The following is a 49,751-nucleotide window of genomic DNA, read 5'->3' as shown; positions in this document are numbered from 1 at the left end:
TCGGCAGCCATAATGAGGGCAGCATCGAGGGTGTGGACGTAACGGCTAGTAATCGAGCCCGATGCGTGGCCGAGTAGTGCTGCAATCGTGATCTCGGTGAAGCCCAAATCGTTCGCTATGCTGGCGAAGCTATGTCGAAGCGTATGGGCGGTGAGATCCGATAACTCTGTATCGGCGAAGATCTTTTCCCAATGACGGGGGAAGCTGCCGAACGGCCCTTCGGGGTTCCTCTCGCCTGGAAACACATAGACGCTGTCCTCGCCCATCTGGCGCTCGTCGAAATACTCCACGATGGGCAGTCCCATCGGCCGAACTGACTGGCCTTCTTTGGTGTCCTCGAACCGGAAGGCGCTGCCTGCCGTGTCTATTTCCGCTGCCTTTGCCTCAATGATCTCTCCGCGTCGGCACCCTGACATAGCGATGAGCCGGATGATATCGACCGTTCTCGTGTAGCGCGGGTCCATTGCTGCTTTGTCGAGGATGCGCCCAAGAGTGCGATATTCCTCCTCGCTTAGCCGACGCTTGCGCACCGCGTCTTTTGGTTTGCGGACTCCGTGAGCAGGATTGCATTCAATGATGCCAAGTTCATCGCGCGCATAGGTGAAGATGCCGCCCAGCAGACCGACCGTCCGGCTAGCCGCTCCAAGGCCACCTCGGACAATGGACTTGCCGCGCAGCTTGTTCGTCCTCTCTGTGGAGCGCGTTTTGCCGGCCATGATGTCCTTCATCATCGCTGTCACGTCCGCCTTGGTGACGTGGGTTACGCGCTTCGAGCCGAGCAACGGGATGATGTGGCGCGTGATCCGGCCGAGATCGGTAATCTTTGTGCTGGCCTTTTTGGGCCGTCCGCCTTTGCCGAGAATCCGGCCGGCTTCCAATTCCGCCATATACAGCTCGCACAATTCCTTGACCGACATCGCCCGGCGGGTGCCGTTTCGATCTTCGAGCGGGTCGTTGCCCTTGGCGACATCAGCTAGCGCCTGGATCGCCAACGTCCGCGCCTGCTCCGCCGTGACGGTGCCATGACGACCGAGCTTCATACGGCGCCGGACATTGTTGGAATTGCGATAGTCGACAAAATAAGTTCGCGTGCCTGAAGGCAGCACGAATACGCCGAAGCCTTTCAGATCGCTGCACCAAATAGTATATTGCCGATCGCGCAGGTCGGCTCTGTCGACGACGGTTTTCGTCAGCTTTGGCATTTGCACCTCGCTAGAGCGGGTCCAGAAAACTCACCAAAATCTCACCACCAGATCGAAAACTGTGGGGTGACTTTGCGTAGTCTGGAATACCCTCATTGTCAATAAATCACTGCATAAACAGTTACTTAGAGCGCTCTAGAGTTGGATTGAGAAGCCTAGCGTAGCGTTGTGATTCTAGCTCCGAAGGCAGAGGCCACAGGTTCGAATCCTGTCGGGTGCACCAGCTTTTCAATGACTTAGGAGGATTGTTCGGAGTTCGTACGGAACGTGTACGGAAAATTGAGGTCCGATTTCCCCTGCTGCTTGCTATCCGTCCTTCACTACTCCGCCTTCGATCGGCGGGTCTTCGTCTTTCAATTGGGCGATTAGTAGCCCTTCGAGGTAGTGAGCTAGTTCCCAGCAATCTAGCTGACCGGCTTCCCATTGACGATCTGCAGCTTGCAAAGCCGCGTAGTATGGTTCGCGATTTTCTCGAATGCGTTCCGGCACTATCTTTCGGCCTGGGAGTAATCGGCTAGCCTTAAAATCATAAAGTCCTGATTTAGGAGATTGTGCGAGGACACGCTTCGCAGTTTTTGCGCGACCGGCTCGTATTTCGACCGAACAGCATGGCTGATTTTGCGTAAAGGTTCCGGGTGCGGTGTGGCAGTCCGTGACCTGCAGCAACTGGCAAGCCACGGCGACGACCACCAAATGCGAATGCTGTTGAAGGCGTTCACCGGGTTAGTGCGTCAGAGTTCTGAGAAAAAGCAATTAGATAGGTAGTTCTCGTAAGCGGCCAGGGATGCGATTGGGAATGCCGGTACGGCGTTCGTAGTTTTATCGCAGAGACCAATTAGAGACGGAACTCTGTATCGATCCAGGTTGTCCGGCGCGATGCTGCTTTCGCAGCTGTCAATCCGGCTTAGCGAGGCTTGGTGCCAGAGCGCCGTGAATCAACGCTGCAAAGCTCTGAATGGCTTCGGTTTCGTCGCAGCCGCCGCGTACCATCAACGTCGAGAGAGCCTCGCCAGCGCCGACCAGACCGACACAACGGTGCTTGAGTTCAGACCGTGAAAGCGTGCTCCGAGGCTGCAGCACCGAGAGGAACATTTCGACGTTGTTGTCCAACAACTCCTGAAAGATGACGGCTTTGTCATCACTCGCTGTCAGCGCCGCGCCCACCACATGGAATTCATCGGTCATGTCGCCGGCACAGCGAATATAGGCCGAAGCCAGCATATCCACCGTTTCGCCGATTGTCCTTTTGCGGCTGGCCATCGCGGCGCGGAAGGTTTCCACTCGCTCGGCATCGATCATTTTGTAGAGCGCGATGAGCACCCCGGAGCGGGTGATGAAATGATCATAGGCAATAGGCTTCGAGACCCCGGCGCTCGCAGCGAGGTGCCCCAGTGTCAACCGATCGGCGCCTTCGTCTCGGACAATCGCAAGTGCGGTGTCTAGCAACTGACGGCGCCGTTCGGGCCGAGAGAGCCTGCGGGTCGACCGCTTAGCTGCTTCTGTCATCTCCAAACCCTCTTGTATAACCTACCAACAGTAGCTTATTAAGGCAAAACCTACTGTCGGTAGGTTTGTAGTTCCTAGAGGGAGATTCATCAATGTCGCTGTATCCCGTACTTCTGCTTGGAGGTTCCGGCGTCGTAGGCCGCTGGGCGGCGCGTTTTTTGAGCGAAGTGAATCCCGACTTGCCACTGCTGATCGCGGGCCGCGACCTCATGAAAGCACGGGTGGTGGCGGCAGAACTCGACATGGCGGAAGGCGTCGCGGTTGACTTTACCGCCGATGACCTCGGCCTTGGAGCGCGGCCGGTTTCTGCAGTCGCGGTTTTGTTTGCGGATGATCGCCTGGCTGGTCTTCGTTTCGCCCAGTCCCGTAGGGTCCCCTATATCAGCATCGCACCGCTGCTTCAGGAAATCGGGCCGGAAGTTGCCAGTTACATCCACGTGCCGGACTGCGCACCGGTTGTTCTCGGTACCGAATGGCTTGTCGGTGCAACGAGTGTTCCGACCCTTGAATTCGCCAAGGCCTTTGGCCGGCTGGACAGCATTTCCATCGGAGCGCTGCTCGATGACGAGGATACCGGAGGCCCGGCGCAAATTGTCGATCTCGAGCGGGTGACGAAAACCGCGCCTGCCGCGCTTGCGCGGCAAGAGGGCCGTTTTGTCTGGCGCGTCGGCGATGATGCCACGGCGACGATCCGCGCGGTCGACGGGACGGTCATGGAAGCATCGGCGCTGTCTCCCAACGATGTCGTCGGCCTGGCGACGGCGACAGGAGCGCCCAATGTGGAGTTCAATCTCGCAACGGGAAGCAGTTCCAGCCGGCGCCGGGGCGAACCGTTCTCCACCGAGATCGTCATCGATCTCGTCGGGGAGGATCATGCAGGACAGCCGCTGCACACACGCCATGCAATCGTTCATCCCCAAGGCCAGTTTCCGCTGACGGGGCTGGGCGTTGCGATGGTCCTTGAACGGGCGGCCGGGCTGTCCGGCAGACCCGCCGTTCCCGCCGGCCTCTACTTTCCGTACCAGTTGCTGGAGCCGGCGGACTATTTCGCACGGCTCGAGGCAATTGGCGGGAAAGTGTTGCGGCTAGATATCTCATAGGGCTGAACGCCCCGATGAAAACGCGAACCAACTAATTACAAAGCGTGTCAGGCAGAGCACTCAGCGCTCGGAAGATGCCAGTAAACGAACGTTGTTCCAAAGGGTTATGGCTATGTAGACGCGTCGATCTTGAAAGCGATTAGCGGGCGAAAATGCGCGGCGGTATCTTGAGAGCATAACAAGTCTTTGACCGACGCGGAGCTCCGAAGTGTTGATTATCCCCGCCGCCGATCCTGTCACGGCGCCCCTGAATTGTTCTTTCCAAGAGGCCACGAAGCAAACCGTCGGGCTCAGCCGACGGTCGACCGGGCGTTATTCGGCACGCTGACCGGCATGATGCGAAAAAGCCACCATGGCTCCGACTACCGGAGGCGGAGTTGTACGACCCATTGGCCGCGGGCCATGGGCGTCGCCTTGCTGCTCGCGGCAATTCCGTCGCTGTCGGCATGCAGTCTTGCCGGAGATGATCCGGCAGAAGAGACGCCGGCGCGCGTGATCGTTGAACGCGCGGCTGAGGCAGGTTTCGGGGAAAGACTGTCTTTCTCGGGGACTTTCACGGCGGAGCAGGATGTCATGCTCTCGCCGCGCGTCGACGGTCTCGTCTCAAGACTGCATGTCGATGCCGGGGACAGGGTGCGAGGCGGGCACGTCTTGCTGGATCTCGACCCGCAAGTGGCGAGGCAGGCGCTGGATCGCACGCGGGCGCAGCACCAGCAAGTCACGGCGGTTCGGAGCGAGGCGGAGCGACAATTGAATATCGCCCGCCAGCTTGGGGAGGAAGAATTCATCGCCGCTACTCAGATTGAGGAGCGCGAATCCGAGCTTGCGATCGCGCGGGCTGCTGAAGCCTCCGCCCGGGCCAGCGCGCGCGAACAGGCGGTTCTGATCGAACGGCATCGCCTTCCCGCTCCCTTCTCGGGTGTGATTTCCGAACGGCTGACCGAAGCCGGCGCATGGGTCGCCCGTGGCACCCCGGTCTTCCGCTTGGTGGCGACAGATCGCGTTCGGCTGGACCTGCAGGTTCCGCAGGAACGCTACGACCAGATCGATGATGGCGTCGAGGTGCGGATCCATTCGCCAGCGCTGGGAGACGCTTCGCTGCCGGCGCGCATCATCGCCAAGGTGCCGGCCGTCGATAGCGATACGCGCGCCTTCCTGTTGCGCTTGCTCGTGCGTGATCCGGAAGGGCGCCTGCTTCCCGGCATGTCCGCTCGAGCGGAGATCGTTCTACCCCGGCGCGCCGATGTGCTGTCGATCAGCGGCGACGCCCTGCTGCGTCAGGCCGATGGCGGTCAGAGCGTGTTCGTTATCGAAAGCACCGACGGCAGCCGCATCGCCAGACGAAGAACCGTCAGGCCGCTTTACCGGCAGGATGGCAAAGTCGCCATTACTGGTGATCTGCGCGCCGGGCAGTTTGTCGTGATCAAGGGAAACGAGGGATTGCAGGAGGGGCAGGCGGTTGATCCCGGCCGTCCGTCCTCATGAGTATCGAGGCGATTCTTCGACATAATATCCTGCTCGCCGTGGGTGTCCTCGGGCTGTGCGTGCTGGGCCTCGTTGCGGTCTTCAGCGTACCCGTGCAGATGATACCTGACGTTGCGACGCGCACCGTCATGGTGGAGACGAGCTGGCCGGGTGCCACGCCGCAGGACGTCGAAAAGGAGATTTTGATCGAGCAGGAGCGCTATCTGCGCACCTTGCCTAACCTACAGCGGATCATCTCCACCGCGAGCACGGGGCAGGCAAGTATTCAGCTCGACTTTCCCTTCGGATCGGATGTCAACGAGGCGCTGCTCCGAACCAGTAACGCGCTTAGCCAGGTACGTAGCTATCCGGAGAATGTCGATCAGCCGGCGCTGACGACGACGTCTTCCTCGGAAGAGCCGTTCATGTACTTCGCCATCACACCGCATGACGGCACCGACATAGATCTCAACCTGGCGATGGTGCGCGATTTCCTCGACGACGAGGTTCGCCCGCGGCTGGAACGTATTCCGGGTGTGTCGCTGGTCGGTATCATGGGCGGCGCCGAACGCCAGGTGCGCATCGAAATCGATCCGGAGCGGCTGGCTCAGCGCGGACTGGACATGAGCGACGTGCGCGAAGCGCTCAGGGCGCGGAATGTCGACACGTCGGCAGGCGATATCGACAATGGCAAACGCCGGGTGCTGGTACGGACGGTCGGCCGGTTCGACGAAGCGGAGGGTATCGCCTCGCTGATCGTGTCCGAGCGGAACGGCACTATAACCCGCCTGTCGGACCTGGCCGATATCCGGCTGGACCATTACGAGCAGCGCGAAGTCAATTTTGTCAACGGCGAGGCTGCCCTGTTCCTGAATGTGCGGCGCGAGGCGGGCGCGAACGTCGTTCAGACCAAATATGCGGTTCTGCCCGAGATAGAGGCGATCGGGCGCGAGGTTCTGGCGCCTGCGGGGCTCGACATCAGGCTGTTCTCCGAGGATGCCCGATATGTGGAGCGGTCGGTAGCCAGCGTGTGGCGCGCTCTGGGCCTGGGCGCCTTGCTTGCCGCTGTCGTGCTATACCTGTTCCTGCGGTCGGCGCGGACGACGGCGATCGGTGTGATCGCGATTCCGCTTTGCACTATCGCCGCCTTTGCCGGCCTGCTTCTGGCCGGGCGAACGCTCAACGTCATCTCGCTGGCCGGCATAGCCTTTGCGCTGGGCATGACCGTCGACAATGCCGTCGTCGTGCTGGAAAGCATCGATCAGGAACGCAGGCGCGGCCTGAAACCTTTCGCGGCGGCCGTTGAGGGCGTGCACCGCGTCTGGCGCGCGGTTCTGGCCTGTACGGTGACGACGATCATCGTGTTCCTGCCTATCTTGTTCGTCGAGGACGAGGCCGGGCAGCTTTTCTCCGACATCGTCATCGCGTTCGCGGCGTCGATCATCGCTTCGCTGATCGTGGCGGTCACTGTCGTTCCGGCGCTTGCGGCGCGTCTGCCAGATGCCGCCAGCGAGGGGCAGACCGAAGGCGAGCGCTATTTCGACCGTGTCGCGCGGCGCCTCAACCGGCTCATTGAATCGCGGATGCGCCGTTTGTTCGTGATCGGCGGCACGGTGGTCGGCTCGCTGCTGACATTTTTGCTGCTCACGCCCCCGGCGGAATATCTTCCCGAAGGCGAGGAAGCGCGGATTTTCGCCAATATGGCTGCGCCCCCGGGATATAGTCTCAGCGAGATGGAAGGCGTGGCGACGGACCTGAGCGCCGATTTGCGTACGCATGTCAGCGGAGGCGAGGCTTACGATCCGCAAGGCGCCGCCGACTTTCCCGATATTCAAATGTTCTCGATGTTCGTCGGCCCCCAGTCGATAACGGTCGTTACCGATCCGAGTGACGCTTCTCAGCTGGAACCGCTGCGTGAGGCCTTGGAAGAGCGGATGACGGCCTTTCCCGGCATGCATGTATCGACCGCACGCGGATCGGTGATTTCGGCGGAGGACGGCGGGACGCGGAGCATCAATGTCGAAATATCGGGCAACGATCTGCAACAGATATACAGTGTAGCGAGCCGAGCCTTCGGGCGGGTCGAAGAGCTTTTCCCCGATGCGCAGATCAGTTCCGACCCCGGTTCGCTGACGCTCGACCAGCCGCTACTGGAGCTTCATCCGCGCTGGGATCGAATAGCGGAGGCGGGCTTCGATGCTGATAGTTTCGGCTATTCCGTCGCGGCCCTGAGCGATGGCGCCTATGCCGACCGGATGATTCTGGATGACCGCCAGGTCGACATTTATCTCTACGGCAGCGCGGGGCGGGCCCCGCGGCTGGAGGATCTCCCGCATCTGCCGGTCGCGACGCCTTCGGGCGCGGTCCTGCCGGTATCCGCCCTGGCCGACCTGCGCGAAACCGTCGACACGGACAGCATCCGCCGCGTCAATGGCCGACGTACAGTGACGCTCTATATCGTCCCGCCTCGCTCGGTGGCCCTCGAAACCGGTGTCGAGCAGGTCCGCAGCCAGATCCTCGACGAGATGCAGCGCGCCGGGGAGGTGCCCGACGGCGTGGCGATGGACATCACCGGCGCGAGCGATCAGCTCGATGCGACCCGGCAATCGTTGCTCGGCAATTCGCTGATCGCCCTAATCCTGTCCTATCTCACGCTGGTCGCTACCTTTCGCCATTGGGGGCATCCGCTGCTGGTCATGACCACGGTGCCATTAGGCGCGGCGGGCGGTATGCTCGGTCTCGTCCTCCTGAACGGAACGGGCGCGTTGTTCGGGCTGCTGGGTCTCGCGCGGATCGATCAGCCCTTTGACATGATAACACTGCTCGGGTTTTTGGTGCTGCTCAGCGCGGTGGTGAACAACCCCATTCTGATCGTCATGGAAACCTATCACGGCCTGACGGAAGGCTTGTCGCCCCCGGATGCCGTCGAGCATGCCGTGCGAACCCGGCTGCGACCCATTCTGATGTCGACCTGCACCACTGTGATCGGCCTTTTGCCGCTGGTGGTCATCCCGGGCGCCGGCACCGAACTCTATCGCGGTCTCGGGGCGGTCATGCTGGGCGGAATGATCGTCTCGATGATCGTGACGGTAACTTTCCTGCCTTGTTTGCTGGTCACGACCATCGAGGTCATGCCCGGCCTCTCTCGCCGAGCGCGAGCTATTTCCAGACGCGCGCAAGCCTTGGTGTCGCGCAATGTTCCATGGCCGCGCCGCGGCGCGAGCGGAGCATAGAGCGGCGGCATGTTCGAAGCATATACACTGACAAGACGCCTCCACCTTCCTGCCGCTGCTTTATGCGCCCTGCTTGGCGCCTGTAGCGTGGGGCCGAAATATCAGCCGCCGGCAATGGAAGCGGGGGCGTGGGCAAGAAGCGAGCCGTCGCCCCTGCCCCGGGCGGATGACCCGGCCTTCTGGCGTAATTTCGGCGACTCGCAACTGATAAGGTTGGTGGAGGCGGCGCTACGCAACAATCGCGATATTCGGGAGGCAGTTGCGAATTACGACGCTTCGCGTGCCTTGCTGCGGCAGACGCGAACCGAGCAATGGCCCACACTCTCGGCCAACGCGACGGTGGCTGACCGGGCCGGGGGGCGGGGCTCCGAAAGCTCAAGCGATCAGTCGGCGGCCGGAACAAGCGGCGAGGTGACGGGGTCAGCCAGTTGGGAGCTCGACCTGTTCGGCCGTATCGGCCGAATGGTGGAGGCTCAAGAAGCGGAAGCCGAAGCCAGCGCCGCAGACGTGGCAGCCGTGCAGGTTGCTGTCGTACAGGAGCTGGCGAACGCATATTTCGAAATGTGCAGCTTGAACGAACGTTTGCGGATCGCGCGCGTGAGCGCCGATAACCAGGCGCGGACGCTGCGCATGCTGCAGTTGCGCTATGAAGCGGGCGAAGGCATGCGCTTCGACGTCGATCGCGGGCGCGGGCAGCTTGAAACCACGCGTTCGCTCATTCCGGCGCTGGAGGCACGGATCGGTGTCGCGGAGCATCGTATTGCGGTGCTAACCGGCAGGCCACCCGCCTCGCTTGTCGGCACCCTGCAGCCGAGGGCGTTCCTGCCGGGCGCGATGACGGTGACGCCGCAAATCGACGCCCCGGGCACGTTGCTCCGCCGCCGTCCCGACGTGGCGGCGGCGGAGCGCAGGCTCGCCGCCGCGACAGCGCGGATCGGCGTTGCCACGGCCGATCTGTTTCCCCGCTTCAGCCTGAGCGGATTGCTGAGCCTTTCCTCGATTCCGCTGTTCGAAGCAGACAGCACCTCCCGCGAAATTTCGCTGGGCGCGTCGGGCGGCTTTCTCAACGTGGCGCGGGTCCGGGGCCGGATCGCGGAGGCCGAGGCGAACACGGGTGCTGCGCTGGCGGCCTATGAACGCACCGTTCTTCTTGCCCTCGAGGAAACCGAGAACGCGCTGATAAGAATATCCATAGGGAAAGGCGAGGTCGAGCATCTGAACGAGGCGGTCGCGGCGAGCCGGGCGGCTACGGCTGCGGCGCGCGCGCGGTTTGATGCAGGGCGGGTCGATGTGCTCGACCTGCTCAATGCCGAACGGGCCAGCCTGCAGGCCCAGGATACGCTGGCCCAGGCGCGGTTGAGGCTGGCACACGCCCATCTCGGCCTGTTCATCGCCATGGCCGGCGGGTGGCCCGACCAGATGCCGGATGCCTCACCCATGGCGACGGGGCGCGACAATGTGCTCCCCTGATACAGAAACCGACGGCCTCCGCTCTCGATGCGAGTGCCGGCTGGCTCTCCGTCACGACAACAGGAGATGAAAACGATGCATGTCTTTGTAACCGGCGCCACCGGCTGGGTGGGCTCCGTAATCGTCAGGGAACTGCTGGACGCCGGGCACCGCGTGACTGGGCTTGCCCGGTCTGAGGAAAAGGCTGACGCGCTTCGCAGGGCCGGAGCGGAGGCATTGCTCGGCACGCTGGACGATCATGAAACATTGGCTGGTGCTGCGAGCGATGTCGAGGCGGTCATTCACACCGCCTTCGACCATGACTTCTCGAAATTCGTTGAGAACGCGAGGCAGGATCGCCGCGCTATAGAGACGTTCGGGGCGGCCTTGGAAGGGTCGGACAAACCACTCATCGTCACATCCGGGCTTGGCGCTCTTAGCCTCGGGCGCCCTTCGACCGAAAAGGATGAGACGCCCGCCGATTCGTCCAATCCCCGGCAGTCCGAAATTGCTGTGCGGGCATTCGCCGATCGCGGCGTCCGGGCATCGACTATTAGGTTGGCGCCCAGCGTTCACGGCATCGGCGATCATGGTTTCGTGCCCATTTTGATCCGCATGGCGAGGGAGACGGGCGTATCGGCCTATATCGGCGACGGCGAGAACCGCTGGCCGGCCGTGCATCGGCTCGATGCGGGCCGTCTCTACCGGGTGGTGCTGGAGCATGGCGCTCCCAAGCCGATCTATCACGCGGTGGCCGAGGACGGCATCGCCTTCAGGGACATTGCCGAAGCGATTGGCCGTGGGCTCGGCGTCCCGGTCGAACCGCGCGAGCCCGACCATTTCGGCTGGTTCGCGAGCTTCGCCGGAGGCGATTTTTCCAGTTCAAGCCGGATCACGCGCGACATGCTCGGATGGCAGCCGACGGGGCCGAGCCTTCTTGAGGATCTGGCGCGCCCGGAATATTACAACGCGTGATCAGTCATGCATCTTTGCCTGAAGGCTGGCGACATAGGCACAGAACATGTCGGCCATGGCCTCGGCATAGGCCTCGATCTCGGCCGGGGAGCGCGGCGTTTCGGAGAAGTCCTTACCCACTGTGGTAAGCGTCGTCATGATCAACGAACCGGCCGCCTCGCGAACATGGTCGGGCGTATCCGAGAGGACTTCTGCCATGAAAGCTCTGAAAGTGCTGCCGCCCCTCGATTTGGCCTCTTTCGCCTCGGGCGCGTCACGGTAGAGCGGAGCGGCATCGTCCAGCGCACCTCGCACCTCGGCTTCCTCGCATTCGGACAGAAGGAAAGCGTGAACCAGCGTCCTCAAACGCTCGACAGGCGGTCTTGCGCTCTCTTCCAGAATGTCGCTCACCAGATCGCTTGTTTCCCGCCATTCGTCGCTCTGGAGGCGGAAGAGGATCGAGGCCTTGTTCGGGAAATACTGATAGAGCGATCCGACGCTGACTCCTGCTTTTTCGGCCACTCGAGCGGTCGTGAACTGCTGCGCGCCTTCTTCTTCCAGAACCAGCGTCGCGGCTTCCAGGATCGCCGCGACCAGATCGGTTGAGCGCGCCTGCTTGGGCTCTTTACGAAGGGCAATGTCGGGGATGCGGCTATCGGTCATGGCGCGACTTTATAGAGCGAAGTCGAAAAAAGCGACAGATTGGTCCTATTTGGGTCGTTCGGGACGATCAAGGTTCGCACTGTCTGAACGCCTCGCCTGCCTGAAAGTGATCGCGAGGCCACAGCGTTCCGGCTGTCCCAAGGGGTTCCGGGGCAGGCGTCAGCCCACCGTCGCACGATAAGCGGCCACGGTCGCGCGCGCCATATCGCCGCGTGCAACGGCGGCGGCTTCTCGCGCTTCCAACACGCGTCGATCGGCCTCGATCAGTTCGGACAGAGCGACTTCGCCTTCCCGCCAGGCCTGATCCGCCAAGGTGCGGGCGCGTTCCGCCGAATGCAGCTGGCTTCGATGGGTGAGCAGTCGTTCGTGCGCAGTATGATAAAGCATCACGGCATCCTCCACGTCCGCGGCGGCACGCAGAACCGCCTGCCGGTATTGTGCAAGCGCTTCGCGTTCCGCGCCACGCGCATCGGCCACTTCTGCATCGATCCGTTTGAAATCAAACAGCCTCCAGCGCAGGCCCAACCCGGCCTGCAGAATGGATGCAGGTTCGGTGAACAGTCGCGAAGGGGTGGAGGCCTGAAACCCGCCTAGCGCCGAGAGGCTTATCTTCGGATAATATTCCGCCAAACTCGCTGCGATCCGCTCGTGGCTTGCCGCGAGCCGCCGCTCGGCAGCGACGATGTCGGGCCGTGTCCGGAGCAGGTCGCCCGGCGTACCCATATCCGTGAGCGGGGCGAGTGGAATGGCGCGGGGCGTGTCCAGTTCGGCGCGCTCGGCTTCCGGCTCTTTGCCGGCCAGCACCGCGAGGCGATTGAGCTGCACTTCGATCTCGCCCCGCAACACGGGCGGGATAGCCCGTACGCTCGCACTCGACGTTCGGGCCTGTTCAAGTTCGCGCAGCGACGCTTCCCCCGCCTCGTAACGCTGTTGCACCAACCGCTCGAGCCCCGCGGTCAGCGCGCTCTGTTCCTCGGCGATCGCAAGTCTCGACTGCAGTGTCCGCAGTTGCAGATAACAATCGACCGTATCGGCCACCACGGTGACACGCATCGCGGCTCCGCTAGCGACCGCCGCCTGATATTCATAGGTCGCGGCCTCTTTCTGCCGGTGCAGGCCGCCGAACAGGTCGAGTTCCCAGCTTGCGCCGACGCTGACGTCGAAGGCGTTTTTCGTGCGGGAATAATCGACCGAAGGCACACGGTCGGCAAGCGACGCGAGACCGGTCTCGGCGGACTCCCTCGTTCGGTTGGCCGAAAACTCGATCGTTCCCGAGGGGAGGAGTGCCGCTCCAGTCAGTCGCGCGACGGCCCGGGCGCGTTCGACGCGGGCCAGCGCGGCCTCGATATCAAGGTTCTGGTCGAGTACCGTTTCCACGAGATCCTGCAGAACCGGATCGTCGAACGCCTTCCACCAGAGCTTGGACAGTCCGGCCCGATCCGCTGCGGCGGCGCGATAGTTCGATGCGACCGGCGCCGGGGGCGGTGCATAGTCGGTGCCGGTCATGCAGGCACTCAGCACCAATGGCAGGGTCCCCGCCAGGAGGGCACGCGGCTTCATGCTTGCTCCTTCCTGTCGTGGGCGAGCAGCAGATACATCACCGGCGTCGCGATGCGCGAGAGCAGGGTTGAAGCGACCAGCCCCCCGATGATGGCGACCGCCATGGGGGCATAGAGCCCGGACCCTTCCATCGCGAGCGGCGTCAGTCCCCCGATTGCCGTGACCGAGGTGAGCAGAACCGGCAGGAACCGGATTTCGCCCGCCCGCTCGATTGCCGTGCGCATGTCGAGCCCTGTCTCGCGAAGCTGCTCGGTGAAATCGACCAGCAGGATAGAGTTCTTTATCTCGATGCCGATGAGGGCGATCACGCCGATCGTCGCCGTGAAAGACAGCGAATAGCCGCCCAGCCACAGGCCGGCCACGGCGCCGAATATGCCCAGAGGGACGATCCCGGCGACAACGGCCACCAGCTTGAAGCGACCGAATTCGAGCACGAGAACGGCGAGAATGCCGCCGATTGCGACGCCCAGCGCGGAGATGAGGCCGCTCGCCCCGCTGGATTGCTCCTCGGCATCGCCGCCGAGCGATATGCTGTAACCCGGCGGCAGAGTGAGCACGTCGCTGACATTGGCGAGTGCACGGCGCGTGACGTCGGACGTTAGATATCCCGGTTCGACATGTGATGTGAGTGTGACCATGCGCTGGCGGTTGAAGCGGTCGATGCGGGTGAGGCTCGGTTGCAGTTCGGGTGATGAGATGGCGGTAAGCGGCACTGCTGCGCCGTCGGTGCCGGGCGCGTAAATCGCTTCGAGCGCGGCCATTTCATTCCTGTTATCCATCGGCAGGCGGGTGCGGACCGGATAGTCGTCGCCATCGGCGTCGCGGAAGCGCGCCGTCTCTTCGCCCGTGAGCGCGAGACGCACCGCCCGCCTCGCGGCTCCGGCTGGCACGCCGAGAGCTGCCGCCTTCGCTTCGTCGATTTCGAGGGTCAGGTCCACCCGGTCTATTCGCAGCGGATTGTTCGGATCGCGCACGCCGGGTGTCTCCGAAAGCGCGGTTTCCGCCGTGCGCGACAAGTGTTGGAGCGTGGTCAGATCGTTACCGGTTATGCGGATTTCGATCGGGGCTTCCAGCGAAGGGCCTTGCGCGAAAAGGATGACGCTGATCCTTGCGCCGGGATAGTGTGAGAATTCCTCCCGCAACCGCGCGACGAGCTTGTCCGACTGGCCGACATGCCATTCCGGCAGCGAAACCGCGACTTCCCCGAAGGTGGGATTGGGGTCATGCTGGCGCTGGTTGTAGTAGAGTTGCGGGTTTCCGCGGCCGACATTCGCTGCATACCACGCGATCCCCGGTTCCTGAGCCAGGCGTTGCTCGACGAACCGCACCGCTTCGTCCGTCTTGCGCTGCGCGGAGCCTTCGGGCGTTTCGATGCGGATCAGGAATTGCGGCGTTTCGGCCATGGGGAACAGGCTTGTGCCGATCGCTGCGAGAAGGGGTACAGCCGTTGCACATAACAGAAGAGTGATGGCCAAAGCTGTCTTCGGCCGGTCCAAAGCCCGCTGAAGCACTGGCCGGTAGACGCTATGTATACCGCGATTGACCACTTGCAGCAGGCGATTGCCTTCGGGGTTCTCCTTGGGTGAAAGGACCCGGCTGGCGACAAATGGAATGATGGTCACCGCGACCAGGAAAGATGCGGAAATGGTTACCAGCACGGCGACCGGCAGCGAGCGAATGAAGGCGCCCGAACCTTCGGGCAGCGTCATCAGCGGAAAAAAGGCAAACATCAGGCAGGCTGTGCATCCGGCGACCGCCAAAAATATCTCGCGCGTTCCCTCCCTTGCAGCGGTATCGCGATCCTCGCCTCCACGAAGCCTGCGGGCGATGTTTTCGGTCACGACGATGGAATCATCGACAAGCAGGCCAAGCGAGAGCACGAAACCGGCGATGGAAAGCTGATTGAGCCCATATCCCAGTGCTTGAAGTGCCGCGAGGCCGAGCAGCAGCGACAATGGAATCGCGACCATCACGACACCTGCGGCGCGCAGGCCAAGAGGCAGCAGCGTAAGGCTGACAATGGCAAAAGCGAGCAGGAAATCTCGCGTCAGTCCCGACAGGCGGTGCTGCACGTTGTCTTCCTGGAAGAAGGCTAGCTCCAGCTTCACACCGGCCGGAAGCCGCTTCTCGAACTCTGCCAGCCTTCCTTTCGTAGCCGCCGTTACGCTGGCGATATCGACGCCTTCTTTGGCGTTGGCGGTGAGTAGCAAGGCGCGCTTGCCCTTGAAACGCGTCACATGTTCCGGCTCTACTGTATGCCATGCGACATCGGCGATATCGCCCACGCGAACCACGGCGCCGTCATGCGAATAGACGGGAACCGCTTCGACTTCTTCGACCGAGTTGAACGCCCCCCCTTCCCGCACGACGAAACGCCGGACGCCCGCATTCACTGCGCCCACGGGTGTTTCGTCGCCGGCGCGGCGAAGCGCGTCGCTGACCGCCGTCGCAGGAATTCTCAGGGTGGCAAGCTTGGCGAAATCGAGCGATACCCGCAGCTCCGATTGCGGAGCACCCCAATATCGTGCCTCGCGAATGCCGTTGATACGCCCGATATCCTCGCTCAATCGGTTCGCGAGCTTTTCCAGCCGGCGCATGGTGAGATGTTCGCTGACGAGCGCGACCTCGAAGATCGAGGTTTCGCTGGTGCGGCTGCGGGTCACTTCCAGCCGCGTGACACCGGATGGCAGCTCTTCGCGCAGGCTGTTCACCTCGCGCACGACTTCGTCATATTTTCGGTCGGGATCGCTCGACCAATCGAATTTCACCGCTATGGACGCTACCCCGTCGCTGCTGGTGGAGCGAACCTCCTTGATATCGTCTAGACCATAGACCGCTTCCTCCACCGGCTTGGCGACGAGCTGTTCGATTTCCTCCGGTGTCGCGCCGGGTAGCGCGACGCGAACCGACATGCTGGGAACGGGAAATTGCGGATCCTCGGAGCGGGGAATCGTTTGCAACGCCGACAGGCCAAGCAGAACACCCAGGCCGATCAGCACCACCGTGAACTGGCTCCGCCGAATGAAGAATGTAGCGGGGTTGAACATCACTCCGGCATTTCCCCGGAGATCAGAACGGGCTGGCCGTTCTTCACATAGCCGGCACCGGCGGTAATCACGCTAACGCCCTCGGACAGCCCGGAAACCACAGCGTCTTCACCGTCAAAACGAAGGAAACGCAATCGCACCAGCTTCGCGTGCGCCTGCTCCCCCTCGATTGTGAATGCGCCCGCCCGATCATCGGACATCACCAGCGCCTCGATGGGGATACGGACCGCGTCAGGTACTGTGATAACCTCGGCTCTCTTCGCTTCTAGCACGACCGTTCCCAGCATGCCGCTGTTCAGCCCGGCGGTTTCGGCAAGCGTCACTTCCACCTCGATTGTTCCAGTGATGCCGCTCGCTTCGCGACCGATCCGCGTCACCCGCCCAGCGACAGACTCTGGAGAAATGTCGAAATGGGCCGATGCGCGATCGCCGGTCTGTAGATGCGCGGCTTTCGTCGGCGCGAGCGGCACGCGCACGATCATCGGGCTGCGGATATCCGCCACGCTGATGACCGTTTCGCCTGCGCCCAACGTTTCGCCAGCCTGCCGTATCCGTTCCAGGACAACGCCCCGCACCGGGGATACGAGAGTGGTGGAACGCAGATCGAAAGCAGCCTGCCGGCGCGCCGCGCGCATCTGATCGAGCCGGGTCAATGCATCCTGGTAGACATAGCGGGCAACTGCCCCGGTTTCGGCGAGTTTGGCGTAGCGATCCGCTGTCCGCTGTGCTTGCTCTACATCGCTTTCGGCCGAGGCGAATCGGGCCTCCATTTCTGTTGCGTCAAGCCGGCCGATAACCTGTCCGCGCCGGATGTGATCGCCGGCATCGACGTGCAGGCTCAGCAGCGTTCCCGGTACCCGGAACGCCAGCTCCGCTTCGCGTCGGCGCGCCACCGTGCCGATTGCCGATATCGTCGCGCTAGCTGAAACCGGCCGAACCACCGCCACTTCCACCGGCAAAGGATCCGAGCTCTCCGCTTTAGGTTCGCTGCAACCGTTCAGGAGGATAGCGAGCAAGGCCGCTGCCGGTGTCGCCAAGCGGGTCGGCCGGAATTTGTACGTCGGGTTCATGCCACATCGCCCGTCGATCGGGCGCTGCATGGCAATCCGAAAATCGGGTCCATCAGACGGTCTCTCGGGCGGGGGAATCGGACGTCGTGCCGGCTCGGCGGCTTCAGAAGCGGAAGGTGAGGCCAAGGGCTGCCATCCCTTGGAACTTCGATCCTTCGTCAACGATCGGGCTATCCTTCGCGTCGCCGACATAATAACTGCCGCCGAGCCGCCCGATGAGCCCCCACCGTCCGCTGAGATGAACGCCGGCAGTCAGGCCTGCGCTGACATCCTGCAGCCCTGCGCCGGGCCGATATGGATCGAGGCCTGAGATTTCCGCCTGCTCGGGCGTCACACCGAAATAGGTGCGGGTATATTTCTTGTCACCGTAAGTGGTCTCAGCATCGACATCGAGCGTGAACCCTTTGCCGCGCAATACCGCATAGGAGATCTGCGCACTGGCGAGGAAGCCGTCATGCGTATCGCTGACATCCTTGAGAGCGGTGAAGGTGATGGCGACCTCGCCTTCGCCCGTGGCGTCCCCGCCAAAGCGATAGCCGGCAAAAGCACCGACCTCCACGGCGTCGTCGATGCCCGGGAGTAGGGCCACACGGCCGTCACCATCCGGCTGGTCGCGGCCCGACCGCAAGACCAGCACCGGCCCGAACTGGACCGCATCGGAACTGATGACGTCCAGCCGCGCCGATTTGCCACGAAACTGCAAATCCAGCCCCTTCCATTCGACATTGCCGATAACGAAAGGACTCGGCTTGTAGCTTTCGGAGCCGTCATATTTTGGAATGATCGCACCGCCCAGCCCGATGAAGCCCGATGGGTCCGAACTGTCGTCCGTTCGTTTCTGCGCGGTGCTTACTGTGGCGCCCGGCGTCTGCTGGGCATTGGCTGGCCATGCCGCCGAAAGGCTGGCTGTGAGAATTATTGGATAGATTGGGTTACATCGCATGAGGGGGCTCCATTGCTTCGCCGTTGCGAAATGGCGTGGAGCTCGATTAGATTGAGGGCGGATACCTCGCGAACGCTGTTACGCCATTTCGGGGATTCCTGCGCTGAATCGCGGCATTAGCGGAGTTTTTGGAGTTCACGATGCGCGATTTCGCGAATTTCTATAGTCAGGATGTGCTGGCGGAAATCCCGCGTGCGGCAGGAGTTGCTCTCCTAGCGGGGCTCGGCTTTACGTTGATCGGGCCTTTCGGAACCGATGACTGGGTGATGTTCGCACGCCTGGGCTTCTGGACCGCGATGTCGGCCGGGTGGTTCGCCATCACTTTCCTGTTCGGCGGATTGCTGGCCCGGTTCGAGAACGTTCGACGGCTTGAAAAGCGGTGGCGATGGGCGCTTCTGTTCGTCGCGAGTCTCGTTCCGGCAATGGCGGCTTCAGCCCTTTCCCTGAATATCCTGGGCAGGTGGTCGTGGACGGGAGGCGAGCTGTTCGACCTTGTGTGGCATTCGGCGCTGATCGGCCTGATGCTCGAGGGCATGGCCGCCGCCTTGTTCCATCGGGCCGACCATCGGCCGGTGCGTGAGACAGCCCGGCCAAACAGGCGGCAGGCGGATGAAAAGCGCTCCGGTTCAGAGCCGACCGAGTATCCGCCGCTGATGAAGCGGCTACCGCCCGAAGCGCGCGGACCGATAACCTGCCTGCAGATGGAAGATCACTATGTGCGCGTTCATACAGGCGAGAGTTCCACTCTTGTCCTGATGCGATTTTCCGAAGCGCTATCCGAAATCGGGGAAGGGGAGGGCTTGCGCGTGCATCGTTCCTGGTGGGTGGCGAGCGATGCGATCCAAAGCGTCGAGCGAAGGGGTCGGACAGCGCGGATCAAGCTGTCGAACGCTTTGGAAGTGCCGGTTTCCCAGCCTTATGTCGAAGCCGTGACGGCCCTCCATAAAGAACGGCGGGGGATAAGCGCGGGAACCTGAATACCTTTTGGAGGAAGAGGGCCCGCCGGGCATCGAGCCTGCCTACCGGGCGCGCCGGCATCTTCGCCGGCACGCCTGAGCTACGAATATCGGTCCGTACTGTCATTCTCGGCAAAGCACGGCCATAGCCTGTTCGTGCAGATTGGCCGTCGCAGCGGCGAGGACGGGGCCGCCCCGCTCCGCACGCTCGCCATCCAGTCTCGTGACGAGCCCGCCGGCGGCTTCGATAATCGGGATCAGTGCGACGATATCGTAAGGCTGGAGCGCCGGTTCGAGACACAGGTCTATATACCCGGACGCCAGCATCGCGGTGGCATAAGCCTCGCCGCCGAAACGGGTCATGCGCACCTTCGCCATCAGGCGCTTCAGCTTCTCGCTGAGGGGGCCGTAGCCTTCAGGTGAGGTGGTGTGGAGAACCGCCTGCGACAGGTCACCGACATCGCGTGTGCGCAGCCGCTCTCGTCTGCCGGCACGCGCGGTCCACGCTCCGTCCGGCCCCGCCCAGAAGCGCTCGCCGGTAAAGGGCTGGCTCATCATTCCCATAACGGCGCGTCCGTCGACTTCGAACCCGATGAGCGTCGCCCATAGCGGCAGCCCGCACAAGAACGGTCGAGTCCCGTCCACTGGATCGAGCACCCAGCGAAATCTGCCCGATCCTTCGGAGCCAAATTCCTCACCGAGGATCGCGTGATCGGGGAAGGCCGTCGCAAGAGCCTTTCGCAGCGCTTTTTCGGCTGCACGATCGGCATCGGTCACCGGATCGAAACGCCAACCCGGCTTCTCTTTGCTGCTCACATGAAGCGTGCATCGGAAGCGCGGAAGCGTCGCGGCATCCGCAAGGTCAGCGAGCCGATGTAGGAAGTCTTCGTTCGGCTGGTCCGTCATGAGCACAACTCCAGATTTCATGATCCGACCTCATTGCATGCAAAAATGCACGGTTGCAATGCACGATTATACACGATATTTCACGATTGATGAGCAAGGTACCGCCCAAAGATCGCCGCGAAACGATTGGTGTCAGATTGTCTGAAGGATGCAGCCTGTCAGCCACTGCGTTGGCGGAGGAATTCGACGTCTCGCCCGATGCAATCCGCCGAGATCTGCGCGCGCTGGCTGCAGAGGGGCGGTGTCGCCGTGTCTATGGTGGTGCATTGCCGCTTTCCCCGGCATCTACGCCGATGCGGGTGCGCGGCCAGGAAGCGGCCGGCCGGAAAGCCGCCCTGGCGGCAGCGGCAGCGGCCGCTGCCCGGATACGCCCGGGTGAATTCCTGTTCCTCGACAATGGTAGCACTAACCTCGCCCTGGCGCGGGCTTTGCCCGCAATCGAACTCACTGTCGCCACCAATTCGATCGCGATCGCCGCGGCGCTTGCCGAGCGGGACGATCTTCAGCTTCATGTCTTGGGAGGCGTGGTGCGCCCCGCTATCGGGGGTTGCGTCGATGCCGATGCCGTGGCGGCCGTTCAGAGAATGAACATCGATCTTTGCTTTCTCGGCGCCTGCGCGGTCTCGCTCGACGAGGGCGTGTCGGCGTTCGACCCGGAAGATGCCGCTTTCAAGCGCGCTGCGCTACGCTGCAGCCGGCGGGCCATGCTGCTTGCGACGGCAGAGAAGCTGGCGACGCGGGCGCCTTACAGAGTGGCTCCCTTGGATGCGATCGACGCCCTAGTTGTCGAGCATGAGAGCGCCGGGCATGCCGAAGTGAACGCGATGCGGACAGCAGGAATAGATGTCGTCATGGCGGATCTGCCGCTTTGAAGGGAATGGTGATGACTTCGTCACAGCAGGCAGCGGCCAGGCTGGCGACGCGCCTATCCTTTCTCGTCGCGGGCTTCGGTATCGCCTGCTGGGCACCGCTCATCCCTTTCGCCAAAGCGAGGCTCGATCTGGCCGACGCTACGCTTGGCCTGTTGCTGCTGTGTATCGGCATCGGTTCCGTATTCGCGATGGTCCTTACCGGTCCGCTCAGTTCTCGATTTGGCAGCAGGCCCGTTATCGTGTCGGGCGGACTTGGTCTTGCGGCAGTGCTGCCTGTTTTGACCGTCACGCCGAGCTGGACGGCGCTGGCGATCGCGCTCCTTGCGTTCGGCGCGGCGCTTGGGTCGCTCGACGTCGCGATGAATATTCATGCGGTCGACGTCGAACGGGCAGCGGATAGGCCTCTCATGTCGGGCTTCCATGCCCTGTTCAGCGTCGGTGGTTTCGCCGGGGCGTCTTCGATGACGATACTGCTTTCTTGGGGTCTCGAACCGATGATTGGCACTTTGGTGTGCGGTGTAATCATGGCAATCGCCATGGCAATCGCGATGCCGCGATTGCTGGGGGGCGGTAAAGCGGATCGCGGCCCCCTCTTCGTCGCGCCGCGTGGCGTAGTGCTTTTGCTGTCCGGTCTCGCTGGCGTGGTCTTCCTGGTCGAGGGTGCGATGCTCGATTGGGGGGCGCTCCTGATTAAGCGGACCGGTCTCGCAACCACCCAGCATGGCGGCGTCGGCTATATGACCTTCGCCATTGCGATGACGATAGGACGTCTTGCGGGTGATGGTGTGGTGAAGCGCATCGGCGACCGATCGGTGCTGTTCTGGGGCGGTGTCGTCTCGGTGCTAGGTTTCGTGCTGCTGCTGCTCGCATCGCAGATGGCGATGGCGTTGGGCGGTTTCGCCCTTATAGGCTTTGGAGCCTCTAACCTCGTGCCTGTGTTGTTTCGCAAGGCTGGTGCGCAGGCAGTTATGCCCTCGGCGCTTGCGGTCGGCGCAATCACGACCGCCGGTTATGCAGGGGTTCTTGTCGGGCCCGCAGGTATCGGTTTTGTCGCCGATGTCATTGGGCTCAGAACCGCATTCTGGAGTCTCGCCGCCTTGATGTTTGTCGTACCCGCGACGGCCCATTTGGTCGCGGCGGGAAGAGGGCCGCACCGTGCGTAACACCAATGCGGTGCCGCGACTTGGGGCTGGTCGTGCCTGCATGAACCGCGGGTTGCGAATTCCGACGGATTCGTAAGCCGGAGGTCAGGCCATTGACCTGTCCGCCTGTCATCCAAAGAGAGCTGAAAATGTGCCAAAAAGCAAAGGATCGTAATATGTTGCCAGATTATCTGTCTGCGCGGCACGGCAAAATCAAACGGATCTGAGAAGCCTGCGGGAATGCGATTAGCCCATCCGCTGAACCGGGGTTATTTTCGCGTTCCAGCCTCAGCTCAGGCGACATCTCGTGTCGACCGGGCCGCGATGATCCTCGCCAGACCGATCACTTTTCGGTTCGCTTTGCGCTCTGTCGCGGCTGTTTCAAAGGAAAGGTGCAAGATTATGAAGATTGACGGAAATACCATACTGATTACAGGCGGAGGCTCGGGTATCGGCGAGGCGCTGGCGCATCGTTTCCACGATCTTGGAAATACTGTCATCATTGCCGGACGTCGGCTTAGCGCGCTTGAACGGGCGGCCGACGGACGGGCGAATATGCATACGATGCAACTGGACGTCGAAAGCGAGGAAAGCATTTCCGACTTCGCCAAGCGTCTGCTCGACGAATATCCAAAGGTGAACATTCTGCTCAACAATGCCGGGATCATGCGCTTCGAGGCCTTGGCCGAGAGGCGCGACCTGAACGATGCAGAGGCGACAGTAACGACCAACCTTCTCGGCCCCATCCGTCTCACCAATGCCCTGATCGATCATTTCGTGCGGCAGTCAGATGCCGCCATCATCAACGTTTCATCGGGGCTGGCGTTCGTGCCACTTAGTGTGGCGCCTACCTACAGCGCTACCAAAGCAGCGATGCACTCTTACACCATTGCCATGCGCGAGGCTCTGAAGGGCAGGGTGGAGGTCATCGAGCTCGCTCCGCCAGCGGTTCAGACGGCGATCATGCCGGGCCAGGAGAGCCGTCCCGGCTTTTTGCCTCTCGATGAATTTGCGGACGAGGTGATGGAGCTGTTTGCGAAGCAGCCGACGCCAAGCGAGATTCTCGTCAAGGGCGTTCATTTCCAGCGCTTTGCTGAAGCGGAAGGTCGGTTCGAAGGTGCCTTGCAGGCCTTGCACGAACGTGTGGTAAAGGCTGGTGGCGATTGATCGCTATGCCTGCGCGCTTCGTCCGATGCATTCTCAACTCGCAGGCGAATTTATGGCCGGAGCCGGTATAGTTGCCTCCCCGACAACGCATGCTGACAGAATTGTAACCTTGGCGTCAGTCTGCCGACCAATCGGCTTGGCATATCGGAAAACATAAAGCGGGCGGGCAGATGCCCGCATCTACCGAGGTGGACGATTACGCCGGCATCGCGCCAGCGACCGAAGGAGCAGATGCATTGGTAACCTCCATTTTCCAAGGCCGGGGACAGTCTTTGTTGGGCGGCCCTGCAAATGGAAACTTGCCGTGCATCGTCAAAAGACTCCGCACTATCGTCCCCGTGATAGCAATCTCATGGAGCCTGTGTTCGTGCTCGGCGCCTGAAACGACTTCCAAGCAAGCCGAAGCGATGGAGCCGGATGCGTGGTCAAGCGCTACGCCGGTTGATGTCATCACCGATTTAGATGTTCCATGGTCCATGGTCATCGTTGGTGATGAAGTGCTTGTCAGTCAGCGTGATCGAATGGACATTCTGGCATTCCGGCTCGGTGAAGAGGCGCGACGGCTTCGCGCCGTTCCCAACGCGGCGACGCCCTTGGATGGTGGCGTGCTCGGGTTAGCTGCGTTCGAGGAGGGCGACCTTGACCGGAATGGCCGGAGCTGGATTTACGCTTATCACAGTACCGCTTCGGACAATCGCATCGTGCGCATGGCCTATGCGAACGGTGCGCTTGGCAGCCCCGAAATCGTGTTTACCGGCATTCCCGCGGGCAACGGTCACAATGGCGGACGGATCGCTTTCGGGCCTGACGGAATGCTCTATGTGGCTACCGGCGAGACACGCCAGCCGGCATTTTCGCAGGACCCGCAATCGCTCGCGGGCAAAATACTGCGCATGACGCCTGAAGGCGGCGTTCCGGAGGACAATCCTTTTGCGGGATCGGTTGTTTATTCCATGGGCCATCGCAACCCGCAAGGGTTGGCGTGGGATGATCAGGGCCATCTTTGGGAGACGGAATTTGGCGACAAGGAGTGGGATGAACTCAACCGGATCGAGCCGGGCAAGAATTACGGGTGGCCAGCGGTACAAGGCCGCGCCGACGACCCTGATTATGTAGACCCGGTAGTACAATGGCGCACATCGGTTATGGGCCCGAGCGGCTTGGCCTATTTCGACGGAACCTTTTTCGTCGCGGGACTAACTGGCCAGAGAATATGGTCCGTCACGTTTGATGCCGCTGGTCGCCCCCTGACCGAGGCGCATTTTATCGGCACTTACGGTCGCATTCGCGATGTTGCCGAAGGTCCGGACGGCACCCTTTGGTTTTTAACCAACAATACGGACGGCCGGGGTGACGCGCCTGCGCCAGATGACGACCGCATTCTGTCGGTTCCGATACTGTCGACGGGCAGTGCCAGGCGGCAAGGGGCGTGAATAGCGTGATCGTGGCCTTGCTAACCTTGAAAATATTGCGGAATTGGTCCTTGTCGGATGTGTATAAGTGTCCCTCCCGCTGCTTGGACTTCCATGATGCCCCCACATGGAAGGGTAAACTGCGGCTGCATGGCGACAAGGACCCTGGCGCGTGGCGGTGCCTTGCCAAAAACAGGCGTACTTTATCGTCATATACGTCCCTTGGCATCGCCCGCGCCAGCCTTGCATCGACAAAGCGGAAGTTCGAAGTCCGCAATGTCGCTCATTATGCCTGTCAATTTGGTGGGCGCCAGGCGCCATCGGCGTCATGAAGATACTTATCGTCGAAGACGAACCGAAGACGCGCGACTATCTTCGCAAAGGTCTGTCGGAGCAAGGTTGGAGCGTTGAAACCGCCACTACCGGCCCGGAAGGGCTTTATCTCGCGCAGACGGGTGTCTTTGACGCCATCGTCCTGGACGTAATGCTACCTAGCCTCGACGGCTTCGGTTTGCTCCAGCAGTTGCGGCAGGACTGCGCAACCCCCGTCATCATGCTGACAGCTCGAGACCAGGTCGATGATCGGGTGCGGGGTTTGAGGGGTGGCGCAGACGACTACCTTGTCAAGCCGTTTTCCTTTCGAGAGCTTCTGGCGCGTCTGGATCTTATGGTGCGCCGCCATCAGTCGCAGCCGGCGACGAGCCTGCAGATCGGCGACCTGCGGATCGATTTCATTTCGCGTCGTGTCACGCGGCGGGCTCGCCGGCTGAGTCTCACTGCCAAAGAATTCGCGTTGCTGGAAGTTCTCGCGCGAAGACGATCGCATATCGTTTCGAAGACAGCGATCGCCGAACTGGTCTGGGACATCAACTTCGAGACAAACACAAATGTCGTCGAAGTGGCGATCAAGCGGTTGCGGGCCAAACTGGAGCTACCGGGCGAGGACAAGCTTCTGCACACGGTCCGGGGGATGGGATACACGCTCGAACCGCGCGACGAGGCGGTGCCGGAATGATCCGCACACGTTCCATTTCGTTCCGCCTGGCCATCATGTTCGGTCTTGCCACCGCCGTCGTCTCGCTGGTGGCAAGCGCGGGTCTTTTCATGCAGCAGTCGGCTGAGTTCCGCAGACACAGTTTGGAAGAATTGCGTGGCAGGTACGTCATCGTCGAACGGATGGCTACGTTCAACGAAAACCATGCTGAATGGCAACATCTGACGAGGAAACTGGCGGATTTCGAGGCTACGCAGCGCGGTCTGCACTTCGTGACCGATAGCGACGATCCTCGTTTCCGGTTTGGCTCCTCCACTCTGGTGCAGGCGGAATTCGCGCGGGCACGTGACGGGCATGACACCGTGGAATTCGATGGACGCACCTACTCGACTTTCGCGGGGCCAATTCCGCCGGGAGGGCAACGTCCCCAAACCCGCCTCATCATAGCGCTCGACCAGCAACCCTTGCGCCAGGCACGCAACGCGCTTGCGCTTGGCATCGGCGTAACAACACTTTTGACCATCATCGCTGTCTCGGCGCTGGGTTGGTGGATTGCACGCAGAGGTCTGCGCTCGGCCGACGAACTGTCCAGCCATGCCCGACGATTGGGAGAGGGTGACCTAGCACTGCGATTGCCGACGAAGGGATTGCCTTCCGAATTGGAAGGCCTGGTCCTGTCGTTCAACGATGCGCTCGACCGCCTCCACCGATCCCATCAGAAGCTGGCGGATTTCAATGCGGATGTGGCGCATGAACTCAGAACGCCGCTCACCAATCTGATCGGCGAAACCGAGCTCGCGCTTACAAGGGAGCGTTCGCAGGAAGATCTGGCTCAGGTGTTGCGGTCAAACCTCGAAGAACTGGACCGCCTTCGTTCAATCATTAACGATATGCTTTTTCTCGCCCGCTCCGATGCTGGCGATGTCGTAAGCAATCTGACGCTAGTCGACCTGGCTACCGAAAGCAGTCGGACCATAACCTTCATGGAGGTCCTCTTCGAGGAGAACCGGGCGACGGTCTCCGTAGAAGGAGATGCGCGATGCTGGGTCGAGCGGGCGCTGTTCGGCCGGGCTCTGACCAACCTCCTCGACAACGCGATCCGCCACGGAAAAGCGGGTGGGCACGTGTCTGTCAGGATCGAGCCGTCTAAAGAGGCGGTTTCCGTGTCCGTAACCAGCGAGGGAGGCCCCATCCCTCAAGCTTCGCTTTCTCGTGTCTTCGACCGGTTTTACTGCGCGGATCCGGCTCGCCGCTCGAACGGATCGACGCATGGCCTCGGCCTTGCCATCGTCAAAGCCGTGGCACGCATGCACGGAGGGATGGTTCGCGCCGAGAATGGCGACGGAACCGTAACTGTAGGCTTCACGATCGCCCGCCATCTTGGCGCCGATACCCATGGAGGCGAACCCGGTAAGCCCGATCGCCCCGCCACTGTTGATTGTTCAACCCTTCGTACCGAGCGGTCCCGGCCGGGAAACAGCCGGCAGTTAATCGAATTCGCGATTGAGCGCGTTCTCTCGGCGAGAAGGCTGTCGTTCTTAAGCGGGGTTGCCCTCGCCAGTGACGCCGGCTTCGCTCGCCATCTCCACTACGCAAATGGAGCCCATTTATGACCGATAGCAGGACACCGCCCGAGCCGAAGGGCCAGGCGAGCGGAGTCACGCGTCGTGACGTTCTGGAAGCCGGGGTGGTAGCTCCCTTGGTTGGCACGGTGCTTTCCGGAAACGCACACGCTCAAACAGCCCTCGCGCCTTCTCCTTCGCCGGAAAACGGTATCGCCGTGCCGGTCTCCACGCGGATCAACGGTCGCTCGATTAACATGGAGGTAGACGCAAGGGCCTCGCTGCTCGATCTCTTGCGCGAACGGTTGGAACTGTCCGGGGCGAAGAAAGGCTGTGACCATGGGCAATGCGGTGCTTGCACGGTCCATATCGATGGTCGCCGGGTTGCTTCCTGCCTGACCATGGCCGCAAAAGTGGACGGGCGAGACGTCACCACGATTGAGGGCATCGCGGATGGGGACGTTCTTCATCCCATGCAGCAGGCCTTTATCGATCATGATGCTCTGCAGTGCGGATATTGCACGCCTGGCCAGATTATGGCCGCGATCGCCTGCGTGCAGGAAGGACATGCAGGCGATCGCGCGCAGATCCGCGAATATATGAGCGGCAATATTTGCCGCTGCGGTGCCTATGTCGGCATTGTTGCGGCGGTGGAACAGGCCGCCGGTCAAATGCGGGAGGCCTGAGTAATGCGATCGCTAAACTATACGCGCGCGCGCACTGCTGCCGAAGCCGTACAGGCGTTTACCAACGCCGGGGGCGGTGCCCGCTATATCTCCGGCGGCACCAATCTGTACGATCTCATGAAGCTCGGCATCGAGCAGCCGGCTCATCTTATTGATATTGGATCGCTGGAAGGGGCGAGCCGAGTGGATACGCGCGGCGATTATCTGTTCTTCGGTGCAGGCGCGCTCATGGCGGACGTTGCCGAGCATGCCGAGATCCGCCGGGATTATCCGGTGTTGACGGAAAGCCTAACCAAGGCGGCATCGCAGCAATTGCGAAACATGGCCACTGTCGGCGGCAATCTGATGCAGCGTACGCGGTGCCTCTATTTCCGCAATGGCCCTGGCATCTATCCCTGCAACAAGCGCGAGCCTGGTTCGGGTTGCGCCGCGATCGGAGGCCTGGACCGTGGACAGGCTATACTGGGGACGAGCCCAGCGTGCACAGCGGTTTCGCCGGGCGACTGGCCGGTCGCGCTGACCGCGCTCGATGCGGCGGTCGAGGTGCTTGGGATGAACGGCCCCCGGACGATTCCGATTTTGGAATTCTTCCGTTTGCCCGAAAGTGCGCCTCATATCGAATTCGCGCTGTCGCCGGGCGAAATCGTAACCGGCATTTCAGTGCCGAAGACCCAGGCCGGTCGCCGTTCGACCTATCACAAGGTGCGGGATCGCGAATCCTTCGCCTTTGCCCTGGCCTCGGCAGCGGTGGTCCTGTCGATGGATGGCGACCGGGTCGAGAGCGCGCATATCGCATTGGGCGGCGTCGCCACTCGGCCCTGGCGCGCACGAGAAGCCGAAGTCCAGTTGAAAGGACAAAGCCTGACTCATGAGCGCGCGCTCGCCGCCGCGCGGGCGTCCTTCGCCGGGGCTTCCGCAGGGCAGCACAATGGTTTCAAAATCGAACTGGGCGCCCGCACTCTGGCGGATGCCATCATGATCGCAGCGGGAAGGAGTGCGTGATGCCGCTCAAACATAATCCGGATCGTCCCCGTTTCGATGCCAGGGAGAAAGTGCTGGGCAAGGCCTTGTTCGCGGCCGATCGCCCGGCAACCGGGCTGCTGCACGCAATGACGGTCCCCGCGGCGATCGCCAAGGGCGATATCGATGCGATTGATATTGACGCGGCCTGCGCGGTGCCCGGCGTCGTGCGCGTGTTTACCTGGCGGGACTTTGCGGACATCACCGAAACCGGCGCCACCAAGGGCGGCCGCGGCCCAAGGCCCGGATATCAGCCCATGAAACGCCCCTCGGTTCGGCATCGCGGCGAGCCGGTGGCACTGGTCGTCGCGGAAACGCTGGAGGCAGCCATCGAAGGCGCCGAAGCGGTCCGGCCAACCTATCGTGAGGCAGCCTTTACCGCCTGGCACGACCAGCCGGGTGCCGAGCGGGAACCAGTCGAGATAGGCGAAGAGACTGGCGACGCGCAGGCCGCGTTTGATGCGGCGGCTCACAAGATAGACGTTCGCTATCTTCATCCGACACAGCATCACAATGCCATGGAGATGATCTCGACCACTGCTTCGTTTGTGGACGGAAAAATCATCGTTATGGAAGGCACGCAAGATGCCGGCACTTTCAAGACGGGACTTGCCGGTATGCTCGGCATCGATCCCGACAGCATTGAAGGCAGCAGCCCCTATCTGGGTGGCGGCTTCGGCCAGAAAAACGGCCTGCAGGAGCAGAGCGCGCTCGTCGTGAAGGCAGCTATGCTGCTTCGGCGTCCGGTCAAGCTCGTCATGCCGCGGGCCCAGCTTTTCCATACCGCGCATCACCGTCCCTATAGCAGTCATCGGGTGAGGATCGCGGCGAGCCCGGAAGGAAAGCTGGAAGCGGTGCTCTATGATACCGAACAGCAAAACAGTCGCTACGACGGCTATGGCGGCGAGCATGGCGAGAATGTCAGCCGCATGTACGCCACGCCGAACTGGCGCTCCACCAGCCGCATCATTCGCGTGGATACGCAGGCGGTCGCGCACCAGCGCGCCCCGCATGAGCATCCCTCCAGCTATGCGACAGAATGCGCCTATGATGAACTCGCGTATAAGCTGGGTATGGACCCGGTCGCGCTGCGACTGGCGAATGACGCAAAGCGCGACCCGATCGATGGAAGGCCGTTCAGCTCGCGTCGGGTGAACGAATGCCTGCGCCGGGGCGCTGAACTGTTCGATTGGGCAAGGCGCAATGCCGCGCCGCGATCGATGCGAGCTGGCAAAGGCGAGTTGGTCGGTCTGGGGGTGGCAACGGGTGCCTATCATACCCGGTCGAGGCCGACAGTGGCGCGTCTACGCCTATCGGCGGACGGACGTGCTCGCATCGCGATCGGAGGGCATGAGATGGGCCAGGGGATGCGCAGTGTCGTTGCGGCGGAGATTATCAATGTCCTGCAGATAGACCCTGAACGCTTGACCGTGGAGCTGGGGGATACCTCCGTGGCACCGCAAAGCCTTACCGCCGGTTCGTGGGGATGCGCCAGCGCTGCCCCCGCAGCCCGTGCGGTGGCTCTGGAGATGCGCGGCCAACTGGCGGCTCTCGCAGGCGTCGAGAGCATCGAGGGACCGGCCCACCACACGCTGGCGCGCGTCCGCCGACCTTTCCTTGATGTCGAACTTTCCGCTGAAGAAGGTGCACAGCATGGCCCCGGCGGTCTCGATACGCCGACCAGCGCCTGGAGCTGGATCGCGCATTTCACCGAAGTTCGCTTAGTGCCCACCACGGGGCGTGTCAGGGTGCACAAGGTGGTCAGCGTCGCCGATTGCGGCAGGGTCATGAACCATCGGACTGCGGCAAGCCAAGTCCATGGCGGGGTTACATGGGGGATCGGCGCTGCCTTGCGTGAGGTCGGCGAAGTCGACCCGCGTTTCGGGCGGGTGCTCAATAATGATCTAGCCGACTATCTTCTACCTGTGAACGCAGATATTGGAGATATCGAGGTCGAATTACTCGATCAGCCCGACCCGGCACTCAATATCTCGGGCGTCAAGGGTGTGGGCGAGGTCGCAATGGTGGGGGCGACCGCGTCGGTCGTGAACGCTGTCCATCACGCTTCCGGTCGGCGGGTTCGCCATTTGCCGATCCGCGTCGAGGACTTGATTTGAGGTGGAAGCCCCCACTGGCTCATCCGCCATCACGAAAGCATCTCATTTGGTCATGAATGCGACTGGCGGCCCGTGCGGCTCGCAGCATCTACAAAAGACAAGCATCCAAAGACTGTGCAGTGACACGCAAGAGGGTCGCCAGACTGGCAGCAGGCTTACGATTCTGTCAGCGCGAGCCCTCAATTGCTCGAACCACAGCTTCTAGTGAACTAGTTCGCTATGGGCACAGGACTAGAGCGTTTTACAGCAGATCCTCGCGAACGGCTTGGTGGACGGTCCTGATCCCAGGCACGAATCCGAGACTACGGGCAAGCGAGCCATCGACGTGGAGATGCCAAGGGTTTTCCAGAGGTTCGGCCGAGGATTCGATCCTTTCCCCCACCAGATGCGTTAGCTCAAAGATCGACGTAGGCGCTTCATCGCAGATATTGATAATGCGGCGATCGAATGCCCCATCCAGGGCAAGGTGAATCGCCGTGGCAATGTCATGGTGGTGGATTGTGCTCATCCGCTTGGCCGGGTGCCAATTACCGGCGATCGCGTGCTTAGGCATTTCTTCGAGATGTCCGTCCTGATCGCCATAGACGAAAGGAAAGCGCAGCACTGCCCAATTGATTCCGCTTGCGGCTAGCTCCTTCTCGGCCGCAACCTTGCTGGCCGGATATGGATGCTGGGGAGCAACGGCATCATCCTCCCGCCCGGGATGCTCGCTATCCATGTCGTAAACATTGCTGGTACTCGCGAGGATAAAGCGTGCCTCCGGCACGTGCGTCTTCGCCGCAGCAATGAGATTGCGCGTGCCCTCAAGATTGCTCTTCCAGATGAGATCGGTGTCCGGGGTGCGGAAAACCGCCGCGAGATGGATAATGGCCGAGCTGCCTTCCACTGCCTTCGCCAATGACGGAGGATCAAAGAGATCGCCATTCACGGGCGATACACGCGCAGGAACCTCTTTCCCGCCGCGCACAAGGGCACGGCATTCAACACCTGCCTCCACAAGACGTGGGAGGAGCCGGGCTCCTACAAGCCCGGTTACACCGGTTATCAAAACTGTCACGTGCCGTTCCTTTCCGTAATTGCTTCAAGCCGCTCGGTGGCGGTTTGGAGAACCTCGATTGCGGTGCTGATGGCGGCGTCATCAATGCCGTCGAATGCTATGCCGTGAATTACCGACAGGTCCGGCAGCTCGCTCCAGAGCTTGGCCCCGGCTGCAGTCATCCGGATCCGCTTTTGCCGTTGGTCGGCATGATCCGATACCTGCTCCACCAATCCCTTGCGAACCAGCACACCTACAATGGCGCTTAGAGTGGCCCTTTCGATCTGCAGGGCGCGCACCAGATCGCGCTGCATTTTCGGTCCGTCCTTAGCCAGATGATACAGCACGTACCATTGCGTCGCCCCGAGATCGTGCGGACGGAGCATCGCTTCCATCGCCGCGCGCCCGGCAAGATAGCAGCGCTTGGTCCAGGCGCCGATCGACGCGATTTGAGGATAGCCAATTTTGTCAGTCACCAGACAAGTTTGTTAGGTGCCATACATTTTGTCAAGTTTCTTGGCGGATGCAGATCAGCTGCCGCAAGCGACGGCAGGACAAAGTGCATGTCGGGAACGCAAGTGAGCCAGCCGCTAGGATAAGGGCCTTAGGGCTGCGTCTTTCCGTTCGCGACCACTGTCGCGGAAACTGGCTGTCAGGTAACCTCGGGGTTCGGCTGCTCAATCGCACGACCCGGAGTGTCGCTCCGACCGAAGCGGGGGCCAGCCTCCTTGGAAGGCTGAAGCCGGTGCTACAGGATCTCGATCACGCGATCGACGCAGTGACACAGGAGGGAGGCCATGCGAGCGGTACGCTGAGGATCAACGCTGGCGAGGGTGCGATGCGGGTGCTGCTGGAACGCGTAGTGCCCTCCTTTCTCGCGCGCTATCCCCATGTCGCGCTTGATCTCGTCACCGAGGGGCGCCTGGTGGACATCGTGCAGCAGGGGTTCGACGCGGGCATTCGGCTTGCGGAAGCGGTGCCGCAGGACATGATCGCGATTCCGCTGGGCCCAGACTTTCGCTTTCTGGCGGTCGCGGCGCCGACCTATTTGGCGAAAGCTGGCCGCCCGGTCACACCCGACGATCTGCCGCAGCATCGGTGCATTCGTCAGCGCCTGCCAAGTGGCAAGCTCTATCGCTGGGAGTTCGAAAAGCACGGCCAGGAGATCGCGATCGACGTGCCGGGTGGGCTCACTCTCGACCACACGATGTTGATGGCCGAAGCTGCCGCAGGCGGACTGGGCATTGCCTTTATTCCCGAGAGTGCAGCCGTGCCCTGGCTGAGGGACGGTCGCCTGACGCCTCTTCTGGAGGACTGGTCGCCCTACGTGGGAGGGCTTCGCCTCTATTATCCGGGCCGTCGTCATGTGCCTGCGGCACTTCGCGCCTTCATCAACACCGTCAAAGAATTGAACCGCCCTGCGGCTTCATGACGCCGTCGATTGTGCCGCCGGTACTTCGGCAGACCCTATCGATTTTGATTCTCGCGATCCCATTGATCAGAGCTTGGATCAGTGACTGTGGGCCGATCGAGGGGAGATCCGGTCCCCACGCGAGGTCTTCGCAAGCAATGCTACGCGCCAGAAATGTTGCAAGCGTTACCAAAGTACGGCCCGACCGTACTTTCTATTCACACTTGCGGGTCCTATGTCGCGGACATGGATAATCGTGACGGCCTGGAACGGCTGACTGAACGCGAAAAAGAGCCCCTTCGCCTTTGGCTGCAGCACAAGACGGCAAAGGAAATCGCCGTGGAGCTCGGCGTTTCCCACCACGCGGTCGAAAAGCGACTGAAGATGGCGCGCATCAAGCTCGGTGCCTCATCCTCTCTTGAGGCCGCGCGCATACTTGGCGAAGCCGAAGGGTACGATCAAACTGTAACCCAACCGCCGGACCTTCCGCCTCAGGCTTTTTCACCGCAGAGGATGCTCCACCACCCAGTAGTCATTGGAGCTATCACGATGAGTCTTGTCGCAGCAGCAGTGTTCACCTTGGCCATGCAGGGCACAGGCACCGTTTCAGAAGTACCGCATCAGGACGTACCCTATCAACCCGCCAAGAGAATGGTCGATGCAGGGCCCGCCGAGATCGTTTCCATTACGCAAACGACATTCGACCGCCTCGACGCTGACGGCTCCGGCTTTCTTGAAGGGACCGAGGCGCCCTCGGCCGCATTCCAAGGCCCGAACCATGTCGATCGTCGAAACGAGACCGGCGAACGCGTGCCCGTCCAGTTGATCCCAAGCACGAACGACGAGGTGCGAATGCGCTTCTATCAGGAAGCAGACCGGGACGGGGACGGTCGTGTCACTTACGCGGAATATTATCAGTGGGCCGCACCGGACTTTGCGCAGACAAGCATAAGGATAGAACGCGAGGAAGGTCTGAGCGGCAGGAACCAGCCCGAAGGTTGATACCCCCGCTGCCTCGTTCACCGTCCGACGGAACGAGGCAGCGGTCGCACTATCCTCTCCATCGCTGTGCCAGTGTGCCGCTATTGCGAGCCGAAACCCGTCCGGCGGTAAGCTCATAGCGCGCGCCAAGGCGTCCCTGCGGGATACGCGGCAGATTGTCGTGCAGCACTTCCGCCATGAACTGCTGAAACGCTGGGATGCCGCTTTCCTTCGCGTCTTTTCCCTCTGGCACATCGCGATAGCCGCTCCAAGGCCACCTCGGACAATGGACTTGCCGCGCAGCTTATTCGTCCTCTCCGTGCAACGTGTTTTGCCGGCCGTGATGTCCTTCATCATCGCCGTTCCGTCGCCTTTGCTACCATGTCTTCAACCACACGCGGTTTCATCGACTCACGCGGTTCCTCTTGAAAATGACCAATGGTCATATTAAATGACCATTGGTCATAAATGGGAGCGACATGATGAACACGGGCAAGTGGGCATTGGTAACGGGCGCGTCTGGCGGAATGGGGGTCGAGTTTGCCTCGTTGCTGGCAGAGCGGGGCTACAATCTCGTTCTTACCGCGAGGAGCGCCGATCGTCTCGAGAAAGTCGCGTCGAACCTGAGGTCCTTTGGCGGCCAGATCCACGTCGAAAGGTCGGATCTCAGCCAGGAGGGGGCTGCGGCCGCTCTCGTCGAGACAATTCGAAAGCGCGGTATCGTGCTGGACGTTCTGATAAACAATGCCGGGCAGGGCTTGCACGGCGACTTCGTCGATCAGAGCGCCGAGGATATCGAGCAAATGCTCCGCCTCAACATCTCTAGCCTGACAACGCTTACGCACGAGATTGCGACTGGCATGGCGGAACGCCGCCGTGGCCACATATTACTCGTCGCCAGCCTGACCGCCTTCATGCCATGTCCCACCTACGCAGCCTACGCGGCAAGCAAAGCCTATGTCCGGAATTTCGGAGAGGCGCTTCACGCCGAGATGGCCCCGCGCGACGTCACGGTTACGGTATTGTCGCCGGGTCTCATGGATACCGGTTTCCTGAATGCCGCCGGGCAGGAGCCGAGCAAATCCATGAAGCGCACGATGACGTCGCCGAGAGAAACGGCGAAAGCAGGGATCGATGCATTATTCGCAGGGCGACAGACTGTCGTGGCCGGTTCGATGAACAGGCTCGTCGCCGCTGTCAGCGCCTTCATCCCTCGCGGGAGGCTGACGCGTATGGCAGGACAGTTATTGCAAGAGTGAGAAGGCAAATGGTGAAACACGCACACGCCAGCGAAGATAAGGAAAAGCGTCGAAACGCTATTCTTGGCGCAGCGCTTTCGTTGTTCCTGAAGGATACCCGGCGCCTTCCGTCAGCGGCGGCCATCGCAGCGAAGGCCGGACTGGCAAAGGGTACCGTCTATCTTTACTTCACGTCGAAAGAGCAGATTTTTGCAGCTTTGCTGTCGCGCGAATGGGACGCGTTCCTGGCAACACTCAGGCGGAGCTTCGCTGAAGAGCCCGGCCACCCGAGCCGCGCGGTCGACCGCTTCGTCGACAACTTCGTGGATTTCCTCGCCTCGCGCACCTATTTCCTGCGTCTCGATTCCCTTGGCTATGGCCTGCTGGAGGCCAATCTGTCTCCGGCTGAGTTCCGGGACTTCAAGCGCTCCTTCGCAACCTCGCTTAATCGGACCAGTGCGGAAGTGGACAAAGCCTTGGCCCTGGAGGCAGGAGATGGCTTGCGGCTCCTTCTGCGCAGTTACGCGCTCGCGAGGGGACTGTTCCAGACGCTCGATTTTCCGGCGCACATTTTGAACGACAGCCAGCCCGAGGATCACCCCCTGACGGGCTTTGATTTCGAGACTGAGTTGCGCGCAGCGCTCGTCGAATACTGGCGCGGCGCGTTAGCTTCGCCGCCACGATCGCCGCGCCGTCGCAAATGACGGACCTCAATCGCGTCATCGTCGAAGTGACCGAGGGCAAGATCGCAATCAACGACGCCGTCCAGAGCTTGCGCACGTTGATCCAGAAATGAGCCGGCATGCCTGACGGTAATGCCAAGGGGTAACGCGTAATACCGTCTGGCAGTCCGGGCCGGTTGGCGACCAACTAGGTGTCTTTCGCTTTTGCTCGCTCGACGCGAGCCTGGTTGTCACCACGTCCGGGACGAGCCAATCGAGATTCCCGGCCGGCTTTGTCGCCGTCAACGGCCCGTGGATGGGTGCTCGAATTAAAGCGCCCTGTCTGCGCGACTTCAGGCGCTTTTGTTTGCCATCGCTTGGGTCCGGGCATCCCAGCCAGACATGGCAACCTCTGCCATCGCTTCCAGTTCGCTCTGGCGCACGCCGTCCCGGGCGAGGATCGACATGCCAGCCTGAACCGCCTGAACAAAACGTGCAAGGGCGCCGAGATCAGTCGACGCGGCGATCTCACCGTCCACAACTGCCCGGGAAAGACGTGTCGCCAGCCTTTCCAGCGTCAGGCCTCGCGCGCTGCGAACCATCTCTCCGAGGTCGGAATATCCCTCACTTCCGACGGCCGAGAGTGTGATCATGCAGCCCCGCGGCGCCTCCCCAACACCGCCGGTCAGCGCGGCGGCCGAGTCCATGAGAAACGCCGCAACTGCCTCGCGTGCGGTGGCAGCGGCGTGGAACTGGGCCCAGACGATGTGCTCGTTCGTCTCGGCATAATGTCGCAGCGCTTCCGTATAGAGCTCCGCTTTCGACCCGAATGCTGCGTACAGGCTGGGTGAACCGATTCCCATCGCCTGCGCGAGATCGGTGATCGACGTGGCCTCATAGCCCTTTTCCCAGAACAGCCTGGTCGCTTGCGCAAGCGCGACGTCACGGTCGAACGCGCGGGGTCTTCCACGCGTGCGGGGGGATTTGCTGCCGGTTTCCGGCCGCTCCATTCTTTTCTGCATCGATCGTTATATAAATGCGTTGACGGCTACTGGCAACGGCTCTAGCCTTTTTGTGTCGGTCGATACAAAAAGGTTGGGACTGTGACGGAATTGATTGAAAAAGAGCCTCTTTCCCGATCAAAGCGGAGTAAGGCAGCGCAAGTCATCCTTATTACCGGCGGCACTTCGGGCATTGGCCACAGTCTGGCCGAAGCATTTTTGGCGCAGGGTGCCCTTGTCGCAATCTGTGGACGATCAGAAACGGCGCTCGAGCAGTTCAGGAAGGATCATCCGGAGGGGCTGGCGATCCGGGCGGACGTGACGATCGCCGCCGACCGGGCCGCGATGCTCGACGCCGTCGTTGAAAGGTTCGGCAAGCTTGATGTCCTGGTCAACAACGCCGGTACGTTCGTCGACCGGGACTTCACCTCAGGCAAGGATGCGACAGAGGACCTGGAGCCCGAGATCGCGTTGAATTTGACGGCGCCGATCCAACTGACCAGTGAAGTCCTCGTTCGCTGGCCGACGATATCGTCCCTCGTATTCGTCACATCGGGATTGGCATTGGCTCCCCCCACAAGAGCTCCGACCTATGGCGCGGTAAAGGCTGGCTTGCACGCCTTTGCCGAAGCGCTTCGCCGGCAACTCGCTCCGCGCGACGTGCATGTCCTCGAGCTTCTTCCGGGCCTGACGGACACGCCGATGAACGCGTCCCATCCGGCGAAACACAAGATGTCGCCTGAAGCGGTCGCGGACGTCACACTCAAGGCTCTGGCGGGCAGCAAGCCCATGGCGCTCCCCGGCATCGTCAAAGCGCTCCCGATGCTTTTGCGGCTTGCGCCGCGAACGACTAAGCGCCTGGTCGCCGAAAGTTGATGTAGCCGTTTGCCGGTTCTCGCTTGGACGGGGTATGACGAGCGAGCGGCGAAACGGCCGAACCGCCCATCCTCCGAGCCGATCAGACGCATGACTTATGCCGGGTTGCCAACCGGTCGTACCACGATTTCCGTGGTGTTTACGTCTTTCGGCTCACCGATCGCGTGAAGAATCGCCCGGCCAATCGCGTCGGGCCGGAGCGCCACCGCGCGGAAGCTCTCCATCTCGCGGCGCGCGACCTCGTCAGAGATGCTATCGGCCAATTCGGACGTGACCACGCCGGGGCACACGCTCGTGACGCGGATGCGGTCATTCTCCTGACGTAGTCCGTCAGATATGGCTCGCACGGCGAACTTCGTGGCGCAATAGACTGCTGCAGTCGGCGACACGGCGAGCCCGCCAATCGACGCCATGTTGATGATGTGGCCAAAGCCCTGCACTGTCATCGTTGGCAGAACGGCGGCAATGCCCCAGAGCACACCCTTGATATTGACGTCGACCATTTGCTCCCACTCCTCGACCTTGAGCGAGGCCATAGGCGACAGTGGCATCACGCCAGCGTTGTTGATGATGACGTCGATCCGCCCAAATTCATCGACTGCACTTTGCGCGAACGCCGCGACATCCTCGCGGTCGGTAACGTCGAGGCGGCGCACGCGGGCAGTGCCGCCCGCCTCCGCGATTTCAGCGCGGAGCTGTTCGAGGCGATCGGTTCGACGCGCGCCGAGCATGACGGTCATTCCCGCGTCTGCCAGCACACGGGCCGTTGCTTCGCCGATGCCACTGCTCGCGCCTGTGATGAGTACGATCTTGTCCATGATCCAGAACCTCCTGTGTCTGCCAAGACAGTTATGGGGAAAGTGGACGCACGACTATTGCCGCAATCTTGCATGACTTGTTAAGCACTGCTGGACAATGACCGTCGATCTCAATGCCCTTGCGATAGTTGCGGCCGTGGCCCGCGCGCGGAGCTTCAGCGCCGCAGCCAATGAGCTCGGTGTGACCCGTTCGGCCGTGAGCCAGGCGGTCCGCAAGGTTGAGGACGCGCTGGGCACTGCCATTTTGCGACGGACGACGCGTAGCGTATCCCTGACCGACGCCGGTGAGGCGCTGCTGGATCGCGTTGCACCCGCGCTGATCGAGATCGCAGTCGCTACGCAGGCAGCCGCGGCACACGAGCAGCCGGCGGGTTTGCTGCGTGTCGCCGTGTCGTCCATCGCGGAGAGCTTCCTATCGGGCGACCTGCTTGCGACATTCATGGCTGCCCATCCCAAGGTTCGCGTGGACGTTCTCGTGACCGACGCCGAATTCGACATCGTCGATGCTGGCTTCGATGCCGGTGTACGGCTGGGGGAGGTGATCGAGCGCGACATGATCGCCGTGCCGGTCAGCACCGAGCAGCGCCAGATCGTCGTCGCTGCTCCTGACTACCTGGCGGCCGCCGGTATTCCGCATCATCCGCGCGAACTGACCGCACACCGCTGCATCGGCTGGCGACCGGCGGTGGGCGCGGCGCCTTATCGCTGGGAGTTCAGTGAGAATGGTCACGATTTTGCCGTTGCGGTCGAGCCGGAGATGACCACCAACGACATGGAATTGATGGTGAACATGGCGAAGGCCGGTGCAGGGCTGACGATCGGCATGGCCGAGACGTTCGCGCCGGCGCTGGAACGGGGCGAACTCCAATCGGTTCTGGACCGCTTCTGCCCGCCGCTGCCCGGCTTCTTCCTGTTCTATCCCAATCGGCGACATCTGCCGCTGAAACTCCGCGCGCTTTTGGATCACGCGCGACACTGGCGCCACAGCCGAGACTAAGGCGCTGACTACACGCATCCATCCGGCAAGGGCGGGTCCCGCGAAAGCCCATTTCACCCATCGACTAGAAAGTCCCTCAACGCACCACCCAGAAAATCAGCCACGCGCCGCACGCGGGCATTGGTGCGGACGTCCTCGTGCATCACGAGCCAAACCGGTAGCGGGGGAATGGCCAAGCCGATATCCAGCTGGTCAAGTTCCGGGTGACGGCGCGCCAGCAACGTCTGTGCAAAGCCGAGACCGGCTCCCGCCAGTAGCAGATGCCAAGTCACTAGCTTGTCGTCACAGCGGAGGGCGAAGTCGTCGCGGCTCGCCACCAATCCGCTGGCAGCCAGCCCCCGGATCAGTTGATCGCTTCGATCATAGCCGATCACGTCATGATCGAGGAGGTCGGCTCTTCGTGCCGGCCGGCCGCGGCGGCGCAGGTAGGATCGGGTGCCGAACAGGCCGATCCGGGTCTCCCCTAGTCGGCGCGCTATCAGCGCATTCTGGGTCGGGTCGGCCATGCGAATGGCAAGGTCCGCATCGCGTCGCAAAAGGTTCTGCGACAGATCAGACGCTATCAACTCGATGTCTATGTCGGGCTCGCGCTGCCGCAACTCAGCGAGCATCGAGGGCAAGAGCAAATTGGCGACGATAACCGAAGCGGTGATCCGGACGGTTCCTGACAGCCTTTGCGAACGGCCATGCGCCTTGAGCATCAACGACTCGGCAGCAGCACCCATTGCCCGCGCGTCGTCCATGAGACTGAGCCCGGCTTCGGTCGGATCGAGACCGTGTGGAGTGCGGGTGAATAACGAGACATCCAAGGCCTGCTCCAGATCCCGGATGTGCCGGCTCAGCGTAGGCTGCGATGCACCGGTTCGCGAGGCAGCGGCTCCCAACGAACCGCTTTCGACCACTGCGAGAAAGGAGCGCAGTAACGTCCAGTCCACTCCATTCATATTTGAAAGGCTCCATTCCGAAGGCAGCAGGTGCCGCTACAGAACTACATAGCCTAGATGCGGCACGGTCCTTCAACGGAGCATTCATCTATGCAGGGTTTCGTAACCGGAACGCCCAACCTGCTGCTTCGTGCCGAGGCAACGCTCGTGCTCGTCGGCGCCGTCGCAGCTTACGCGTCGCTCGGCTCCAGCTGGACGCTCTTTGCGCTGCTGATCCTGATCCCTGACGTATCAATACTCGGCTTCTTGGCCGGGCCCCGCGTCGGCGCGGTCACCTACAATGCGGCGCATTGGCACGGCATCCCGCTGAGCATCCTTGGATATGGCTTCTCGGGCCACTCCCCGATCATGCTGGATGTTGGCCTGATCTGGATAGCGCACATATCTTTCGACCGCATGATCGGAGCGGGCTTGAAATACCCCGATGGTTTCCGTTTCAGCCATCTTGGCGTGTACGGCGCAAAGAAGCTGGCGAACAGCAGATCGAGCGTCGGTAATCCCTGCCTTCGCCAATAACCGAGCCCTGCGGAGCGGCGCCGGGAACGGTTGGGTGTGAGGGGGAACGGGCGATCGCATGCGATCTACGTGGCGTCGGCCACGACGCTGTGCGGAAGAGCTTTGGTCAAACAGGGGACTCTTCATGCGAGCTACGCGAGAAAAATTCCTACCGATCCGGCGACAATCAGCGAAGGGTCTCGGCGAACCGTAGCAGTGTTGCCGCGACTGTCTCTGGATCGAGAGGCGCCGCCGCGTCTCGCAGGAGCGCTTCAACGCCGGCGACGATTGCGGAAGCCTCTTCCAGCGCTTTAACACCCTGCGCCGTCAGCTCGGTGGTCTGAACGCGCCGATGTTCGGGATGCGGTGTCCGCTTAATAAAACCTGCGCGTTCGAGACCAACCACGATCCCTTGCATCGTCTGCGGCGTTACGAAGGCCCGACGCGCAAGCGCGGCGTTCGAGGCTCCCGGCTCGACCTTAAGGTAGGTAAGGACCGCATACTGGGGTGTCGTAAGGCCGATCCGTTGGAGCGCGGTGTCCATATGCGTCCGGAGCGCCTGCTGCGCCATTTTCAGAGCGAACCCGATGGTCGCGAGCGGATCATCCATTTTCCACGGACTTGCGTTCTCGCTTGACATATCAGGGTCCTTATATAGATATCAGCATCCTGATACAGCATCATTTACCTGAAGGAAAGCGCAGCCATGGCTCATCTGATCGGCCCAGACTTCATCAGTATTCAGACTGAAGATCTCGACGCGGCACGCACGTTCTACACCGAAATCGTTGGGCTGAAGCTTGCCGCGCAAAGTCCCCCAAGCGCTGTCGTTTTTGATACCAGCCCGATCCCGTTCGCCGTCCGCACGCCCGTGACCGACCTGAAGGACAAGGATGCGCTGGGCCAAGGTACTGCCATCTGGTTCGGCTGTGACGACGCCGACGCGCTGCACGAACATCTGGTTCAGCACGGCACATTGATTGTCTTCCCGCCCAAGGACGGGCCCTTTGGGCGCTACTTCGCCTTTCGCGACCCCTTCGGCTACACGATCACCGCGCATACGGTCGGGCAATCCTGAGCGTTATCCGCTTCACCGACGCCAGCAGTGGCTTTTCATCAGTGGCAGGGGCCCACTGATACTTCGTCGCAAGCAGACGATCATTCGGTTTCGAGATAGCCAAGCCATTGTGACACAAAGTCAGCAAGGCTGAAGCAGCTCATGCTCTGATGCTGGTTGGCCACGGGCCTTCGCTGGATAAGGCTAACTTCCATCGCGGTGTCGCCGGGCTTTCCCCAACGAACCGTCAGCCCCTTGCGTTTAAGTACGACCGGTCGTACTATTTGGACATGAAGGGTGAGTCTTCTCGTGGCCGCATAGTCGCCGAAGGTGTGCAGGCGCTCAGCTCCGCCGGCCTTGCCGGCATCACGGTCGGCCGCCTTGCGGATGCGTCGGGCATGTCGAAAAGCGGCATGTTCGCGCATTTTCGCTCCCGGCAAGCGCTTGAAACGGCGCTGCTGGACGAGGCCGCCCGATTGGCCGAACGCCATGTTGTCGAACCCGCCATGGCCTTTCCCGTGGGTCTGGCAAGGTTGCGCGCGCTCATCGACGGGTGGCTTGGCTGGGCGCCGCGAGCAGGCCTGCCAGGCGGTTGCCCGATCGCGGCAGCCTTGTTCGAGCTGGACGATGTCGAAGGCGAGACACGCGATCACGTCGCAGTGCTCGATGCGCATTGGAGAGCCTTGCTGGCGAACCTCGTCCGCGAAGCGATCGCGAGCGGCGAGCTGGCAGAGCAAACATCCGTGGACCAGTTCGTCTGGGAGCTCTGCGGTATCTACCTTGCGCATCACAGCTTTTCCCGTTTTGCGCGCGACCCCGACAGCGACCGCCGGGCGAAGCAGGCGGTCGACGGCCTGATAGATAGGAATCGCATCCCAGCCCCTCCCGCCACCCGATAGAAAGTCAGTGATGCCGCCCTTTACGCCCACTCCGGTCACGGTGATTGAAGTTGTCGCGCCGGTAATCGTCGCCTTCTTGTTCATTGCTTTATGCGGCATTTTGCGAGAGCCGACCCGGCAGCAATTCAGCGCCGTCTTCGTCGGTGGGGCCGGCGCAGCTTATCTCTCAGGCGGTTTCGGGCTGCTCGAGCTCGTGTTCACGGCAATCATCACCTTACTGTCGTTGCGTGGTCTGCGCGACTATCGCGCGATCGGCGTCGCATGGCTGCTTCATAGCGGTTGGGACTTGATGCATGACTGGTGGGGCAATCCGATCCTGCCCTTCGTACCCAATTCGTCCTTCGGATGCTTCGTCTGCGATCCTGTGATAGCTATCTGGTACTTCCTGGGAGCGCCGACATTTTGGCGAAGAGCAAGGCAGTCAACCTGAGGCCGCCCAGCTCTACGAAGCTTCCGTAAACCGGCGCTGGCAGGCTTCCTTGGTTTCGCGCGCGCCGGTGAGGAAGCGGGCAAGCGCGGCCTTCCGCGAGCGCCGATCAAGGGTATAGTGGGTGTGCGCAGCTCAGCGCCCTCCAGAAGCGCCTGAATGTAACCCGAGACGGTGCGGCTCGCCGCGCCGAGGCCACCCCGAACGACGGACTTGCCGCGCAGTTTCTTCGTCTTCTCGGTGGCCTGTGTCTTGCCGGCCATGATGTCCTTCATCATCGCCGTCACGTCAGATTTGGTGACGTGCGTGACGCAGTTCGAGCCCAGCAGCGGATTGATGTGGGGCGTGATCCGGCCAACATCGGTGAGCTTGGTGCTGGCTCTTTTCGGCCGGCCACCCTTGCCGAGAATCCGGCCGGCTTCCTGTTCCGCCACATAAAGCTCGCGCAGCTCCTTGACCGAGATCGCCTTGCGGGCGCTGTTTCGATCTTCGAGTATAGCGAAGCGCTGCTAAGATCGACATTGTCTGAACAAGTGAATGAGCTTCGAGTGACCTTAGCATGATGGCCGCAGTAGGCTTGGGCTCTTGCAGTCTCTCGCGCATCTGGCGAATTGCGGCCACTGCGCCCCTCGGTCAGCCCCAGCCGCGATCGAGATAGCGCAGCGCGAAGCCGGCCATCAGTGCCGCGCCCTTGGGCAGCACCGTTTCGTCGACGATCATGCGGCTCGAATGGAGGCCGCAACAACCCTGCCAGTCGCTGCCCTCTGCCGATACGCCGAGGAAGAACATCGCGCCCGGCACCTGTTGCAGCACGTAAGAGAAGTCTTCCGCACCCATGGTCGGGTGGCTGCGCTCTTCCCACGCGCCTGCGCCGCCGAGATCAAGTGCGACCTGTTCGCCCAGACGCGCGGCGCGCGGATCGTTCACCGTCACCGGGAAGCCCTCGATGATCCGCACCGTCGCCGTGCAGCCGTGGGCCAGCGCCACATGTTCCGCCACTTGCGCGACCGCTGCGTGAAGGTCGGCGCGGCGCTCCGCCGAAAGCGTGCGCATCGTGCCCAGCAGGTGCGCCTCGTCAGGGATGACATTGTGCGCCGAGCCTGCCTCCAGCTTGGCAATGGTGACGATGGTCGCCTCGGCAGCGTTGAAGCGGCGTGTGACCATCGTCTGCAAGGCGAGCACGATTTCCGCCGCGACCGGCACCGGGTCCACGCCGTCGTGTGGCATCGAGGCGTGGCCGCCCTTGCCCGTCACCGTAATTTCGAGCTGATCCGCCGAAGCCAGCATCGGCCCCGCACGCCCGATCAGTACGCCGTGCGGCGCATTGGGCCATACGTGCAACGCGAAGGCCGCTTCGGGCAGCGGATCGAGCAGGCCATCGTCAAGCATATGGCGCGCGCCGTGGAAACCCTCTTCGCCCGGCTGGAACATGAAGCGCACTTCGCCCGCCAGTTCGCCATGCCGCTCGGCCAGCAGCCGCGCCGCGCCCGCGAGCATGGCTGTGTGTGCGTCGTGGCCACAGGCATGCATCCGCCCCTCGATCTGCGAGGCGAAGGGCAGGCCGGTCTGTTCGCCCATCGGCAGCGCATCCATATCGCCTCGCAGCAGCACGCTGCGCCCTTCCCGCGCGCCCCTGAGCAAGGCCACGGCGGCGGTGCATGAGGTGCCGTCACGCCATTCGAGCGGCAGATCGGCCAGATCGGCCTTCACTTTGGCGAGGGTGAGCGGAGTTTCGAGCCCCAGTTCGGGTTCGGAATGGATGTTGCGTCGCAGGGCGACGATGCGGTCGTGCAGGGCATTGGCACTGTCGATCAGGGTGTCCGTGAGCATGGTCGAGCTTTCGATTGGGGGCGGCGATTGTGGCTCTGCAAGGCATTTAAGCCTATCTGGCAGGGGCGAGCAATTCCGTCTCGCAAAGAGACAATGGCTCCGCAACGGAGCAAACTGTTCGTGGATAAGAATTTGCTTTGAGCTTGTAGGGCGAATCACAGGTCGATAACGCTCTAAGGCAATCCATGCGCGATGTGCTCATCTCTCCCTCGATCCTTTCGGCCGACTTTGCGCGGCTTGGGGAAGAGGTGCGCGCGATTGACGCAGCCGGGGCCGACTGGATCCATGTCGACGTGATGGACGGCCACTATGTGCCCAATCTCACGATCGGGCCGGGCGTCGTCAAAGCCCTGCGGCCGCACACGCAGAAGACCTTCGACGTCCACTTGATGGTTTCGCCGGTGGACATGTGGATCGACCATTTTGCTGAGGCCGGGGCCGATATCATCACCGTCCACCCCGAGGCTGGCCCGCATGTGCATCGCAGCGTACAGGCGATCAGGGCCGCCGGGTGCAAGGCCGGGCTGTCGCTCAATCCCGGCACGCCCGCCAAGATGCTGGACTATCTCTACGAAGAGATCGATCTGGTGCTGGTGATGAGCGTGAACCCCGGCTTCGGCGGGCAGAGTTTCATTTCCAGCCAGTTGCGCAAGATAGAGGCGATCCGGCAGACCATCGACAAGCGCGGGCTTTATGTGCTGGTGGAGGTCGATGGCGGGGTGAATGCGGAAACCGCGCGTCAGTGTATCGACGCCGGGGCCGACGTACTGGTGGCGGGCTCGGCGACGTTCAAGGGCGGGCCTGAGCATTATGCCAACAACATTCTTGCGCTGAGGGGAGAAGCAGCGTGAATGCCCGGTCTGCCGAAGCTACGTCCCGCACCGCTAGCGCCAAGGATCGGCAGGCCCAGGATAGTCAGGCGGCTGATGGCAATGCGTCTTCGCCCGCCATTCCTTTGCGCAACACCGGCAGCGAGGCGCTGGTGAACAGCGACAAGCCGACTGCCGAGCCGGTGACGCAGCGCTCGCTGATCGTCACCGATATCGCTCCGCCCGCGATCACCGCGGGCGAGCGGCTGATGCGGATGGCCTATCGGCTGGGCATGTCGGGGCCGACCATCCTTTCGCCCTTCCGCAAGCCCGCCAAGCCGCGCCTGCTGGCCACGGTCGAATGCCCGCTCGATGGCGACCGGGTGGCCGGCATGGCGCTGAGGGCTGGGCACTTTCTGGTCTATGGTGTGAAGGCGCCGATTGCGCAGATCGATTTCTCGCCGGTCGCCAAGCTGACCCCGCCATTCGAGCGGACCGTGCATGGCTTTTCCTGGTTGCGCGATCTCGAAAGCTGCGGGGCGCGGGCGCAATGCGCGCCGGTGGCCGAGCGGGTGCTGGCGGCCTGGCTCGATGCCAATGAACTGCCGGGCAAGGGCGCGGCATGGAAGGTCGAGAACGCTGGGCTGCGGCTGCTGGCCTGGCTGGTCCACGCGCCGCTGGTGATGAGCGGGCAGGACAAGGCTTTGCGCACGCGTACGCTCGAAGCCTGCGCCGAGACCGCGCGCTGGCTTGACCGTCATGTGGGCCGTGCGGACGACCGGCTGGGCGAGGTTGCGGGCTGGTGCGCGATCACGGCGGCGGGCCTGTTGCTGCCCGATGGCAAGCCGCGCCGGCTGTTCGGCGAGGCAGGCCTCGTGCGCGCGCTGGGCGAGATGGTGGGCGACGATGGCGGTGTGCTGTCGCGCAGCCCACAAGCGCAGATGCAGGCCATCGCCATGCTGATCGACCTGCGCGCCTGCTATCGCGCGACACGGCGCGAACCGCCTTCGGCGATCGAATCGATGCTGGCCATGCTGGTGCCTCCGCTGCTGGCGCTGATGCATTCGGACGGTGGCTTGGGCAGCTGGCAGGGCGCGCCTGCGGTTTCTGCGGAGCGGCTGACTGCATTGGTCGCTGCGAGCGGGGTGCGCACACGGCCGCTGCGCGATGTGCGCGGCTGGGGCTATCAGCGTGTCTTTGCGAAGCCTGCCACGCTCCAGCTTGACGCGTCGCCGCCGCCGCTCGCCAAGCATGCGCGCAGCGGCTGCGCTTCCACGCTGGCTTTCGAGTTCTCCTATGGCGCGCATCGCCTGATCGTGAACTGCGGCGGCGCAGGGATCGCGGGCGGGCAGGTGCCGGTGCGGATCGAGCAGGGCCTGCGCGCCACGGCCGCGCATTCGACCATGGTGTTGGGCGATGCCAACTCCACTGCGGTGCTGATAAACGGAAAGCTTGGCGGCGGGGTCAACGAGGTCGAGATTGACCGGCGCACCATCGAGCTCGAATATGGCACGGCGACCCGGCTCGAGGCGAGCCATGATGGCTATGCCGCGCGGTTCGGGTTGGTGCACCAGCGCATTTTGACCCTGCGCGAAGATGGCTCGGAGGTGCGCGGCGAGGACTTGCTGGTGCCTGCCGGACGGCGCGGAAAGCGCGGTAAAGTACCGTTTGCGATCCGTTTTCACCTCGGGCCTCAAGTTGAGTTGAGGCCTTCGAGCAACAGCCGCAGCGCCGGGCTGGTCCTGCCCGATGGCAGCTACTGGCAGTTTGTCAGCGCCGACGCCGAGATCGAGGTCGATGAAAGCCTCTGGGTCGATAGCATGGGGCACCTGCATCCGGTACAGCAGCTGGTGATTCAGGGACTCGCCTCGCGCGGCGGTGGCCACTACGCGTGGCTGCTGAAGAAAATGGGATAGCTTTTGACATGACCGATGTTGCGATCAAACGGGCACTCCTCTCGGTGTCCGACAAGGAAGGCGTGGTCGATCTCGCGCGCAATCTGGCCGGGCGCGGCGTGGAGCTGGTGTCGACCGGCGGCACCGCGAAGGCGATCCGCGATGCAGGGCTGCCGGTGAAGGACATTTCCGAGCTGACCGGCTTTCCCGAGATGATGGACGGCCGCGTGAAGACATTGCACCCGGTGGTCCACGGCGGGCTGCTGGCCGTGCGCGACAATGCCGAGCATGTCGCCGCGATGGAAGCGCACGGGATTGGCGCGATCGATCTGCTGGTGGTCAACCTCTACCCGTTCGAGCAGACCGTAGCCCGTGGCGGCACGCGCGAGGAAATTGTCGAGAACATTGACATCGGCGGCCCGGCGATGGTTCGCAGCTCGGCCAAGAACCACCTCTTCGTCACCATCGTCACCGACCCGGCCGACTATTCCGAATTGCTGGCCGAGCTGGAGACGCTTGGCGGCAAGACCAGCCTCGCTTTCCGCACCCGCATGGCAGGCAAGGCCTATGCCCGCACGGCGGCCTACGATTCGGCGATCTCGACCTGGTTCGCGCAGGGCGACGCCTATACCAACCCGCTCGGGCCGGAAGCGCTGAAGGCGACGCCATTCCCCGAAAGCATGACGCTCGCCTTCGCCAAGCAGGACGAGCTGCGCTACGGCGAAAACCCGCACCAGAGCGCTGCGGTCTACGTTCCGCGCGGGCCCTCTGCTGCGGGCATTCCGCAGGCGCGGCAGGTGCAGGGCAAGGAGCTGTCGTACAACAACTTCAACGATGCCGATGCCGCGCTCGAACTGGTGAGCGAATTTGCCGGTGGCGACCCTGCCATCGCGATCATCAAGCACGCCAACCCCTGCGGCGTGGCGCAGGCGCCGAGTCTGCTCGAAGCTTGGCAACAGGCGCTGGCCTGTGACAGCGTCTCGGCCTTTGGCGGGATCGTGGCGTGTAACCGCGCGCTCGATGGGGCGACGGCTGAGGCGATCTGCGAGATCTTCACCGAGGTGGTGATCGCGCCTGGTGCCGACGATGCCGCGCTGGCGGCCTTCTCGGCCAAGAAGAACCTGCGGCTGTTGCTGCTCGATTCGTTGCCTGAGGCAAACCGCCCCGGCATGCAGATGAAGACCATCGCCGGCGGCATGCTGCTGCAATCGCGCGACAATGGCGACATCGCGCTGGGTGACCTCAAAGTCGTGACCAAGCGCCAGCCGAGCGAGCAGGAACTGGCCGACTGCCTGTTCGCCTGGAAGGTGGCGAAACACGTGAAGTCGAACGCGATTGTCTTTGCCAGGG

The 49,751-nt window shown here is 62.1% G+C and carries 44 protein-coding genes (1 of these 44 running past the window's edge); 29 read left to right on the top strand and 15 right to left on the bottom strand.

The window, feature by feature from the left end; all coding sequences use genetic code 11:
* On the bottom strand, positions 1–1,202 hold a 1,202-nt coding region (locus tag ABDJ38_RS13695), incomplete at its 3' end, for a tyrosine-type recombinase/integrase (RefSeq protein WP_346785680.1).
* 894 nt (positions 1,203–2,096) lie between these two features.
* Positions 2,097–2,708, bottom strand: a complete 612-nt coding sequence (locus tag ABDJ38_RS13690) for a TetR/AcrR family transcriptional regulator (protein WP_346785679.1) — start codon at positions 2,706–2,708, stop codon at positions 2,097–2,099.
* A 92-nt stretch (positions 2,709–2,800) separates the two neighbouring features.
* On the opposite strand from ABDJ38_RS13690, the gene ABDJ38_RS13685 reads away from it, so the two are divergent.
* The 5 genes from ABDJ38_RS13685 (at position 2,801) to ABDJ38_RS13665 (ending at position 10,929) form a co-directional block, all read left to right on the top strand.
* A complete protein-coding gene (locus tag ABDJ38_RS13685) occupies positions 2,801–3,808 on the top strand; it encodes an NAD(P)-dependent oxidoreductase (RefSeq protein ID WP_346785678.1) in 1,008 nt (335 codons plus the stop codon).
* 402 nt (positions 3,809–4,210) lie between these two features.
* The gene (locus ABDJ38_RS13680) at positions 4,211–5,293 is read left to right on the top strand and encodes an efflux RND transporter periplasmic adaptor subunit (protein ID WP_346785677.1); all 1,083 of its coding nucleotides are present in this window, start codon (positions 4,211–4,213) and stop codon (positions 5,291–5,293) included.
* On the top strand, positions 5,290–8,505 hold the full coding sequence (locus ABDJ38_RS13675; RefSeq protein WP_346785676.1) for an efflux RND transporter permease subunit: 3,216 nt from the start codon (positions 5,290–5,292) through the stop codon (positions 8,503–8,505). The genes ABDJ38_RS13680 and ABDJ38_RS13675 overlap by 4 nt, the downstream gene beginning before the upstream one ends.
* A 9-nt stretch (positions 8,506–8,514) precedes the next feature.
* The gene (locus tag ABDJ38_RS13670) at positions 8,515–9,975 is read left to right on the top strand and encodes an efflux transporter outer membrane subunit (RefSeq protein WP_346785675.1); all 1,461 of its coding nucleotides are present in this window, start codon (positions 8,515–8,517) and stop codon (positions 9,973–9,975) included.
* Between the two features lie 75 nt (positions 9,976–10,050).
* Positions 10,051–10,929, top strand: coding sequence for an SDR family oxidoreductase (locus ABDJ38_RS13665; protein WP_346785673.1), 879 nt, complete (start codon positions 10,051–10,053; stop codon positions 10,927–10,929).
* On the opposite strand, the gene ABDJ38_RS13660 is transcribed toward ABDJ38_RS13665, so the two are convergent.
* The 5 genes from ABDJ38_RS13660 to ABDJ38_RS13640 all read right to left on the bottom strand — a co-directional run bounded on the left by ABDJ38_RS13660 (position 10,930) and on the right by ABDJ38_RS13640 (position 18,191).
* Positions 10,930–11,571, bottom strand: coding sequence for a TetR/AcrR family transcriptional regulator (locus ABDJ38_RS13660; RefSeq protein WP_346785672.1), 642 nt, complete (start codon positions 11,569–11,571; stop codon positions 10,930–10,932). It lies immediately after the preceding gene.
* 159 nt (positions 11,572–11,730) lie between these two features.
* The gene (locus ABDJ38_RS13655) at positions 11,731–13,131 is read right to left on the bottom strand and encodes an efflux transporter outer membrane subunit (RefSeq protein WP_346785671.1); all 1,401 of its coding nucleotides are present in this window, start codon (positions 13,129–13,131) and stop codon (positions 11,731–11,733) included.
* A complete protein-coding gene (locus tag ABDJ38_RS13650; protein WP_346785670.1) occupies positions 13,128–16,178 on the bottom strand; it encodes an efflux RND transporter permease subunit in 3,051 nt (1,016 codons plus the stop codon). The genes ABDJ38_RS13655 and ABDJ38_RS13650 overlap by 4 nt, the downstream gene beginning before the upstream one ends.
* Positions 16,178–17,248, bottom strand: coding sequence for an efflux RND transporter periplasmic adaptor subunit (locus ABDJ38_RS13645; RefSeq protein WP_346785669.1), 1,071 nt, complete (start codon positions 17,246–17,248; stop codon positions 16,178–16,180). The genes ABDJ38_RS13650 and ABDJ38_RS13645 overlap by 1 nt, the downstream gene beginning before the upstream one ends.
* 103 nt (positions 17,249–17,351) lie before the next feature.
* Positions 17,352–18,191: a MipA/OmpV family protein gene (locus tag ABDJ38_RS13640; protein WP_346785668.1), complete on the bottom strand. Its 840-nt coding sequence runs from the start codon at positions 18,189–18,191 to the stop codon at positions 17,352–17,354.
* Positions 18,192–18,331: 140 nt separating this feature from the next.
* On the opposite strand from ABDJ38_RS13640, the gene ABDJ38_RS13635 reads away from it, so the two are divergent.
* A complete protein-coding gene (locus ABDJ38_RS13635) occupies positions 18,332–19,168 on the top strand; it encodes a LytTR family DNA-binding domain-containing protein (protein WP_346785667.1) in 837 nt (278 codons plus the stop codon).
* A 102-nt stretch (positions 19,169–19,270) separates the two neighbouring features.
* Here ABDJ38_RS13635 and ABDJ38_RS13630 read toward each other — a convergent pair whose 3' ends face one another.
* Positions 19,271–19,963, bottom strand: a complete 693-nt coding sequence (locus ABDJ38_RS13630; RefSeq protein ID WP_346785666.1) for an inositol monophosphatase family protein — start codon at positions 19,961–19,963, stop codon at positions 19,271–19,273.
* Between the two features lie 179 nt (positions 19,964–20,142).
* Here ABDJ38_RS13630 and ABDJ38_RS13625 point away from each other — a divergent pair, with 179 nt between their 5' ends.
* The 9 genes from ABDJ38_RS13625 to ABDJ38_RS13585 all read left to right on the top strand — a co-directional run bounded on the left by ABDJ38_RS13625 (position 20,143) and on the right by ABDJ38_RS13585 (position 31,025).
* The gene (locus tag ABDJ38_RS13625; protein WP_346785665.1) at positions 20,143–20,925 is read left to right on the top strand and encodes a DeoR/GlpR family DNA-binding transcription regulator; all 783 of its coding nucleotides are present in this window, start codon (positions 20,143–20,145) and stop codon (positions 20,923–20,925) included.
* A gap of 5 nt (positions 20,926–20,930) precedes the next feature.
* Complete coding sequence (locus tag ABDJ38_RS13620) at positions 20,931–22,088, top strand: MFS transporter (RefSeq protein WP_346785664.1); 1,158 nt, start codon at positions 20,931–20,933, stop codon at positions 22,086–22,088.
* A 381-nt stretch (positions 22,089–22,469) separates the two neighbouring features.
* A complete protein-coding gene (locus ABDJ38_RS13615) occupies positions 22,470–23,234 on the top strand; it encodes an SDR family oxidoreductase (protein WP_346785694.1) in 765 nt (254 codons plus the stop codon).
* A gap of 170 nt (positions 23,235–23,404) precedes the next feature.
* The gene (locus tag ABDJ38_RS13610) at positions 23,405–24,667 is read left to right on the top strand and encodes a PQQ-dependent sugar dehydrogenase (RefSeq protein WP_346785663.1); all 1,263 of its coding nucleotides are present in this window, start codon (positions 23,405–23,407) and stop codon (positions 24,665–24,667) included.
* Positions 24,668–24,974: 307 nt separating this feature from the next.
* On the top strand, positions 24,975–25,661 hold the full coding sequence (locus tag ABDJ38_RS13605) for a heavy metal response regulator transcription factor (RefSeq protein WP_346785662.1): 687 nt from the start codon (positions 24,975–24,977) through the stop codon (positions 25,659–25,661).
* Positions 25,658–27,253 carry a heavy metal sensor histidine kinase gene (locus ABDJ38_RS13600; RefSeq protein WP_346785661.1) on the top strand — a complete coding sequence of 532 codons (1,596 nt, stop codon included), beginning with the start codon at positions 25,658–25,660 and terminating at the stop codon, positions 27,251–27,253. The genes ABDJ38_RS13605 and ABDJ38_RS13600 overlap by 4 nt, the downstream gene beginning before the upstream one ends.
* Positions 27,250–27,888, top strand: coding sequence for a (2Fe-2S)-binding protein (locus ABDJ38_RS13595; RefSeq protein WP_346785660.1), 639 nt, complete (start codon positions 27,250–27,252; stop codon positions 27,886–27,888). The genes ABDJ38_RS13600 and ABDJ38_RS13595 overlap by 4 nt, the downstream gene beginning before the upstream one ends.
* Before the next feature lie 3 nt (positions 27,889–27,891).
* Positions 27,892–28,890, top strand: coding sequence for an FAD binding domain-containing protein (locus ABDJ38_RS13590; protein WP_346785659.1), 999 nt, complete (start codon positions 27,892–27,894; stop codon positions 28,888–28,890).
* Positions 28,890–31,025 (top strand): xanthine dehydrogenase family protein molybdopterin-binding subunit, encoded by a 2,136-nt coding sequence (locus ABDJ38_RS13585; RefSeq protein ID WP_346785658.1) that lies wholly within the window; start codon positions 28,890–28,892, stop codon positions 31,023–31,025. Before ABDJ38_RS13590 ends, ABDJ38_RS13585 begins: the two co-directional genes overlap by 1 nt.
* A gap of 241 nt (positions 31,026–31,266) precedes the next feature.
* Here the strand turns inward: ABDJ38_RS13585 and ABDJ38_RS13580 are convergent, their stop codons facing one another.
* Positions 31,267–32,082: an NAD-dependent epimerase/dehydratase family protein gene (locus ABDJ38_RS13580; protein ID WP_346785657.1), complete on the bottom strand. Its 816-nt coding sequence runs from the start codon at positions 32,080–32,082 to the stop codon at positions 31,267–31,269.
* Positions 32,079–32,456, bottom strand: coding sequence for a MarR family winged helix-turn-helix transcriptional regulator (locus ABDJ38_RS13575; protein WP_346785656.1), 378 nt, complete (start codon positions 32,454–32,456; stop codon positions 32,079–32,081). Before ABDJ38_RS13575 ends, ABDJ38_RS13580 begins: the two co-directional genes overlap by 4 nt.
* Positions 32,457–32,806: 350 nt before the next feature.
* Between ABDJ38_RS13575 and ABDJ38_RS13570 the strand changes: the two genes are divergently transcribed.
* From ABDJ38_RS13570 to ABDJ38_RS13555, 4 genes are all read left to right on the top strand, one after another.
* A complete protein-coding gene (locus tag ABDJ38_RS13570; RefSeq protein ID WP_346785655.1) occupies positions 32,807–33,493 on the top strand; it encodes a LysR substrate-binding domain-containing protein in 687 nt (228 codons plus the stop codon).
* Positions 33,494–33,718: 225 nt separating this feature from the next.
* Positions 33,719–34,474, top strand: a complete 756-nt coding sequence (locus ABDJ38_RS13565) for a LuxR C-terminal-related transcriptional regulator (protein WP_346785654.1) — start codon at positions 33,719–33,721, stop codon at positions 34,472–34,474.
* Positions 34,475–34,932: 458 nt separating this feature from the next.
* Positions 34,933–35,712, top strand: coding sequence for an SDR family NAD(P)-dependent oxidoreductase (locus ABDJ38_RS13560; protein ID WP_346785653.1), 780 nt, complete (start codon positions 34,933–34,935; stop codon positions 35,710–35,712).
* Between the two features lie 8 nt (positions 35,713–35,720).
* Positions 35,721–36,395 carry a TetR/AcrR family transcriptional regulator gene (locus tag ABDJ38_RS13555; RefSeq protein WP_346785652.1) on the top strand — a complete coding sequence of 225 codons (675 nt, stop codon included), beginning with the start codon at positions 35,721–35,723 and terminating at the stop codon, positions 36,393–36,395.
* A 311-nt stretch (positions 36,396–36,706) separates the two neighbouring features.
* On the opposite strand, the gene ABDJ38_RS13550 is transcribed toward ABDJ38_RS13555, so the two are convergent.
* Entirely contained in the window at positions 36,707–37,375 is a 669-nt protein-coding gene (locus ABDJ38_RS13550; RefSeq protein WP_346785651.1) for a TetR/AcrR family transcriptional regulator, read from the bottom strand.
* An 81-nt stretch (positions 37,376–37,456) separates the two neighbouring features.
* Here ABDJ38_RS13550 and ABDJ38_RS13545 point away from each other — a divergent pair, with 81 nt between their 5' ends.
* Complete coding sequence (locus ABDJ38_RS13545) at positions 37,457–38,230, top strand: SDR family NAD(P)-dependent oxidoreductase (protein WP_346785650.1); 774 nt, start codon at positions 37,457–37,459, stop codon at positions 38,228–38,230.
* Between the two features lie 95 nt (positions 38,231–38,325).
* On the opposite strand, the gene ABDJ38_RS13540 is transcribed toward ABDJ38_RS13545, so the two are convergent.
* Positions 38,326–39,048 (bottom strand): SDR family oxidoreductase, encoded by a 723-nt coding sequence (locus tag ABDJ38_RS13540; RefSeq protein ID WP_346785649.1) that lies wholly within the window; start codon positions 39,046–39,048, stop codon positions 38,326–38,328.
* Positions 39,049–39,145: 97 nt separating this feature from the next.
* Here ABDJ38_RS13540 and ABDJ38_RS13535 point away from each other — a divergent pair, with 97 nt between their 5' ends.
* A complete protein-coding gene (locus tag ABDJ38_RS13535; protein WP_346785648.1) occupies positions 39,146–40,045 on the top strand; it encodes a LysR family transcriptional regulator in 900 nt (299 codons plus the stop codon).
* Positions 40,046–40,098: 53 nt separating this feature from the next.
* Here the strand turns inward: ABDJ38_RS13535 and ABDJ38_RS13530 are convergent, their stop codons facing one another.
* Complete coding sequence (locus ABDJ38_RS13530) at positions 40,099–40,989, bottom strand: LysR family transcriptional regulator (protein ID WP_346785647.1); 891 nt, start codon at positions 40,987–40,989, stop codon at positions 40,099–40,101.
* Between the two features lie 90 nt (positions 40,990–41,079).
* Here ABDJ38_RS13530 and ABDJ38_RS13525 point away from each other — a divergent pair, with 90 nt between their 5' ends.
* Positions 41,080–41,505 carry a DUF4260 domain-containing protein gene (locus tag ABDJ38_RS13525; protein ID WP_346785646.1) on the top strand — a complete coding sequence of 142 codons (426 nt, stop codon included), beginning with the start codon at positions 41,080–41,082 and terminating at the stop codon, positions 41,503–41,505.
* A gap of 166 nt (positions 41,506–41,671) precedes the next feature.
* Here the strand turns inward: ABDJ38_RS13525 and ABDJ38_RS13520 are convergent, their stop codons facing one another.
* On the bottom strand, positions 41,672–42,094 hold the full coding sequence (locus ABDJ38_RS13520) for a MarR family winged helix-turn-helix transcriptional regulator (RefSeq protein ID WP_346785645.1): 423 nt from the start codon (positions 42,092–42,094) through the stop codon (positions 41,672–41,674).
* Between the two features lie 96 nt (positions 42,095–42,190).
* Here ABDJ38_RS13520 and ABDJ38_RS13515 point away from each other — a divergent pair, with 96 nt between their 5' ends.
* From ABDJ38_RS13515 to ABDJ38_RS13500, 4 genes are all read left to right on the top strand, one after another.
* On the top strand, positions 42,191–42,562 hold the full coding sequence (locus tag ABDJ38_RS13515) for a VOC family protein (RefSeq protein ID WP_346785644.1): 372 nt from the start codon (positions 42,191–42,193) through the stop codon (positions 42,560–42,562).
* 149 nt (positions 42,563–42,711) lie between these two features.
* Entirely contained in the window at positions 42,712–43,440 is a 729-nt protein-coding gene (locus ABDJ38_RS13510; RefSeq protein ID WP_346785643.1) for a TetR/AcrR family transcriptional regulator, read from the top strand.
* 10 nt (positions 43,441–43,450) lie between these two features.
* Positions 43,451–43,870: a DUF6010 family protein gene (locus ABDJ38_RS13505; protein WP_346785642.1), complete on the top strand. Its 420-nt coding sequence runs from the start codon at positions 43,451–43,453 to the stop codon at positions 43,868–43,870.
* A 299-nt stretch (positions 43,871–44,169) separates the two neighbouring features.
* A complete protein-coding gene (locus tag ABDJ38_RS13500) occupies positions 44,170–44,430 on the top strand; it encodes a hypothetical protein (protein WP_346785641.1) in 261 nt (86 codons plus the stop codon).
* A gap of 70 nt (positions 44,431–44,500) precedes the next feature.
* Here the strand turns inward: ABDJ38_RS13500 and ABDJ38_RS13495 are convergent, their stop codons facing one another.
* Positions 44,501–45,697, bottom strand: coding sequence for a M20 metallopeptidase family protein (locus ABDJ38_RS13495; protein WP_346785640.1), 1,197 nt, complete (start codon positions 45,695–45,697; stop codon positions 44,501–44,503).
* Positions 45,698–45,882: 185 nt separating this feature from the next.
* On the opposite strand from ABDJ38_RS13495, the gene rpe reads away from it, so the two are divergent.
* The 3 genes in view from rpe to purH are tightly spaced (at most 8 nt apart) and all read left to right on the top strand, a layout consistent with a single transcriptional unit that may run on beyond the window.
* Complete coding sequence (gene rpe / locus ABDJ38_RS13490) at positions 45,883–46,548, top strand: ribulose-phosphate 3-epimerase (RefSeq protein ID WP_346785639.1); 666 nt, start codon at positions 45,883–45,885, stop codon at positions 46,546–46,548.
* Positions 46,545–48,422: a heparinase II/III family protein gene (locus ABDJ38_RS13485; RefSeq protein ID WP_346785638.1), complete on the top strand. Its 1,878-nt coding sequence runs from the start codon at positions 46,545–46,547 to the stop codon at positions 48,420–48,422. Before rpe ends, ABDJ38_RS13485 begins: the two co-directional genes overlap by 4 nt.
* 8 nt (positions 48,423–48,430) lie before the next feature.
* Positions 48,431–49,751 carry the 5' portion of a bifunctional phosphoribosylaminoimidazolecarboxamide formyltransferase/IMP cyclohydrolase gene (gene purH, locus ABDJ38_RS13480; protein WP_346785637.1) on the top strand. It continues 302 nt past the right edge of the window, so the window shows 1,321 of its 1,623 coding nt (coding positions 1–1,321); the start codon lies at positions 48,431–48,433; its stop codon lies off the right edge, out of view.

Origin of the sequence: Aurantiacibacter flavus (assembly GCF_039710615.1) — a bacterium.
In the GTDB taxonomy this organism is placed as follows: Bacteria; Pseudomonadota; Alphaproteobacteria; order Sphingomonadales; family Sphingomonadaceae; genus Alteraurantiacibacter; species Alteraurantiacibacter flavus.
This window is presented reverse-complemented; position numbering and strand designations above follow the sequence as displayed.

Coding starts and splice junctions, on each gene's coding strand:
- ABDJ38_RS13640 (WP_346785668.1), bottom strand. CDS start 18,191: ATGCGATGTAACCCAATCTATCCAATAATTCTCACAGCCAGCCTTTCG.
- ABDJ38_RS13600 (WP_346785661.1), top strand. CDS start 25,658: ATGATCCGCACACGTTCCATTTCGTTCCGCCTGGCCATCATGTTCGGT.
- ABDJ38_RS13560 (WP_346785653.1), top strand. CDS start 34,933: ATGATGAACACGGGCAAGTGGGCATTGGTAACGGGCGCGTCTGGCGGA.
- ABDJ38_RS13605 (WP_346785662.1), top strand. CDS start 24,975: ATGAAGATACTTATCGTCGAAGACGAACCGAAGACGCGCGACTATCTT.
- ABDJ38_RS13655 (WP_346785671.1), bottom strand. CDS start 13,131: ATGAAGCCGCGTGCCCTCCTGGCGGGGACCCTGCCATTGGTGCTGAGT.
- ABDJ38_RS13565 (WP_346785654.1), top strand. CDS start 33,719: ATGGATAATCGTGACGGCCTGGAACGGCTGACTGAACGCGAAAAAGAG.
- ABDJ38_RS13550 (WP_346785651.1), bottom strand. CDS start 37,375: ATGCAGAAAAGAATGGAGCGGCCGGAAACCGGCAGCAAATCCCCCCGC.
- ABDJ38_RS13575 (WP_346785656.1), bottom strand. CDS start 32,456: ATGGAAGCGATGCTCCGTCCGCACGATCTCGGGGCGACGCAATGGTAC.
- ABDJ38_RS13540 (WP_346785649.1), bottom strand. CDS start 39,048: ATGGACAAGATCGTACTCATCACAGGCGCGAGCAGTGGCATCGGCGAA.
- ABDJ38_RS13525 (WP_346785646.1), top strand. CDS start 41,080: ATGCAGGGTTTCGTAACCGGAACGCCCAACCTGCTGCTTCGTGCCGAG.
- ABDJ38_RS13620 (WP_346785664.1), top strand. CDS start 20,931: ATGGTGATGACTTCGTCACAGCAGGCAGCGGCCAGGCTGGCGACGCGC.
- ABDJ38_RS13675 (WP_346785676.1), top strand. CDS start 5,290: ATGAGTATCGAGGCGATTCTTCGACATAATATCCTGCTCGCCGTGGGT.
- ABDJ38_RS13590 (WP_346785659.1), top strand. CDS start 27,892: ATGCGATCGCTAAACTATACGCGCGCGCGCACTGCTGCCGAAGCCGTA.
- ABDJ38_RS13510 (WP_346785643.1), top strand. CDS start 42,712: ATGCTGGTTGGCCACGGGCCTTCGCTGGATAAGGCTAACTTCCATCGC.
- ABDJ38_RS13615 (WP_346785694.1), top strand. CDS start 22,470: ATGAAGATTGACGGAAATACCATACTGATTACAGGCGGAGGCTCGGGT.
- ABDJ38_RS13585 (WP_346785658.1), top strand. CDS start 28,890: ATGCCGCTCAAACATAATCCGGATCGTCCCCGTTTCGATGCCAGGGAG.
- ABDJ38_RS13515 (WP_346785644.1), top strand. CDS start 42,191: ATGGCTCATCTGATCGGCCCAGACTTCATCAGTATTCAGACTGAAGAT.
- ABDJ38_RS13635 (WP_346785667.1), top strand. CDS start 18,332: ATGCGCGATTTCGCGAATTTCTATAGTCAGGATGTGCTGGCGGAAATC.
- ABDJ38_RS13650 (WP_346785670.1), bottom strand. CDS start 16,178: ATGTTCAACCCCGCTACATTCTTCATTCGGCGGAGCCAGTTCACGGTG.
- ABDJ38_RS13595 (WP_346785660.1), top strand. CDS start 27,250: ATGACCGATAGCAGGACACCGCCCGAGCCGAAGGGCCAGGCGAGCGGA.
- ABDJ38_RS13680 (WP_346785677.1), top strand. CDS start 4,211: ATGGGCGTCGCCTTGCTGCTCGCGGCAATTCCGTCGCTGTCGGCATGC.
- ABDJ38_RS13670 (WP_346785675.1), top strand. CDS start 8,515: ATGTTCGAAGCATATACACTGACAAGACGCCTCCACCTTCCTGCCGCT.
- ABDJ38_RS13665 (WP_346785673.1), top strand. CDS start 10,051: ATGCATGTCTTTGTAACCGGCGCCACCGGCTGGGTGGGCTCCGTAATC.
- ABDJ38_RS13505 (WP_346785642.1), top strand. CDS start 43,451: ATGCCGCCCTTTACGCCCACTCCGGTCACGGTGATTGAAGTTGTCGCG.
- ABDJ38_RS13495 (WP_346785640.1), bottom strand. CDS start 45,697: ATGCTCACGGACACCCTGATCGACAGTGCCAATGCCCTGCACGACCGC.
- ABDJ38_RS13520 (WP_346785645.1), bottom strand. CDS start 42,094: ATGGATGATCCGCTCGCGACCATCGGGTTCGCTCTGAAAATGGCGCAG.
- ABDJ38_RS13625 (WP_346785665.1), top strand. CDS start 20,143: ATGAGCAAGGTACCGCCCAAAGATCGCCGCGAAACGATTGGTGTCAGA.
- ABDJ38_RS13645 (WP_346785669.1), bottom strand. CDS start 17,248: ATGAACCCGACGTACAAATTCCGGCCGACCCGCTTGGCGACACCGGCA.
- ABDJ38_RS13685 (WP_346785678.1), top strand. CDS start 2,801: ATGTCGCTGTATCCCGTACTTCTGCTTGGAGGTTCCGGCGTCGTAGGC.
- ABDJ38_RS13660 (WP_346785672.1), bottom strand. CDS start 11,571: ATGACCGATAGCCGCATCCCCGACATTGCCCTTCGTAAAGAGCCCAAG.
- ABDJ38_RS13535 (WP_346785648.1), top strand. CDS start 39,146: ATGACCGTCGATCTCAATGCCCTTGCGATAGTTGCGGCCGTGGCCCGC.
- ABDJ38_RS13690 (WP_346785679.1), bottom strand. CDS start 2,708: ATGACAGAAGCAGCTAAGCGGTCGACCCGCAGGCTCTCTCGGCCCGAA.
- ABDJ38_RS13610 (WP_346785663.1), top strand. CDS start 23,405: ATGCCCGCATCTACCGAGGTGGACGATTACGCCGGCATCGCGCCAGCG.
- rpe (WP_346785639.1), top strand. CDS start 45,883: ATGCGCGATGTGCTCATCTCTCCCTCGATCCTTTCGGCCGACTTTGCG.
- ABDJ38_RS13555 (WP_346785652.1), top strand. CDS start 35,721: ATGGTGAAACACGCACACGCCAGCGAAGATAAGGAAAAGCGTCGAAAC.
- ABDJ38_RS13530 (WP_346785647.1), bottom strand. CDS start 40,989: ATGAATGGAGTGGACTGGACGTTACTGCGCTCCTTTCTCGCAGTGGTC.